Annotated in this window: 52 protein-coding genes and 1 tRNA gene (2 of these 53 running past the window's edge); 26 read left to right on the top strand and 27 right to left on the bottom strand. The window is 63.6% G+C overall.

Translation table 11 applies throughout. The features are described 5' to 3' along the window. From tgt to ACN8M7_RS22985, 3 genes are all read right to left on the bottom strand, one after another. Positions 1-699, bottom strand: the 5' portion of a protein-coding gene (gene tgt / locus ACN8M7_RS22975; RefSeq protein ID WP_490262310.1) for a tRNA guanosine(34) transglycosylase Tgt. Its footprint begins 417 nt before the window's first position; 699 of the gene's 1116 nt are visible here — the first part of the coding sequence; its start codon is at positions 697-699; its stop codon lies beyond the left edge, outside the window. Between the two features lie 20 nt (positions 700-719). After that, positions 720-1763: a tRNA preQ1(34) S-adenosylmethionine ribosyltransferase-isomerase QueA gene (gene queA, locus ACN8M7_RS22980; RefSeq protein WP_490262268.1), complete on the bottom strand. Its 1044-nt coding sequence runs from the start codon at positions 1761-1763 to the stop codon at positions 720-722. Positions 1764-1831: 68 nt separating this feature from the next. After that, complete coding sequence (locus ACN8M7_RS22985; protein ID WP_490262269.1) at positions 1832-2575, bottom strand: substrate-binding periplasmic protein; 744 nt, start codon at positions 2573-2575, stop codon at positions 1832-1834. 220 nt (positions 2576-2795) lie between these two features. On the opposite strand from ACN8M7_RS22985, the gene ACN8M7_RS22990 reads away from it, so the two are divergent. The 3 genes from ACN8M7_RS22990 to ACN8M7_RS23000 all read left to right on the top strand — a co-directional run bounded on the left by ACN8M7_RS22990 (position 2796) and on the right by ACN8M7_RS23000 (position 4031). Next, positions 2796-2880: transfer RNA gene (locus tag ACN8M7_RS22990), tRNA-Leu, on the top strand. 336 nt (positions 2881-3216) lie between these two features. Continuing rightward, complete coding sequence (locus ACN8M7_RS22995; protein WP_003459665.1) at positions 3217-3429, top strand: cold-shock protein; 213 nt, start codon at positions 3217-3219, stop codon at positions 3427-3429. A gap of 104 nt (positions 3430-3533) precedes the next feature. Further along, positions 3534-4031 carry an RDD family protein gene (locus ACN8M7_RS23000; RefSeq protein WP_490262270.1) on the top strand — a complete coding sequence of 166 codons (498 nt, stop codon included), beginning with the start codon at positions 3534-3536 and terminating at the stop codon, positions 4029-4031. A gap of 61 nt (positions 4032-4092) precedes the next feature. On the opposite strand, the gene lptG is transcribed toward ACN8M7_RS23000, so the two are convergent. Together lptG and lptF are read right to left on the bottom strand one after the other, a co-directional pair. Next, complete coding sequence (gene lptG / locus ACN8M7_RS23005) at positions 4093-5157, bottom strand: LPS export ABC transporter permease LptG (protein WP_061241119.1); 1065 nt, start codon at positions 5155-5157, stop codon at positions 4093-4095. Continuing rightward, positions 5150-6274, bottom strand: coding sequence for an LPS export ABC transporter permease LptF (gene lptF / locus ACN8M7_RS23010; protein ID WP_490262271.1), 1125 nt, complete (start codon positions 6272-6274; stop codon positions 5150-5152). Before lptF ends, lptG begins: the two co-directional genes overlap by 8 nt. 143 nt (positions 6275-6417) lie before the next feature. Between lptF and ACN8M7_RS23015 the strand changes: the two genes are divergently transcribed. From ACN8M7_RS23015 to ACN8M7_RS23050, 8 genes are all read left to right on the top strand, one after another. Beyond that, positions 6418-7905, top strand: a complete 1488-nt coding sequence (locus ACN8M7_RS23015; protein ID WP_061241117.1) for a leucyl aminopeptidase — start codon at positions 6418-6420, stop codon at positions 7903-7905. 107 nt (positions 7906-8012) lie between these two features. Next, positions 8013-8432, top strand: a complete 420-nt coding sequence (locus tag ACN8M7_RS23020; protein WP_490262272.1) for a DNA polymerase III subunit chi — start codon at positions 8013-8015, stop codon at positions 8430-8432. 60 nt (positions 8433-8492) lie between these two features. Continuing rightward, positions 8493-8930: a DNA polymerase III subunit chi gene (locus ACN8M7_RS23025; protein WP_490262273.1), complete on the top strand. Its 438-nt coding sequence runs from the start codon at positions 8493-8495 to the stop codon at positions 8928-8930. Positions 8931-9068: 138 nt separating this feature from the next. Next, positions 9069-11900, top strand: coding sequence for a valine--tRNA ligase (locus tag ACN8M7_RS23030; RefSeq protein ID WP_490262274.1), 2832 nt, complete (start codon positions 9069-9071; stop codon positions 11898-11900). 139 nt (positions 11901-12039) lie between these two features. Beyond that, positions 12040-13473, top strand: coding sequence for a Na+/H+ antiporter NhaC (gene nhaC / locus ACN8M7_RS23035; protein ID WP_490262275.1), 1434 nt, complete (start codon positions 12040-12042; stop codon positions 13471-13473). Between the two features lie 145 nt (positions 13474-13618). Next, positions 13619-14995, top strand: a complete 1377-nt coding sequence (gene nhaD, locus ACN8M7_RS23040; RefSeq protein ID WP_490262276.1) for a sodium:proton antiporter NhaD — start codon at positions 13619-13621, stop codon at positions 14993-14995. 35 nt (positions 14996-15030) lie between these two features. Beyond that, positions 15031-15327, top strand: coding sequence for a winged helix-turn-helix domain-containing protein (locus ACN8M7_RS23045; protein WP_061241111.1), 297 nt, complete (start codon positions 15031-15033; stop codon positions 15325-15327). Positions 15328-15358: 31 nt separating this feature from the next. Beyond that, the gene (locus ACN8M7_RS23050) at positions 15359-17188 is read left to right on the top strand and encodes an SLC13 family permease (RefSeq protein WP_490262277.1); all 1830 of its coding nucleotides are present in this window, start codon (positions 15359-15361) and stop codon (positions 17186-17188) included. A 6-nt stretch (positions 17189-17194) separates the two neighbouring features. Here the strand turns inward: ACN8M7_RS23050 and ACN8M7_RS23055 are convergent, their stop codons facing one another. Then, positions 17195-17665 (bottom strand): bacteriohemerythrin, encoded by a 471-nt coding sequence (locus tag ACN8M7_RS23055; RefSeq protein ID WP_490262278.1) that lies wholly within the window; start codon positions 17663-17665, stop codon positions 17195-17197. A gap of 208 nt (positions 17666-17873) precedes the next feature. On the opposite strand from ACN8M7_RS23055, the gene rlmF reads away from it, so the two are divergent. Next, positions 17874-18875, top strand: a complete 1002-nt coding sequence (rlmF, locus tag ACN8M7_RS23060; protein ID WP_490262279.1) for a 23S rRNA (adenine(1618)-N(6))-methyltransferase RlmF — start codon at positions 17874-17876, stop codon at positions 18873-18875. A 22-nt stretch (positions 18876-18897) separates the two neighbouring features. Here the strand turns inward: rlmF and ACN8M7_RS23065 are convergent, their stop codons facing one another. The 12 genes from ACN8M7_RS23065 to ACN8M7_RS23120 all read right to left on the bottom strand — a co-directional run bounded on the left by ACN8M7_RS23065 (position 18898) and on the right by ACN8M7_RS23120 (position 32277). Continuing rightward, complete coding sequence (locus tag ACN8M7_RS23065; RefSeq protein ID WP_490262280.1) at positions 18898-20142, bottom strand: SLC13 family permease; 1245 nt, start codon at positions 20140-20142, stop codon at positions 18898-18900. A gap of 93 nt (positions 20143-20235) precedes the next feature. Further along, entirely contained in the window at positions 20236-21009 is a 774-nt protein-coding gene (locus ACN8M7_RS23070; protein WP_490262281.1) for a substrate-binding periplasmic protein, read from the bottom strand. A 323-nt stretch (positions 21010-21332) separates the two neighbouring features. Next, positions 21333-21875: a hydrolase gene (locus ACN8M7_RS23075; protein ID WP_490262282.1), complete on the bottom strand. Its 543-nt coding sequence runs from the start codon at positions 21873-21875 to the stop codon at positions 21333-21335. Positions 21876-21877: 2 nt separating this feature from the next. Next, entirely contained in the window at positions 21878-25312 is a 3435-nt protein-coding gene (locus ACN8M7_RS23080) for an SbcC/MukB-like Walker B domain-containing protein (RefSeq protein ID WP_490262283.1), read from the bottom strand. A 60-nt stretch (positions 25313-25372) separates the two neighbouring features. Further along, entirely contained in the window at positions 25373-25735 is a 363-nt protein-coding gene (locus tag ACN8M7_RS23085) for a hypothetical protein (protein ID WP_490262284.1), read from the bottom strand. Between the two features lie 68 nt (positions 25736-25803). Further along, positions 25804-26784 (bottom strand): GGDEF domain-containing protein, encoded by a 981-nt coding sequence (locus tag ACN8M7_RS23090; protein ID WP_490262285.1) that lies wholly within the window; start codon positions 26782-26784, stop codon positions 25804-25806. A 205-nt stretch (positions 26785-26989) separates the two neighbouring features. Further along, positions 26990-27595 carry an HD domain-containing protein gene (locus ACN8M7_RS23095; RefSeq protein ID WP_490262286.1) on the bottom strand — a complete coding sequence of 202 codons (606 nt, stop codon included), beginning with the start codon at positions 27593-27595 and terminating at the stop codon, positions 26990-26992. Between the two features lie 136 nt (positions 27596-27731). After that, positions 27732-28481, bottom strand: coding sequence for an outer membrane protein (locus tag ACN8M7_RS23100; RefSeq protein WP_061241103.1), 750 nt, complete (start codon positions 28479-28481; stop codon positions 27732-27734). 84 nt (positions 28482-28565) lie between these two features. Continuing rightward, entirely contained in the window at positions 28566-29078 is a 513-nt protein-coding gene (locus tag ACN8M7_RS23105; protein WP_490262287.1) for a GNAT family N-acetyltransferase, read from the bottom strand. 659 nt (positions 29079-29737) lie between these two features. Then, a complete protein-coding gene (locus ACN8M7_RS23110; RefSeq protein ID WP_490262288.1) occupies positions 29738-30364 on the bottom strand; it encodes a LysE family translocator in 627 nt (208 codons plus the stop codon). A gap of 276 nt (positions 30365-30640) precedes the next feature. Continuing rightward, a complete protein-coding gene (gene sbcD / locus ACN8M7_RS23115; protein ID WP_490262289.1) occupies positions 30641-31861 on the bottom strand; it encodes an exonuclease subunit SbcD in 1221 nt (406 codons plus the stop codon). Continuing rightward, complete coding sequence (locus tag ACN8M7_RS23120) at positions 31858-32277, bottom strand: Lrp/AsnC family transcriptional regulator (RefSeq protein WP_490262290.1); 420 nt, start codon at positions 32275-32277, stop codon at positions 31858-31860. The genes sbcD and ACN8M7_RS23120 overlap by 4 nt, the downstream gene beginning before the upstream one ends. A 123-nt stretch (positions 32278-32400) precedes the next feature. On the opposite strand from ACN8M7_RS23120, the gene yjeH reads away from it, so the two are divergent. From yjeH to ACN8M7_RS23145, 5 genes are all read left to right on the top strand, one after another. Then, positions 32401-33654, top strand: a complete 1254-nt coding sequence (gene yjeH / locus ACN8M7_RS23125; RefSeq protein ID WP_490262291.1) for an L-methionine/branched-chain amino acid transporter — start codon at positions 32401-32403, stop codon at positions 33652-33654. A gap of 171 nt (positions 33655-33825) precedes the next feature. Then, positions 33826-35151, top strand: coding sequence for a TAXI family TRAP transporter solute-binding subunit (locus tag ACN8M7_RS23130; RefSeq protein ID WP_490262292.1), 1326 nt, complete (start codon positions 33826-33828; stop codon positions 35149-35151). A gap of 289 nt (positions 35152-35440) precedes the next feature. Continuing rightward, on the top strand, positions 35441-36448 hold the full coding sequence (yejK, locus tag ACN8M7_RS23135) for a nucleoid-associated protein YejK (RefSeq protein WP_490262293.1): 1008 nt from the start codon (positions 35441-35443) through the stop codon (positions 36446-36448). A gap of 1 nt (position 36449) precedes the next feature. After that, positions 36450-37295 carry a polyphosphate kinase 2 family protein gene (locus tag ACN8M7_RS23140; RefSeq protein WP_490262294.1) on the top strand — a complete coding sequence of 282 codons (846 nt, stop codon included), beginning with the start codon at positions 36450-36452 and terminating at the stop codon, positions 37293-37295. Then, positions 37292-37612, top strand: coding sequence for a glutaredoxin family protein (locus tag ACN8M7_RS23145; RefSeq protein ID WP_061241094.1), 321 nt, complete (start codon positions 37292-37294; stop codon positions 37610-37612). Before ACN8M7_RS23140 ends, ACN8M7_RS23145 begins: the two co-directional genes overlap by 4 nt. Positions 37613-37616: 4 nt before the next feature. Here the strand turns inward: ACN8M7_RS23145 and qhpR are convergent, their stop codons facing one another. Next, a complete protein-coding gene (gene qhpR / locus ACN8M7_RS23150; protein WP_061241093.1) occupies positions 37617-38687 on the bottom strand; it encodes an AraC-like transcriptional regulator QhpR in 1071 nt (356 codons plus the stop codon). A 351-nt stretch (positions 38688-39038) separates the two neighbouring features. On the opposite strand from qhpR, the gene exaC reads away from it, so the two are divergent. The 4 genes from exaC (at position 39039) to eutC (ending at position 44337) form a co-directional block, all read left to right on the top strand. Continuing rightward, positions 39039-40559 (top strand): acetaldehyde dehydrogenase ExaC, encoded by a 1521-nt coding sequence (exaC, locus tag ACN8M7_RS23155; RefSeq protein WP_490262295.1) that lies wholly within the window; start codon positions 39039-39041, stop codon positions 40557-40559. Between the two features lie 63 nt (positions 40560-40622). Then, on the top strand, positions 40623-42071 hold the full coding sequence (eat, locus tag ACN8M7_RS23160; RefSeq protein ID WP_061241091.1) for an ethanolamine permease: 1449 nt from the start codon (positions 40623-40625) through the stop codon (positions 42069-42071). A 46-nt stretch (positions 42072-42117) separates the two neighbouring features. After that, positions 42118-43512 carry an ethanolamine ammonia-lyase subunit EutB gene (locus tag ACN8M7_RS23165; protein WP_490262296.1) on the top strand — a complete coding sequence of 465 codons (1395 nt, stop codon included), beginning with the start codon at positions 42118-42120 and terminating at the stop codon, positions 43510-43512. A gap of 15 nt (positions 43513-43527) precedes the next feature. Further along, complete coding sequence (gene eutC, locus ACN8M7_RS23170; RefSeq protein WP_490262297.1) at positions 43528-44337, top strand: ethanolamine ammonia-lyase subunit EutC; 810 nt, start codon at positions 43528-43530, stop codon at positions 44335-44337. Between the two features lie 311 nt (positions 44338-44648). Here the strand turns inward: eutC and ACN8M7_RS23175 are convergent, their stop codons facing one another. The 4 genes from ACN8M7_RS23175 to ACN8M7_RS23190 form a co-directional block, all read right to left on the bottom strand. Further along, on the bottom strand, positions 44649-45584 hold the full coding sequence (locus ACN8M7_RS23175; RefSeq protein WP_490262298.1) for a glutathione S-transferase family protein: 936 nt from the start codon (positions 45582-45584) through the stop codon (positions 44649-44651). Between the two features lie 64 nt (positions 45585-45648). Next, the gene (locus tag ACN8M7_RS23180; RefSeq protein ID WP_061241087.1) at positions 45649-45930 is read right to left on the bottom strand and encodes a GIY-YIG nuclease family protein; all 282 of its coding nucleotides are present in this window, start codon (positions 45928-45930) and stop codon (positions 45649-45651) included. Further along, positions 45927-46646 (bottom strand): phosphatidylcholine synthase, encoded by a 720-nt coding sequence (gene pcsA / locus ACN8M7_RS23185; RefSeq protein WP_061241086.1) that lies wholly within the window; start codon positions 46644-46646, stop codon positions 45927-45929. The genes ACN8M7_RS23180 and pcsA overlap by 4 nt, the downstream gene beginning before the upstream one ends. Before the next feature lie 100 nt (positions 46647-46746). Beyond that, a complete protein-coding gene (locus ACN8M7_RS23190; RefSeq protein WP_490262299.1) occupies positions 46747-47217 on the bottom strand; it encodes a nuclear transport factor 2 family protein in 471 nt (156 codons plus the stop codon). Between the two features lie 122 nt (positions 47218-47339). Between ACN8M7_RS23190 and ACN8M7_RS23195 the strand changes: the two genes are divergently transcribed. Continuing rightward, positions 47340-48281 (top strand): GlxA family transcriptional regulator, encoded by a 942-nt coding sequence (locus tag ACN8M7_RS23195; protein WP_490262300.1) that lies wholly within the window; start codon positions 47340-47342, stop codon positions 48279-48281. Positions 48282-48331: 50 nt separating this feature from the next. Here ACN8M7_RS23195 and ACN8M7_RS23200 read toward each other — a convergent pair whose 3' ends face one another. The 4 genes from ACN8M7_RS23200 to ACN8M7_RS23215 form a co-directional block, all read right to left on the bottom strand. After that, positions 48332-49093 (bottom strand): amino acid ABC transporter ATP-binding protein, encoded by a 762-nt coding sequence (locus ACN8M7_RS23200; RefSeq protein WP_061241083.1) that lies wholly within the window; start codon positions 49091-49093, stop codon positions 48332-48334. A gap of 9 nt (positions 49094-49102) precedes the next feature. Further along, positions 49103-50200, bottom strand: a complete 1098-nt coding sequence (locus ACN8M7_RS23205; RefSeq protein ID WP_061241082.1) for an amino acid ABC transporter permease — start codon at positions 50198-50200, stop codon at positions 49103-49105. 9 nt (positions 50201-50209) lie between these two features. Further along, a complete protein-coding gene (locus ACN8M7_RS23210) occupies positions 50210-51394 on the bottom strand; it encodes an amino acid ABC transporter permease (RefSeq protein WP_197432203.1) in 1185 nt (394 codons plus the stop codon). A 97-nt stretch (positions 51395-51491) separates the two neighbouring features. Continuing rightward, positions 51492-52520, bottom strand: coding sequence for an amino acid ABC transporter substrate-binding protein (locus tag ACN8M7_RS23215; RefSeq protein WP_061241080.1), 1029 nt, complete (start codon positions 52518-52520; stop codon positions 51492-51494). A gap of 476 nt (positions 52521-52996) precedes the next feature. Between ACN8M7_RS23215 and ACN8M7_RS23220 the strand changes: the two genes are divergently transcribed. From ACN8M7_RS23220 to ACN8M7_RS23235, 4 genes are all read left to right on the top strand, one after another. Then, on the top strand, positions 52997-53656 hold the full coding sequence (locus ACN8M7_RS23220; protein WP_490262301.1) for an alpha/beta hydrolase: 660 nt from the start codon (positions 52997-52999) through the stop codon (positions 53654-53656). Positions 53657-53680: 24 nt separating this feature from the next. Next, entirely contained in the window at positions 53681-55582 is a 1902-nt protein-coding gene (locus ACN8M7_RS23225; protein WP_490262302.1) for an acyl-CoA synthetase, read from the top strand. Between the two features lie 180 nt (positions 55583-55762). Next, entirely contained in the window at positions 55763-56701 is a 939-nt protein-coding gene (locus ACN8M7_RS23230) for a GGDEF domain-containing protein (RefSeq protein ID WP_490262303.1), read from the top strand. 72 nt (positions 56702-56773) lie between these two features. After that, a protein-coding gene (locus tag ACN8M7_RS23235) for a dipeptidase (RefSeq protein WP_490262304.1) crosses the window boundary here: on the top strand, positions 56774-57671 show its 5' portion. The gene runs 266 nt beyond the window's last position; only the first 898 of its 1164 coding nucleotides appear in the window; its start codon is at positions 56774-56776; its stop codon lies off the right edge, out of view.

Genomic DNA, 57671 nt, shown 5'->3' on the forward strand with positions numbered 1-57671 from the left:
CATGTGCGGCGGCAGGAAGTCCAGCACGCGGATCATTTCTTCCTTCGGCTCGCCAACCGACAGACCGCCGATGGCCAGACCGTCGAAACCGATCTCGCACAGCCCTTCGAGCGAACGCATGCGCAACTCTTCATGCATGCCGCCCTGGACGATACCGAATAACGCCGCACTGCTTTCGCCATGCGCGACCTTGGAGCGTTTGGCCCAGCGTAGCGACAACTCCATGGAGCGCTTGGCCACGTCGAACTCGGCCGGATAGGGCGTGCATTCGTCGAAAATCATCACGATGTCCGAGCCCAGGTCGCGCTGCACCTGCATCGACTCTTCCGGCCCCATGAACACCTTGGCGCCATCGACCGGCGAAGCGAAATAAACGCCCTCCTCCTTGATCTTGCGCATGGCACCCAGGCTGAACACCTGGAAGCCACCGGAGTCGGTGAGGATCGGCCCTTGCCACTGCATGAAATCGTGCAGGTCGCCGTGCTTCTTGATCACCTCCATGCCTGGACGCAGCCACAGGTGGAAGGTATTGCCGAGAATGATCTGCGCGCCAATACCCTCGACGTCGCGCGGCAGCATGCCCTTGACCGTGCCATAGGTACCCACCGGCATGAAGGCCGGGGTCTCGACCACACCGCGCGGGAAGGTCAGGCGACCACGACGGGCCTTGCCATCGGTAGCCAGCAACTCGAAGGACATGCGACAGGTGCGCGTCATACTCAAACCTCGGGCCCGCGCGCGGCGGGATTGCGGGTGATGAACATGGCATCACCGTAACTGAAGAAGCGATAGCCCTGCGCCACGGCTTCGCGGTAGGCGGCCATGGTTTCGGGATAACCGGCAAAGGCCGACACCAGCATCAGCAGGGTCGACTCGGGCAGGTGGAAATTGGTCACCAGGGCATCGACCACATGAAACGGGCGGCCTGGATAGATGAAGATGTCGGTATCACCGCTGAAGGGCTGCAACTCACCGTCTCGCGCTGCGGTTTCCAGCGAGCGCACACTGGTCGTGCCCACCGCAACCACACGCCCGCCACGCGCACGACAGGCTGCCACGGCGTCGACCACATCCTGGCCGACCTCCAGCCACTCGCTGTGCATGTGGTGATCCTCGATACGCTCGACACGCACGGGCTGAAAAGTGCCAGCACCGACATGCAGCGTCACGAAGGCGGTTTCCACACCCTTGGCGCGGATCGCCGCCAGCAGCTCGTCATCGAAGTGCAGACCCGCGGTCGGAGCCGCCACGGCGCCGGCCTTCTGCGCGTAGACGGTCTGATAACGCTCGCGATCCGCCTCGTCATCCGGCCTGTCTATATAAGGAGGCAGCGGCATGTGCCCGACACGCTCGAGCAACGGCAACACCAGCTCGGCAAAGCGCAGCTCGAACAGCGCATCATGGCGCGCGACCATCTCGGCCTCGCCACCACCGTCGATGAGAATCTGCGAACCGGGCTTGGGCGATTTGCTCGAGCGCACGTGAGCGAGCACGCGATACTGATCGAGCACGCGCTCCACCAGCACCTCGAGCTTGCCGCCAGAGGCCTTCTGACCGAACAGGCGCGCCGGAATCACTCGAGTGTTGTTGAACACCATGAGGTCGCTAGGACGCAGCTGCTCCAGCACATCGGTGAACTGGCCATGGCGCAGCTCACCACTTGCTCCATCGAGCTGCAACAGGCGACTGGCGCGGCGCTCGGCCAACGGGTGACGAGCGATCAGCGACTCGGGAAGATCGAAGTGGAAATCGGCAACACGCATGATTCGGCGGGGGTATTTCTGCAGGGCGGCAAAGCTTACCGGATTTCCACTTGTCCGACCACGTGAGCCTACGGAGCGTAGTTGGCGACGATACGCGCCAAGGTGCCGTCGGCCTGCAAGGCGCGGATGGCGGCATTGAAGGCCTCCAGCCGACCAGCCTGGTCGCGATGCAGGCGCAAGCGCAACTGAGAGCGGTTGATCGTCGGCCCCTCCTCTACCTCTTCCCAGCGCGAGGCCTGGGATTGCGAATTCTGATGCTGCAGGTAGCGCCACTCCAGACGGTCCAGGATGCCGGCCTCGCTGCGCCCCTGGGCTACCAGATAGATCAGCGCCCGAGCATCGGCGCCATCGTTTCGCTGGAAATACTCACTGCCAGCGTAGCCATAACCGCGCACAGTGGCGATCGAGCGACCACGCAAGTCCTGCAGACTCTGATAGGGAAACCGCCTGCCCGGCGCGAAGATCAGCATTTCCTCAGCCTGCAGCACCGGCACCGTCCACAGTGACACCTCCATCTGCCCACGATCGCTACGCCAGCTCTTGCTGACGCAGCACTCGATCTGCAGATGGCCTTCGCGGAAAAGCTTCTGCGTACGCAGCGGCGGCAGTGGATGACTGGACTGCAACTGCTCTGGCAAACGCTGATCCAGCGCGAGCATGAAGTCGTGGAGAATGCCACTGACGCGCGTCCCATCGACGATCCAGTACGGCGCCCAGCTCTCGTCGGTCACCGCGTAGGTCAGGGTCTCGGCGCGAGCGCCCGGCACGAGCAGCAGAGCGGCAACCAGCGCCCGGCACAATACTCTGGTCACACAGCGGCTCCCACGACGGCATCACCCCGAAATCATTGATATAAACGCCATACTCGGCGGTCTTGATGACAGCCGCGATTTTAGCCGCTAGCTGGTCATAAAAGCCGGACGCAATCAGCATTACCATTGGTTGTTAGTACAGGAACGCGCCAATAGCGAATCACAGCACTGCAGCCGATTGACCAGCGCCAGACGCATCCCTATACTGCGCCGCCATTGTGCCCCGGTGGCGGAATCGGTAGACGCGGCGGATTCAAAATCCGTTTTCGAAAGGAGTGGGAGTTCGAGTCTCCCCCGGGGCACCACGATTCGAAGCCCGCAAGACATTGGTCTTGCGGGTTTTTTCGTTTTTGCGCGAACAACCTGGGCAATTGTTGCAAGCAGGTTGCAGAGGAACTTTTTCGGCACCTCGGCAAGCCCCGTAAAACCTGGCTGGCGACCTTGCTGGCGGGGGTTGGCAATTGCGCAAAACTTAGCGTAGAGTGAACGAACTGTTTGCATGGGTCGCTGTGAATCGTGACTCTGGTGCAGCAGATCATCAAGATCCGCTACATCCCGCTCGACTTCTATTACTCCTTGCAACCAGTCTCAGCCCTCTATACTTGGAGGCTGTCATCAACTCTAGTTTCAAGGAAAAAGACATGTCGAATCGTCAGAACGGTACCGTCAAGTGGTTTAACGACGAGAAAGGTTTTGGTTTTATCACTCCTGAAAGCGGTCCGGATCTGTTCGTGCACTTCCGCGCGATCGAAGGTAACGGCTTCAAGAGCCTGAAAGAAGGCCAGAAAGTCAGCTTCGTAGCTGTGCAAGGTCAAAAAGGCATGCAGGCTGACCAGGTTCAAGTCCTGGGCTAATCGCCGCTGCTTTGAAGAACCCCTGATCTCTATCAGGGGTTTTTTTATGCCTGAGGAAAAGTCGCGGTTAGAATGGCGCGCACTTTCGTCACAGCGAGCCCATCATGCCGAAACACCAGCTGCGCCCGCAGGGAGACTTCCCCACTGCCGGGTTGATTCGTCGCCTGGCGGCCCTCTTCTACGACTTCCTGCTCTGCGTGGCCCTGGTCATGGTCGTGACCTTGGTCTACCAGCAGGGCATCCTGCGCCTGATCCACGGAGGCGATACGCTCAGAGCCATGGCCGAAGCCGGCGCCCTGGACCATGACCCGATTCTCGCCAGCCTGGCACTTCTGTCACTGTTCGCCTTCTTCGCCAAGTTCTGGACCCATAACGGCCAGACGCTGGGCATGCAGGCCTGGGGCCTGCGCGTCCAGAATACCGATGGTACGGCCATCGACCTGTGGCAGGCGCTGCTGCGCTTCGTGGTCGCCATTGGCTCGTGGCTGTTCGCCGGCCTCGGTTTTCTCTGGCAGCTATGGGATAAACAGGGCCGCACCTGGCACGACATCTATTCCGATAGCCGCGTGGTGCAACTGCCGAAGAACATTCACAAGAAGTAACCTCGGAGCAGATACGAAAAAGCCGGTTCATTGAACCGGCTTTTTCATGCCCGCCATCGACTCAGCCAGCGCGGCGTAACAGCCATACCCCCGCCAGCGCACAGATGCCGGCCGGCACCAGCACCGCAAGCAGCGGCGAGAAGCCGAATACCAGGCTCGATGGCCCCAGCAGGTCCTGGGCGATACGGAAGACGAACCCCACCAGTACCCCAGTGAACACGCGCTGGCCCAGCGTCACCGAACGCAGCGGGCCGAAGATGAAGGAAATCGCCATCACCACCAGCGCGCCGGTTACCAGCGGCTGCAGCACCTTGGTCCAGAACGCCAGCCAGTAGCGGGCATTGTTCAGCCCCTGCTCGCCCAGGTAATGGATGTATTGCCACAGCCCGGTGACCGACAGGGCCTCGGGCTCCATCACCACGGTGCCGAGCAACTCTGGATTGAGCTCGATATCCCAGCGTTCTTCCGGCTGATTGAGCACTTCGGAATGATCGTCATGCAGCAGCGTGGTCTGCACGTTGCGCAGCATCCAGTGGTTGTCACGGTACTCGGCACGACGGGCGAAACTGGCCGAAAGCAGGCGACGCTCATCATCGAAGCGGTAACGCGTCACCCCGAGCAGGATGCCATTGGGCTGCACGGCATTGATATGCACGTACTCCTGGCCCTGGCGATGCCACATACCACGCTTGGAGCTCTGCGCCGCTCCGCCACCCTGGGCGAGCGCGCGATCGGCCTGAGCCTGGTTCTCGGTCATCGGAGCGACGTATTCGCCGATCAGAATACCGGCCAGCATCAGCACCAGCATGGGCTTCATCACCGCCCAGACGATACGCCCGATGGACACCCCGGCAGCGCGCATGATGGTCAGCTCGCTGTTGCTGGCCAATGTACCGAGGCCAATCAGGCAGCCGATCAGTGCTGCCATCGGCAGCATCTCGTAGGCACGGCGCGGCGCGGTCAGCAGGACGTACCAGAGCGCCTGGCCGAGGCCGTAGTCACCCTTGTTCAGGTCGCCCAGCTCGTCGATGAAGGCGAACAGCAGCGCCAAGCCGAGAATGATGCCCAGCACTGCCAGAATGGCGAAGAACACCTGGGCACCGATATAGCGATCCAACTTAGCCATGAGCCACCTCCGACACCGGCGCACGACGACTGGCCCACCACAGACTCAGACGTTCCCAGTAAAGCAACAACAGGCCAATGGCGAGGAAGATGCCATGCACCCACCACAACCCCAGCGCCGGCGGCAGCTGCCCCTTGTCCAGCGCACCACGTGCAGCGATCAACAAGCCAAGGTAAGCCATATAAAGGAAGATCGCCGGCAGCAGCTTGAGGAAGCGTCCCTGGCGTGGATTGACCTTCGATAACGGCACGGCCAGCAAGGTGACGATGAACACCAGCAACGGCAGTGACAGGCGCCATTGCAGTTCGGCCTGCATGCGCGGGTCATCGCTGCCGAACAGCTCACGGGTCGGCGTGGCCTCACGCTCGCTGGCTTCGACGGCCACCTCGGGCTTGGGCAGCAACACGCCGTAGGTGTCGTACTGGATGGCGCGGTAATCCGCCTCGCCCGGCTCGCCGTCATAGCGGTAACCATTTTCCAGAATCAGATAACGGCTGCCATCTTTCTGAATTTCCTGACGACCGCTTTCGGCTACCAGCACGGTGATGCCGCGCTCGGAACGGCCATCTGCAGCGAAGCGCTTTTCCGACATGAACACGCCGCGCAACTCACTGCGGTCGGCCGACAACTCCTGCGAATAGGTCACCCGGGAACCATCGCGCAGTGACTGGAAGCGGCCCGGCACCAGAGTATCGAGCTCGGTCAGGGCATCCTGCTCACTGATGATGCGTGCCACGCTGGCCACGCCTTGCGGCGCCAGGCCAAGGCTCAGCCAGCCGACCAGCAGTGCGACGATCAGGGCCGGCGCCATGCTGTAGGCGGTGAGGCGCTGCTGGCTCACACCGGTGGCCGACAGCACGGTCATCTCGCTGTCCAGGTACAGGCGGCCGTAGGCCAGCAGGAAACCGAGGAACAGACCAAGCGGCAGGATCAACTGCAGGAAGCCGGGAATCCGGTAACCCATGATCAGAAACAGCACGCCAGGATCGAGCACGCCCTGTGCGGCTTGGGCCAGGTATTTGATGAAACGACCACTCATGATGATTACCAACAGCACAGCGCTCACTGCACTGAGGGTCACCAGCACTTCGCGGGACAGATAACGGAAGACGATCAAACCGGACGCTCCAGGGTTGTCAGGCTCAGGCGCGAGCGCTCAAACTAGCCGCACCTACTTGCCGGCCCACCGCAAGGTGGACCCTCGAAAAATGGCGGCCATTATCCGTCAAACCCGACTCTTTGTCTTGGGGACAGCTCACTATGGAATTGCTCGTCAAAAGTACCCGCCCGGAAACCCTGAAAACCGCGACGCTGGTTGTCGCCATCGGTGAAGGCCGTAAGCTCGGCGATGCCGCCAAAGCCGTCGACCTGGCCAGCAATGGCGCACTGAGCGCCGTGCTCAAGCGCGGCGACATCGCCGGCAAACCAGGCCAGACCCTGCTGTTGCACAGCCTGCCGGGACTCAAGGCCGAACGCGTACTGCTGGTGGGCTGCGGCAAGGGCGACCTGTCCGACCGCCAACTGCGCAAGCTGGTTGCCAGCGTGCATGGCGTGCTCAAGAGCCTGGGCGGCAGCGACGCCCTGCTCGCCCTGGGCGAACTCAAGGTCAAGAGCCGCGACACCTATGGCAAGACCCGCCTGATCGTGGAAACCCTGGCCGACGGCACCTACCTGTTCGAGCAGTTCAAGAGCCAGAAAGCCGACCCGCGTGCCCTGAAGAAGATCACCCTGGTCGTCGACAAGGCCGAGCTGGCCGATGCCGAACGTGCCCTGCAGCATGCCCGCGCCATTGCCAGTGGCGTCGCCTTCACCAAGGATCTGGGCAACCTGCCGCCGAATCTGTGCCACCCCAGCTACCTGGCCGAAGAGGCCAAGGCCCTGGGCAAGGCGCACAAGAACCTCAAGGTCGAGATCCTCGACGAGAAGAAGCTCAAGGAGCTCGGCGCCGGCGCCTTCCTCGCCGTGGCCCAGGGCAGCGAGCAGCCGCCGCGGATGATCGTCATGCACTACCAGGGCGGCAAGAAGGATGAGAAACCCTTCGCCCTGGTCGGCAAGGGCATCACCTTCGACACCGGCGGCATCAGCATCAAGCCGGCTGCCGGCATGGATGAGATGAAGTACGACATGTGCGGCGCCGCCAGCGTGTTCGGCACCCTCAAGGCCGTGCTCGAGCTGCAACTGCCGATCAACCTGGTGTGCCTGCTGGCCTGCGCCGAGAACATGCCCAGTGGTCGCGCCACCCGCCCTGGCGACATCGTCACAACCATGAGCGGGCAGACCGTGGAAATCCTCAACACCGACGCCGAAGGCCGCCTGGTGCTGTGCGATACCCTGACCTACGCCGAGCGCTTCAAGCCGCAGGCTGTGATCGACATCGCCACCCTCACCGGCGCCTGCATCGTCGCCCTGGGCAGCAACGTCTCCGGCCTGATGGGCAACAACGACACGCTGATCAAGCAGATCCTCAAGGCCGGCGAAAGCGCCGACGATCGCGCCTGGCAGCTACCGCTGCATGACGAGTACCAGGAGCAGCTCGACAGCCCATTCGCCGACATCGCCAACATCGGCGGGCCGAAGGCTGGCACCATCACCGCCGGCTGCTTCCTGTCGCGCTTCGCCAAGAACTTCCACTGGGCGCACCTGGATATCGCCGGCACCGCCTGGATCAGCGGCGGCAAGGACAAGGGCGGCACTGGCCGTCCGGTGCCGATGCTGACCCAGTACCTGCTGGATCGCGCCAAGGCCTGATGCCATAGCCGGGCCACGCCCCTGTAGGAGCGGCTCAGCCGCGATAACTCGCGATGAAGCCGCTCCTACAGCATCCAGCCACCACTCCCTGACCTATTGAAAACCGAATGCCCAGAATCGAGTTCTACGTTCTCTCCTCCAGCGACGCCACAGGTCGCTTGCGCGCGGCTTGCCAACTGGCGCTCAAGGCCTGGAGCGCCGGCTTGCCGGTGTTCGTGCGCGGCAGCGACGAGGCGCAGTGCGGCGAGCTCGACGAAATGCTCTGGCAGTTCAAGGCCGAACGTTTCGTGCCCCATGATCTGCACCAGGACGCCCCGCTATCGCCCGTGGTACTGGGTATCGACGAAGTGCCAAGCGCCGAGCAAGGCGTGCTGATCAACCTTGGCAGCAGCCTGTCGCCGCATGTCGAACGCTTTTCGCGCATCATCGAGATCGTCAATCAGCAGCCTGAACTGCTGGGCGCCTGTCGCGAGAATTTCCGCACCTATCGCCAGCGCGGGTATGATCCACAACGCGTCGAACTTTAGTGTCCGTGCACGCTCACAACTCATGTCACTCCCGCCCAACTTCTCGCTGTGCCGATCATCATGGACACCCCCAAGCCTCCACAAAAACCTGCTCAGTTGCTGCACGACCTGGAGTCGATCCGCGAGCTGCTGGGTGACGACAGCTCCGAGCCGCCGCTGCTGATCGAGTCACTCGATCCGGACAGCATTCCGGTGCTCTCCGACATCGTCAGCGCGCCCCCCGGCCCGCCGCCCCCTTTTCATGTTTCACCGCCAGCCAAGCAGGCCGCCCCAGCGCAGCCTGCTGCAAGCGCTGCCCCGAGCCCGCTGCGCGAGCGCATCGAGCCGCGCCTGCACGACAGTGCCCGCGACCTTCAGCACCTGAGTGGCGAACTGCGCGCCGCTGCGCAACTGATTTTGCAGGACGTGATCGACGATTTCGTGCCGCAGATCGAAGCCGAGCTCAAGCGTCGCCTCGAAGCCCGCCTGCCGCGCCTGCTGCCACCGCGCAAACCCTGACACGCCTCAAGGCACGCGGTGCAGCGCGAACCCAGCAGCGCGCCACCGTCCTCTGACGCGCAGCCCTTACGCCGCAAGGCCCATCCCCGTTATACTTGTCGGCTTTTCCGATCAGCCGTCACAAGGGTCCCGCCGCGCATGGACAAGACCTACCAGCCGCACGCCATCGAATCCAACTGGTACCAGAACTGGGAGCAGAACAACTACTTCGCCCCCCAAGGTAGCGGTGAGCCGTACACCATCATGATCCCGCCGCCGAACGTCACCGGCAGCCTGCACATGGGCCACGGCTTCAACAACGCGATCATGGATGCGCTGATTCGCTTCCGCCGCATGCAGGGCCGCAACACCCTGTGGCAGCCGGGCACCGACCACGCCGGTATCGCCACGCAGATGGTGGTGGAGCGCCAGCTGGCCGCCGACGGCATCGGCCGCCACGACCTGGGCCGCGAGAAGTTCCTGGAGAAGGTCTGGGAATGGAAGAACCAGTCCGGCGGCACCATCACCCGCCAGATCCGCCGCCTCGGCTCGTCGGTGGACTGGTCGCGCGAGCGTTTCACCATGGACGACGGCCTGTCCGAAGCGGTCAAGGAAGCCTTCGTCCGCCTGCATGAAGACGGCCTGATCTACCGCGGCAAGCGCCTGGTCAACTGGGACACCAAGTTCCACACCGCCATCTCCGACCTGGAAGTGGAAAACCACGACGAGAAAGGCTCGCTGTGGAACCTGCGCTACCCGCTGGCCGACGGCAAGAAGACTGCCGAAGGCAATGACTACCTGATCGTCGCCACCACCCGCCCGGAAACCATGCTCGGCGACAGCGCCGTGGCCGTGCACCCGGAAGACGAGCGCTACAAGGCGCTGATCGGCAGCTACGTCGAACTGCCGCTGCTGGGCCGTCGTATCCCGATCATCGCCGACGATTACTGCGACCCCGAGTTCGGCACTGGCTGCGTGAAGATCACCCCGGCGCACGACTTCAACGACTACGAAGTGGGCAAGCGCCACAACCTGCCGCTGATCAACATCTTCGACAAGAACGCTGCCGTGCTGGCCACTGCCCAGGTGTTCAACCTCGATGGCAGCGTCAACGAACAGGTCGAAGCCAATATTCCGGCACAGTTCGCCGGCCTGGATCGCTTCGAGGCGCGCAAGCAGATCGTTGCCGCTTTCGAGGCCGCCGGCCTGCTGGAGAAGATCGAAGACCACGCCCTGAAGGTGCCCAAGGGCGACCGTTCCGGCACCGTGATCGAGCCGTGGCTGACCGACCAGTGGTACGTCTCCACCAAGCCGCTGGCGGAGAAAGCCATCGCCGTGGTCGAGAGCGGTGAAATCCAGTTCGTGCCCAAGCAGTACGAGAACATGTACTTCAGTTGGATGCGCGACATCCAGGACTGGTGCATCAGCCGCCAGCTGTGGTGGGGCCACCGTATTCCGGCCTGGTACGACGAAGCCGGCAACGTCTACGTCGGTCGTGACGAAGCGGAAGTGCGCGCCAAGCACAACCTCGGCGATGCTGCCCTGCGCCAGGACGAAGACGTGCTCGACACCTGGTTCAGCTCCGGCCTGTGGACCTTCTCCACCCTCGGCTGGCCGCAGCAAACCGATTTCCTCAAGACCTTCCACCCCACCGACGTGCTGGTCACCGGCTTCGACATCATCTTCTTCTGGGTCGCCCGGATGATCATGCTGTCGACCCACCTGACCGGGCAGATTCCGTTCAAGACCGTGTACGTGCACGGCCTGGTGCGCGATGGCCAGGGGCAGAAGATGTCCAAGTCCAAGGGCAACGTGCTCGATCCGCTGGATATCGTCGACGGCATCACCCTCGACGAGCTGCTGGAAAAACGCACCAGCGGCATGATGCAGCCCAAGCTGGCCGAGAAGATCGCCAAGCAGACCAAGGCCGAATTCCCGGACGGCATCGCCAGCTACGGCACCGACGCCCTGCGCTTCACCTTCTGCTCGCTGGCCACCACCGGCCGCGACGTGAAGTTCGACATGGGCCGCGTCGAGGGTTACCGCAACTTCTGCAACAAGCTGTGGAACGCCGCCAACTTCGTCATCGAGAACACCGATGGCCAGGACACCGGCATCAATGGCGAGGCAGTGGACCTGTCGCCGGTCGACCGCTGGATCATCTCCGCGCTGCAGCGCTGCGAGCAGGACGTGACCCGCCACCTCGACGCCTTCCGTTTCGACCTGGCCACCCAGGCACTCTACGAATTCGTCTGGGACGAGTACTGCGCCTGGTACCTGGAACTGGTCAAGCCGGTGCTGTGGGACGAGAACGCGCCACTCGAACGCCAGCGCGGCACCCGCCGCACCCTGGTGCGCGTGCTGGAAGTGATCCTGCGCCTGGCGCATCCGTTCATGCCGTTCATCAGCGAAGAAATCTGGCAGCGCATCAAGGGCCAGGCCGGTGTGCAGGGCGAGACCCTGATGCTGCAGCCGTGGCCGGTGGCCAATGAGAGCCGCATCGACGCCGCCGCCGAAGGCGACATCGAGTGGGTCAAGCAGCTGATGCTCGGCGTACGCCAGATCCGTGGCGAGATGAAGATCTCCATGGCCAAGCGCATCGACATCATCGTCGCCAACGCCTCGGCCTCCGACCAGCGCCGCCTGGCCGACTTCGAACCGCTGCTGAACAAGCTGGCCAAGCTGGAATCGGTACGCGTGCTGGCCGCCGGTGAAGAAGCGCCGATGTCCGCCACCACCCTGGTCGGCGACATGGAAGTGCTGGTGCCGATGGCCGGGCTGATCGACAAGGACGCCGAACTGGCGCGCCTGGACAAGGAGATCGGCCGCCTGGAAGGTGAAGTCAAACGCGTCGGCGGCAAGCTCGCCAACGAAGGCTTCGTCGCCAAGGCCCCGGCCGAAGTGCTGGAGAAGGAACGCGCCAAACTGACCGAGGCCGAGCAGGCCCTGGCCAAGATGGTCGAGCAGCGCGGCAAGATCGCCGCACTCTGATCATCCCGCAACACCCACAGACCCGCGCCCTGAAAGGCGCGGGTTTTGTTTTTTGTGGCAGGGGCGTCAGCCGCGAGCTTTAACAGCAAAGTCGCGGCTGAAGCCCCTCCCACGGTTAGTTTGATTGCCCGGTATACCCATGACAGCCCGCTCCCCTTCCCTTGCCGATGCGCTACTGCCTATCGGCGTGCTCGTCGTTCTCCTCAGTCTTTCCGTCTACCTGTTCGGCGATGGCTCCTCCAGCGGCCCGAACCAGATCGCCCTGATGAGCGCCGCCTTCGTCGCCGGCCTGGTCGGGCTGAAGAACGGCCTGCGCTGGAGCGAGATCGAGGAAGGCATACTCGCCGGCATCCACATGGCGATGAAGGCCAACCTGATCCTGCTCGCGGTCGGCGCGCTGATCGGCACCTGGATTCTCGCCGGCACCGTGCCGACCATGATCTGGCTCGGCCTGAAGCTGATCAGCGCCGAGTACTTCTATGTCACCAGTTGCCTGATCTGCGCGCTCACCGCGCTGTCCATCGGCAGCTCCTGGACGGTGGCCGGCACCCTCGGTATCGGCCTGATGGGCGTGGCCGCCGGCCTCGGCCTGGACCCGGCGATCACCGCCGGCGCGATCATTTCCGGTGCCTACTTCGGCGACAAGCTGTCGCCGCTGTCGGACACCACCAACCTGGCGCCAGCCGCCGCCGGCGCCGACCTGTTCGCGCATATCCGCAACATGCTGCGCACCACGGTGCCGGCGCTGCTGATTGCCCTGGCGATCTTCTTCACCCTCGGCCAGCAGGCCGGCGCCGAACATGACACCGGGCGCATCAGCGAGGTCCTCGCCGCGCTGGAAGCCCAGTTCCGCCTGGGCTGGCACCTGCTGCTGCCGGTGGCCTTCCTGTTGCTGCTGGCGGTACGCCAATGGGCCGCCTTCCCGGCGGTATTTCTCGCCGCCCTGCTCGGTGCGCTGTTTGCCATCGCCTTCCAGCCCGACGTGATGGCGCGACTGGCCGATCCCTCGGCCGGGGCCCTGGCGCCATTGAAAACGGTATGGAGCGCACTGTTCGCCGGTTATGAATCGGCCAGCGGCAACGCCGAGCTCGATGGTCTGCTGTCCAAAGGCGGCATGGCCAGCATGCTCACCACAGTCTGGCTGATCATCTGCGCCATGTGCTTTGGCGGCGTGCTGGAGCGCCTCGGCCTGCTGCAACGTCTGTTGCAGAGCGCGCTGCGCCTGGTGCGCAGCGACAGCGGCCTGGTCGCCAGTACCATCACCACCACCATCGGTACCAACGTCATCACCGCCGACCAGTACATTGCCCTGGTGCTGCCAGGTCGCATGTACCGCGCCGAATACGAGAAGCGTGGCCTGGCTCCGACCAGCCTGTCGCGCGCACTGGAAGACGGCGGCACCCTGACCTCGGTGCTGGTGCCCTGGAATACCTGCGGCGCCTACATGGCTGCCACGCTTGGCGTCGCCACCCTGAGCTATCTACCGTACTGCTTCTTCAACCTGATCATGCCGGTGCTGGCCATCAGCCTGGCCTACCTGCTGCCGCCACGCCGCACCAGCGCGGCACAGTAGCCCCTGCTCACCTGCGCGCGAGCGGCATGGATCGCCCTCGCAGCGCCGCTGCGGCATTAAGTCCTTTCCTTTTACAAGGTGTTTCAGGCATCTTCCCCCGCCTACCGACCTTCAATATCAACAGAAGAAAACAGGCGGACCCTCCATGTATGCGTTGATGGCACTCGTATTCGTCCTCGGTTACCTGTGCATTGCACTCGAACACCCGTTAAAGATCGACAAGGCAGCCTCCGCACTGCTCACCGCCGTAATTGCCTGGACCCTTCTGGTCCTCGGCGCAGACAGCATCCTGCCGTTGCTCGGCACCGGCACCGCAGGCTCGAGCACCAACACCCATCACGTGGTCGAGGAACTGCGCCACCACCTCGGCGAGATCTCCGAAATCCTGTTCTTCCTGATGGGCGCGATGACCATCGTCGAGCTGATCGATGCCCACGAAGGCTTCAAGGTGATCACCGACCGCATCCGCACCCACAAGCGCGTCCATCTCCTGTGGCTGGTGGGCCTGATCACCTTCTTCCTGTCCTCGGCACTGGACAACCTGGCCACCACCATCGTGATGATCTCGCTGCTGCGCAAGCTGATCGCCGACCAGCATGAGCGCTGGTTCTACGCAGGCATCGTGGTCGTCGCCGCCAACGCTGGCGGCGCCTGGTCGCCGATCGGTGACGTCACCACCACCATGCTGTGGATCGGCAACCAGGTCACCGCTACCGGCATCATCGTCAAGCTGTTCCTGCCCAGCCTGGTCTGCCTGCTGGTGCCGCTGCTGATCATGAGCTTTCGCCTCAAGGGCGAAGTGGCCGAACCGCGCATCAAGGAAAGCAACGAAAGCCGCCGTGATCCGACCACACCGTTCGAACGCAACCTGGTGTTCAGCCTGGGCCTGGGTGCACTGATCTTCGTACCGATCTTCAAGACCGTCACCCATCTGCCGCCGTACATGGGCATCCTCTTCGGTCTCAGCCTGCTGTGGATCACCACCGAGATCATCCACCGCAGCAAGAACAGCGAAGAGAAGGACCCGCTGTCGGTGGTCGGCGTGCTGCGCCGTATCGACATCACCAGCGTGCTGTTCTTCCTCGGCATCCTGCTCGCGGTTTCCGCGCTGTCCAGCGCCGGCCACCTGACCCAGGTGGCCACCCTGCTCAAGGACGGCCTGGGTAACGTCTACAGCATTGCCATCTCCATCGGCATGCTCTCGGCCGTGGTGGACAACGTGCCGATGGTCGCCGGGGCCATGAAGATGTACCCGCTGATCAGCCCCGAGGCCCTGGCGACGGCGGCCGCTGACGAGCTGCCATGGCTGCGCAGCTTCGTGGTCAATGGCAACTTCTGGGAAATGCTCGCCTATTGCGCCGGTACCGGCGGCAGCTGCCTGATCATCGGCTCGGCAGCGGGCGTTGCGGCCATGGGCATGGAGAAGATCAACTTCATCTGGTATCTGAAGAAGATCACCGGCCTGGCCTTCATCGGCTACCTGGCCGGCGCAGCCACCTACATCCTGATGTTCGCCGCCTGATCCACGCGGCGCTCGGCACCGTACAGGGAGTCACCATGCAGACGAGCAAGACCCGCACCAGCTTCTACCGCCGCCTTTACCTGGCCTGGCTGATCGACAGCGGCCAGGCGGTCAGCGTGCCGGCGCTGATGGACGCCACCGGCATGCCGCGGCGCACCGCCCAGGACACCCTCGCCGCCCTGGCCGAGCTGGACATCGACTGCCAGTTCGAACAGAACGAGGGTGAACGCAACAACGCCGGGCACTACCGGATTCGCGACTGGGGCCCGATCGACAAGCGCTGGATAGCCGCCAACCTGCAGCAGATCAAAACCACGCTCGGTTATCCCTGAGATAATCGCGCCCTAGCCAATAGGAAGCGCGATGAATCTGGATCTGCTCTGGGTGCTGGGCCTGCTGGCCGGCGCCATCACCCTCTTCGTCATCGGCAAGCCACGCATGGATGTGGTCGCCCTGCTGGTACTGGTTGCCCTGCCGCTGACCGGCGTGCTCGACCTGCAGCAGACTCTGGCCGGTTTCAGTGACGCCAACGTCATCCTCATCGCCGCGCTGTTCATCATCGGCGATGGCCTGGTGCGCACCGGCATCGCCTACCGCCTCGGTGACTGGCTGGTGGCCAAAGCTGGTAGCAGCGAGACGCGCCTGCTGATCCTGCTGATGCTGGCGGTGGCCGGCCTCGGTTCGGTGATGAGCTCCACCGGCGTGGTGGCGATCTTCATCCCCGTGGTGCTCGGCGTCGCCGCACGGCTGCGCATCGCCCCAGCGCGTTTGATGATGCCACTGGCCTTCGCCGGGCTGATCAGCGGCATGCTCACCCTAGTTGCGACGCCGCCGAATCTGGTGGTGCATGCCGAGCTGCGCCGCGCCGGACTGGCTGGCTTCGATTTCTTCGCCTTCACCCCGATAGGCCTGGCCGTGCTGGTACTGGGCGTTGGCTACATGCTGATCGCGCGGCGCTGGCTGGTGCGCAATGACGCCCACGGCAACGCCGAACCGCCACGGCTGACCCTGGCCGATCTAGCCGAGCGCTATCGCCTCAGCGAGCGCGAGCGACGCCTGCAAGTGCGCGCCGACTCGCCGCTGGTCAATCAGGTGCTCAACGAACTGCAACTGCGCCGCGAGCATGGCATCAATGTCATCGCCGTCGAACGCCGCCAGCGCCTGCGCACCCTGCTGCTGATGGCCAGCGGCAATACCCTGCTGGAGCCGGGCGACATACTGCTGGTGGACATCGCCAGCCCCACCATCGGCCTAATTGGCAGCTACCAGGCCCTGGGCCTGGCGCCCATGCCGCTGCCGCATTCGTACTTCAGCCTGCACGCCCACGAACTGGGCCTGGCCGAAGTGGCGCTGCCACCGGAGTCGCAACTGCCGGGCAAGAGCATCCAGGAGCTGGGCTTTCGCTCGCGGCACAAGCTCAACGTGGTCGGCCTGCGCCGCCAGGGCCAGGCGCTGGAGGGCGTGCTGGTGGACGAAAAGCTCAAGGCCTCCGATACCCTGCTGGTAGCCGGCGCCTGGCGCGACATCCACCGCCTGCAGGGGCTGAATCGGGATTTCCTGGTGCTCAGTCTGCCGGCGGAAGTGGCCGAGGTGGCCCCTGCCGCACGCAAGGCGCCCTACGCACTGCTCAGCCTGGCGGTGATGGTGCTGCTGATGGTCAGCGGCCTGGTGCCCAACGTGCAGGCCGCGCTGATCGCCTGCCTGCTGATGGGCGCTTTCCGCTGCATCGACCTGGACAGCGCCTACCGCGCCATTCACTGGCCGACGCTGATCCTCATCGTCGGTATGCTGCCTTTCGCCCAGGCGCTGCAACAGACCGGTGGCGTCGAACTGGCGGTACAAGGACTGGTAGGTGGTCTGGGCGATGCCGGGCCGCGACTGATCCTCGCCAGCCTGTTCGTCCTGACCGCTGTGATCGGCCTGTTCATCTCCAACACCGCCACAGCGGTGCTGATGGCGCCAGTGGCCATTGCCACCGCGCAGGCGCTGGGTGCCTCGCCGCTGCCCTTCGCCATGACCGTGGCCCTGGCCGCCTCGGCCGCGTTCATGACACCGATCTCCTCACCGGTAAACACCTTGGTGCTCGGTCCGGGTCAGTATCTTTTCGGCGACTTCGTGCGTGTCGGCGTGCCCTTCACCCTGCTGGTGATGATCGTCAGTGTGGCGCTGGTACCGCTGCTCTTTCCGCTCTGAGGCGGCTCACGCGGCACCACGGAAGAAGCGCCGCCCGGCGCGACGTAGCCAACCGCCCTCGGAGACATCGGCACTGAGTCGACGCAGGTTGTCATTGACGGCTTCGACATAGTTTCGATCGTCGCTGCGGATATGGCTGAACAGCCAGCGCCCCAGCAGCCCCTTGAGTTCGTCGGCGATATCCTCGCCACTGATGAAGCGCTGGCGGTAGTCCTCCACGCGCTTGATGAACAGGGCGTGCACCCGCTTGTGCGCCTTGGTGAAGACATAGCCAGCTTCCTCGAGCATCGCCTCCTCGAAGGCGAAATGCGAGACGGTGTAATCGATCAACTCGTCGATCACCGTGCCCACCCTGCTCCTGCTGGCGGCGTGCTGGACATCGTCCAACTGATTGATCATGGCAACGATACGCTTGTGCTGATCGTCTATGACCGCGATACCGGTGTCCAAGTCATCACTCCATTGCAGATATGCCACAGTGCCTCCAAGCTGCTGATCGAAAAGGCTGGCAGTCTATGACGGCAGGCGAGCGCACCATTGACGTGGGTCAACGCGAGGCTGGCTGCTTTATGTCCACTCGCCATATTTCGTTAAACAGCGCACAGATGGCTTTGCCTTCATCTCGGGTTACTGTCGGCGCGCAAAGCGTGGGAAAATCCCGCGCCCGCCTGAGCAGATGAGCACCATGCCCCAGCCGCCGAAACGCCCGCAAAAACCCGCCCCCGCTGCCGTGAAGAGCGCACCGAGCAAGGGCGAGCTGCATCCGCGCAATCGTCACCAGGGGCGTTACGACTTCCCGGCGCTGATCAAGGCAAGCCCCGAGCTGGGCGAATTCGTCATCACCAACCCCTACGGCAAGCCGAGCATCGACTTCGCCAACCCGGCGGCGGTCAAGGTATTCAACCGCGCGCTGCTGGCGCAGTACTACGGCATTCGCCACTGGGACATACCCGATGGCTACCTGTGCCCGCCGATTCCCGGTCGCGCCGACTACCTGCACAACCTTGCCGATCTGCTGGCGACCGACAACGATGCGCAGATCCCCCAGGGAGCCAGGGTTCACGCGCTGGATATCGGTGTCGGCGCCAACTGCATCTACCCGCTGATCGGCCATTGCGAATATGGCTGGCACTTTCTCGGGGCCGATATCGCAGCCGCCGCGCTGGACTCGGCACGCGCCATCGTCGACGCCAACGCGCAACTGAGCGGTGCCATCGAGCTGCGTCTGCAGCCTCATGCCGAGCAGATCTTCGCCGGCCTGCTGCACAGCGACGAGCGCTTCGACCTGACCTTGTGCAACCCGCCCTTCCATACCAGCGCCGCCGAAGCCAGCAGCGGCAGCACGCGCAAGTGGCGCAACCTCGGCAAGCTCGACCCGAAACGCAAGCTGCCGGTACTTAACTTCGGCGGCCAGGCCGCCGAACTCTGGTGCCCTGGTGGTGAGGCAGGATTTCTCAAGCGCATGGCCAGCGAAAGCGCGCAGGTGGCAAAGCAGGTGCTGTGGTTCAGCAGCCTGGTCTCCAAAGGCAGCAATGTGGAGTTGCTACAGGGCTGGCTGGCCAGGGCCGGCGCTGCCGAGGTCCGCATCCTCGGTATGTCCCAGGGACAGAAGCAAAGCCGCCTGGTGGCCTGGACCTTCAAGGATGCGCCAGCACGCAGCGCCTGGCGCGACAGTCGCTGGCGCTGAGCCAGCTGGCTGGCAGTTCCTTCTACCAGGGCAGCCAGCCACCCAGCGCCAGCCAGAGCCCGGCCACCGTCATGCTCAGCAGCGTCACCGGCACGCCGCTGCGCGCATAATCGACGAAACCCAGGCTGACACCCTGGCGTTTCGCCGCTTCGGCGACGATCAGGTTGACCACGCTGCCGATCAGCAACAGGTTGCCGGCCAACGTCGACATGACCGCCAGGCCAATCAGCACCGAATGTGACAGATCGGGCATCAGCCCCAGCAACAGCACCACGAAGGGCACGTTGCCGATCAGATTGCCCGCCACCAGTGCGGCCGTGGCCAGCGATACCACGCCCTGTGGCAACAGGCCCTGCTCGGCCAGCCAGGTGGTACCCTGCGCCAGTTGCGGTAGCTGCAGCGCGGCGCCGCTGACCAGGAACAGCCCCACGAACAACAGCAGCAGGTTCCAGTCCACCTTGTTCACATAGTCACGACTGTCCACGCGGCGCGAGACCATCACCAGCACCGCTACCAGCAGCGCCGACAGCTCGCGCGGCATCGCCGTGGCGAACAGCGCCAGCAATGCCAGGCTGGCCAGCAGCGGCTTCAGATAGCTATGCGCACCATAGATATGCTCGACCGGTGTGTCGTCCACCGTCAGCGGCCTGGCCTCCCCCCAGCGTTGCCGCCACTGCAGCCAGATCACCGCGTAAACGATCGCCATCGCAGCCAGCGCAGGCGGCCCCGCCACGGCCACGTATCCCCAGAAATCCAGGCCGCCGGCCTGGCCGATGAGAATGTTCTGCGGGTTGCCGATCAGACTCGCGGCCGAGCCGGCATTGCACGACAACGCCAGCGCCAACAGAAACGGCCGTGGCTCCAGGCCTCGCTGGTGCAGGCTGCGACACAGTAGCGGGGTCAGGGCGAAGGCGACGATATCGTTGACCAGCACCGCCGAGAGCATGCCGCCGAGCAGCACCACGCCCAGTAACAGAACGGCTGGACGCTCGGCATGCTCGGTGAGGTAGCGGTTGAGCCAGGCATAGACCCCGGAAAAATCGAACTGCGCGGAGATCAGCATCAGCGCCAGCAGCAACAACAATGCGCCCGGGTCCAGATGATGGGCAGCCTCTTCCATGCCCAACGCCCCACTGACCAGCAACAGCACCGCGGCGCAGCAGGCGATCCAGCTGCGGTCGATGCGCAGACCGCGAATGCCGCCGGCAGCCATACCCAGGTAGGTGAGAACGAAAAGGCCGATGGTCAGCCAGGCGGCGAAAGTCATGCGCTATCGACTCGAAGCAGAACAGGTGGGAAGCAGCGGAATCTAGCGAGCGCGGAGCAGTGAGGGAAGAGCGCCCCGCACGTTTCGACACCGTCAGGGCTGCGCCAGGTAAGCCGTCACACGCGCCTGGTAAGCCGGCGACTCACGCTCAAGCCGCACCTGGTCCCAGATTCGTTCGGCCAGATCAGGGTCACTCGCCAGTAGCGCGTTGGACAGCATCAGGTAGTAGGGCTTTTCCTCAAGCAGCTGCGGTAGTTTCTCCACCCTCTGGGCCAGCTGCGGATTGGCCTGCAGCACGAAATCGCCACGCATGCTCTGCAAGGCGACGGCCTCGACTCGTCCGTGCACCAACATCTGCAACAAGGCCAGTGGGTCGCGACTCGATTCGTCCACCTCCAGCCCGTGCGCCAGCAGCAGATCACGAATGGAAAAACCACTGAGCGAGCCGACGCGGCCGTTGACCTGAGTGAAATGCTGGCCATCCCAGGACACTGGGCTGCCGACGCGGCGGTAGAAGGTATAACGCGAGGTGTGCAAGCGCCTGAGAGCGTCCGGGCGGCCATAAGCATCGGTGGGGTAATGGCCCATCCGCAGCCGCTCCGACTTGAAGCTGGCGGCGAACGCGCCGTCATAGAGGCCGTGCTGCATACCCGACAGGCAGCGCTTCCAGGGTACGGCCACGTACAGCACCTGCAACCCCAGCGCCTGCTGCACCAGTTTGAGCAGTTCGAGATTGAGTCCCGTGCCGTCGGTCATCACCCACGGGTAGGCATTCTGATCTTCATGACAGAACGTCAGGGTCGGCTCGGCACCGTAGCAGGTAAAGGCAAGCAGGCAGAGCAGGCAGCAATGCAGCGCTTTGTACAAAAAAGAGACTCCATCACCGGAACACCTGACGACAGGCGTTCGATCCACGGTTGGTCACCGACTTCTTGTCCTGTTCCAAGCATAGGCAGATTCGCTGCGCACCGTCTGCTTTAATCTGGTGCGCGCCTGCGATCACCAGGCCAGAAGCTGGATATTGACCATTACGCTGCCTGGCAGGCGGGAGCATCACCGGGGGGCAACGGGGCGGAATACTGGAGCGCCAACACCTGCTGATGCACGAGGCAGGCGCAGGCCAGCCCGTAGCCCGGATGCAATCCGGGGCAGCGGGATCAGACATTGCAGGATGAAATCCGGGATACGAATCAGCGAATAAAGCCCTTGCTGACCTCGCGAAATACCTCCGTGCCGGCCTGCTCCAGCCACTCGAAGGCGACCATCTCACGCGAGACGATCACCGCCCCGGCCCGTTCCATACGCGCCAGGCCCAGTGCCTTGTCGCGCGCCCGGCGCGAGCCCACCGCCTCGTCGACCACGAACACCTCGCGCCCGGCGGCCAGCAGACCGAGCACCGTCTGCAGGACGCAGACGTGGGTTTCGGTACCGCAGACGATGAACTGCTGGCGCTCGCCACCGGGCAAGTCGAACACACCGGCCCCGGCGGTTGCCGAGAAATGAATCTTCTCCCGCAGCCCGCCCCCCGGCAGCAGCTCATGCAGGCTCGGCTCGGTATAACCCAGCCCCTTGGGGTACTGCTCGGTCGCGATCACCGGCACGTGCAGACGCTGCGCCACCTGCACCAACCAGGCGGCCTGCTCGACCACTGCCGCGCCGCCGTCGATGGCCGGCAGCAGCCGTTCCTGCAGGTCGATCACCAGCAGGGTGGAATCCTTCGCTCGCATCAGCATCGCTACGCTCCTTCCTTCACCGCAAAACGCGCGTCGAGCCGGCTGTAACCCAGACCGACACCCTTGTGCACCCGCAACTGCACGGGAATACGCTCCTTCATCGCCTCGACGTGACTGATCACACCGATGGTCTTGCCGCTGGCGTTGAGGTTGTCCAGAGCATCGAGCGCCACCTCCAACGTCTCGCCGTCCAGAGTGCCAAAACCCTCGTCGAGAAACAGCGAGTCGATGCTGGTCTTGTGGCTGACCAGGTCCGACAGCGCCAATGCCAGCGCCAGGCTGACCAGGAAGCTCTCGCCACCAGACAGCGTGCGGCAGTCGCGCGCCACGTCAGCCTGCCAGGTGTCGCACACCTCCAGTTCGAGTTCACCGCTGCTCTTGCGCGCCAGTTGGTAGCGACCGTGCAGGCGTGCCAATTGGCGGTTGGCCAGGTGGATCAGATGGTCGAGGGTCAGGCCCTGGGCGAACTTGCGGAACTTGGCGCCGTCGGCCGAGCCGATCAGGCCGTTGAGCTGTTGCCACAAGGCCTGCTCAACGGCCTGCGTCTCGATCTCGGCAAACAGCGCCTGCTGACTGCTACGCCGCGCCTCATCGGCCTGCAGTTGGCCACGCAGCTCGCCAAGGCGTTCGCTGCAGGTGCGCAAGCGCGCCTGCACGGCCAGTAGTTGCTCATCCAGTTCGGCCAGGCTCAATGTGCTCAGCGCCTGCACGTGCAATTGCTGCCAGTGCGCCTCGGCAGCGGCAAGCAAGGTGCCGGCCTCACTCTGCGCCTGCTGCAGGCGCGCCTGCAGGGCGCTCAGGTGCTCGCGTTCGGCGTCATCGAGGCGCGCCGCGAGAAATGCCGCTTCATCGGCGAAGGGGCTGGCCGTCAGCGCCTGCAACCAGTGCCCGCCAGTCTCGTCCAGCCGCGCCTGCGTCTGCGCCAGTTGCGCCTGCAAGCTCTGCTCGCGCCCTTGCAGCTCGGCACCTTCGCGCTGCACCGCTGCCAGACGGCTGAGCGCTGAGTCCAGCGCCTGCGCCGGTTGCGCCTCCTGGTCCGGCTCGTCCAGCGTTGCGCTGCCGGCGGCCTGCCAGCGCTGCAGCCAATGTTCGGCCTGAGCCTGAGCTTCGCCAAGCAGGCGCTGAGCCTCACGCTGCTGCTCCTGTAGCTGCTGCGCCTGACTCAGGTCCTGCTGCCAGCTCTGCCAGGCAGACTGCTGCGCGGTCAGCCAGGCTTGTCCATCAGCCGGCAACACCTCGGCAAAACCATCCAGCGCCGCCAACAGCGCCTGTTCCTGAGCCTGTTGCGTGTGCAGCAATGCATCCAGTTGCTGCTGCTGATCGGCCTGCTGCGTCTGCAGCGTGCGACGCTCGCCCTGCGCCTGCAGGTGGCGTTTTTCCAGCGCCTCCAGCGCCTGCCTGGCCGCCTCACGGGCCACGCGCGCCTGGTCGAGTACGCGCTGCTGGCTGTCCAGCTCGGTCTGCCGCACCTGCAGCTCGGCCAACTGCGTTTCGTGTATCTGCTGTTGCTCGCGCACCGCGGCCGCGTCAGCCAGCTCGAACGCCTGCTCGGCTTGCAGTTGCTGCCACTGCACATCACGTTGTGCCAAATGCTCGCGGGCCTGATCGAGCTGCAATTGCAGCTGCTCGATCTGCGCACTGAGCTTGGCCTGCGCCTCACCCAGGCTGGAACCCTCGTTTTTCAGGCGCTCCAGTTGTTCACGGGCCAGCTGCAGCGCCTGCTGCGTCGCCGGGACATTCAGCGCCTGATATTCGCTGATCGCCGGATGCTCGTGGGAGCCGCACAGCGGGCAGGCGTCACCGGCCTGCAGCTGCTGGCGATAGACGTCCAGTGCCTGGATGCGCTGCTCCTGTTCGAGCAGTTTCTCCTTGTCGGCGATCTGTTCGCGCAGCGTCTTGTAGCGCTCGCGCAGCGCGACGATCTGTTCGTTGCGCTCGGTATGCAGCTGTTGCTGGCGGACCAGCTGCGGTTGCAGCGTGGCGATCTGCGCCAGCAGTTGCGCGCGCGCATCGGCCAGCTGCTGCAGGCGCTCCAGCCCACGCAGGCGCTGCTGCAGCGCTTGCCAACGCTGGCGCAAGCCGGCCTCACCGCCCTCGCCCAGCAGCGCCTGCAGAGCCTGTTGCTGCTGCACCTCGGCGGCCTGAGCGGCAGCGAGTTTTTCACCTGCGTCGTGGGTCTGGCGTTCGAGTTCGACGACCTCGTCCTGCACCCGCTGCAGTTGCTGCGCGGTGTTCTGCAGTCGCGTCTGCAGGCCGTGCTGCTCGGCCTGCAACTGGCTGCGCCGGTCGAACTGCGCCCTCCAGCCTCCCAGCAGCTCCCCCAGCTGTGCTCGCTGCGGCGCTTGATCGAGTTGCGCCTGCACACGCTGATGCTGCACAGCCAAATGTTGCAGCTGGGCCTGCCGCTGCAGCAGCGCCTGCCCGGCATAGCGGCTGGCCAGCCACAGCTGCTGCCCCTCGGCCTCGGCATTGCTCTGCAGTTGCTGCTGCAAGGCCTGCAGGCTGACGTCGGCCTGCTGGTGATCACGCTGCGCCTGCTGCATGCTCTGATACAACGGCTGCAAACGCGCGGCCGGCTCACTGGCAGCCAGGCGCTGCAAGTCAGCCGCTGCGGCGGCGGCCGTCTGCTGCGCCTGGTGCAAAGCCTGACGCGCCTGCTGCTGTTGCTGCTCGGCTTGCTGAAGGTCCTCGCGCCAACGGCGCTGCGCCAGCCATTGCTGCTGGCTGGCGAGCAGCGGCGCTTCCTCGTTACGCAAGCGCTCAATCTCGGCCTGCAGCTCGGCGCGCTGCGCCTCGTCCAGCAGCTCCATGCCCTGGGCACGACTTTTCAGCAGATTCAGCGCCTGCTCGGCGGCCTTGGTGCGCTCGTAAACCTGCTGGGAAATCTGCCCATACACCTCGGTGCCGGTCAGCTCTTCAAGCAGTTCGGCGCGCTGGTTGGCGTTGGCTTCGAGAAAGGCGGCAAAACCGCCCTGAGCCAGCAGCATGGACTTGGTGAAACGCTCGAAGTCCAGACCGGTCAGTTCAGCAGTCAGGCTTTCCTTCTCGCGGATCTTGTCGGTGAGGATTTCGCCGCCTTCGATCCGCGCCAGCTCGACCTTGGGCGCCTGCAGTGCACCGTCGACCTTGTCCCGCGCGCGGCGCTGGCTCCAGAAGGCACGATAGCCCTGCCCTTTCACCTCGAACTCGACCTCGGCCAGACAATCGGCGGTGTGCCGGGTCATCAGTTCGTTGCCGCTGGCCGACAGCGTGCTCATGCGCGGCGTGCGGTGATACAGGGCCAGGCAGATGGCGTCGAGCAGCGTGGTCTTGCCCGCGCCGGTCGGCCCGGTGATGGCGAACAGGCCACTACCGGCGAAGGGCTCGGCGGCGAAGTCGATCTTCCATTCGCCCTTGAGGGAATTGAGGTTCTTGAGGCGCAGGCTGAGGATTTTCATGCACAGGTCGTAAGCCGATGAAGGCCGTCATTCTGGCATTGTCCGCCGCGCCTTGCAGGCTCAGTCGCGGCAATAGCCCTCGCCGCTGCGCACGGTCAGGCAGTTCTGCTTGTCCAGCAGCCATTTCATGCCGGTGGCTTCGCCGTCGGTGGCACGGATGCTCTCCACCACACCGTCGCGCACGAAGACGATCTTCGCCCCCTGCGCACGCCCGACGAAACGCCGTGGACCATCGAGGTTGGCGATGGTCAGGCGATAATCGGCAGGCGCGCCGGTGATGTCCAGGTAGGTGCCCTCCGGCCCGTTCCAGCGACCCAGCCATTGCTCGGTCACCTTGGCGTCGTGCGCGCCGGAGGATTTGGCGCAGCCGGCTAGCAAGGCTACGGCCACAGCCGCGAGAATAAACGGTGCAGTTACTTGCATGACGCTCTCCACTGGAAGGGGTGTAGCGATTTCGACCGATACCGTTCATGGCCGGTTCAGGCCTGCACTCACAGTATCGCGATACGGTCGCGGCCACCGGCCTTGGCGCAGTACATCGCCTGGTCCGCACGCTCCATCAGGCTGTCCAGGCTCTCCCCCGGACGATATTCGGCGATGCCGAAGCTGGCGCTCTTGCGTTGCACGCGGTCGAAGGTGAAGCCGTTGATGCGTTGCTGCAGAGCCTGCATCGCCTGCTCCGCGTGGGCCGCATCGATCTCAGGCAGGATGATGAGAAACTCCTCGCCACCGAGCCGCCCGACCTTGTCCACCACACGCACGCCATCGCGCAGCAGACCGGCGAACTGACGCAGCACACTGTCGCCCACGGCATGGCCATGGGTGTCATTGACGCTCTTGAAGTGATCGATGTCGATCAGCACCACCGAGAACGGCGTGCCGTAGCGATTGGCCCGAGCGCCCTCCTCGACCAGAAAATGCAGGGTGCGCGAGCGATTCCACAGCCCGGTCAGGCTGTCGATGCTGGCGCTCAGGGCCAGGCTGTCCTGATGCAGGAACATGCGCTTGTGCGCCTTCTCCAGCAGAAAGGCGCTGAGCAGTCCGAAGGAGAACGACGCCAGGATCCAGATCAGATGCAGGCGCTGCATGCCGGGCATCAGCGACTGCTCCAGAGTGACCAGCAGGATCGCCGTGAGAGAAACCAGAGACGTGAGCATCGCGCGCTTGAGCGTCAGCCCGGATACGGCGAAGGTCCACATCAGGTTGAGGTAGATTTCCGGCGCGTAGAAGGCAAAGCGCGGCGAGCCGAAGTTGAAGTAGAGATTGGCCACTACCGAGATGATTGGAGCGGCCGACAGCAAACCCAGCATCAAGGGCTGCTGCCTTGGCTGGAAGCTAAGCAGCCCGATCGCCAGCAGCAGCCCAGGCACCAGCAACGCATGAACGATCAGCCGCGCGAAAGGCTGGTCGGCCTCGACATTCTGTTCGATGGCGGCATAGATCAGGTACAGCCCGGTTGTAAGAAACGCCACGTAGCGGATCTGTGCAATCTTCGCCTGCAAATACCAGCAGGCGAAGGCTTGCCGAGTCGCTTCGGGCACTCCATGCAAAGGGTCAAGCGCTGGCCGCAAGGCATTGAACAACGGCACTTTCACTCCCCTGTCGAAAAGCCACTATTGCACAGCATAGAACGCTATTCGCGCCCGATGCGATGCGGATCGCAACCCTGGCCCTGCTTCACAGCACGGCAGCGAGATTGCTCCGCGCCTGCGCCTCGTAACGTGCTCTGAAATGATCCGTGCTGTAGAGAGTCGGTCGTGCAAGAAATGACTTGAGCACAGAGCGCCGCTTCATTCGATACACGAAGCCCGGCACCCAGGCGTACTCGGCACGTACCTGGGCGTCGTACTCGGCGAAACGTTCTGGCGCAGCCCCGAGAATCGCCAGGTCTATATCCACCAGTAACTGCTCATCCGGCTCGCTGGGCGTCGCGTCATGCCGAGTGACCATGATCAGTTTCTCGACCCGCGCCAACGTCACCTGACTGGCCTTACAGCTCGCAAGCACCCGGCACGCCCAATCCGCGCTCTGGCGCTCGTTGTCCTTGCCGCGCACGTCGTAGACGGCGTCATGGAACCAGAGCGCGATGGCCACCTCCCCCGGTCGCTGCGCCAAATGCCGTGACTGCTCGAAATGCGCCAGGCATTCAGCTAGATGCTGCAGCGAGTGGTAGTGCCGCTGCGGTTGCTCGTAGGCACCAACCAGCTGCTCGAACAGACCTGCCGGAGGCTGTAGGTCGAGATCTGACCAGGCGTTAACCCAGGATGTTTCGAGGATGATCATGCTCAATTGCCTGACACTGGAGTTAAGCCACTGGCGAATGGTATCGGCGTCGATGAGAGGTTAGCCCGCCTCATTGCGAAGCGGGCATGCGGCGTGACGCCTGCGGCCCTCGCAGAGCACTCGACAGTACTCTCGATCAGAACGTATAGCGCACGGAAGCGTTGAGATCGGCTCGCCAGACATCGTCGATTCGATAGGGTTTGATCTCGGTTTCACCAAGATTGCCGAAGCGGCTATCACCGGTTTCAAAACCGCCGGTATAGGTGGCCAGTAAATCCAGCCCCAACTCGGTATTCGTCGTGACGCGGTGACGCAGGCCAACGCCGACCTGGGCTGCCCAGTTGCGCTTCGTTTCCTCAGCCAGCTCGGACAGGTACTCACCACCAGGTCGATTATGCTCCTCCACGTCGGCCAGCTTGTTGTAAGCCACGCCGACACCGCCACTCAGGCGCAACGCTGTCGCCTTCGACAGTGCGAGATCGTAGGCCACGTTGCCCATCACGATATTGCTGGTGGCCTTGCCTTTGTATGAAGAGGCGACGCCCAGCATGGGGAAATCCGCGTTCCAGCTGACGTCGCCCCGCGAGTGCTGGTAACTGACGAAAACCGACCACGCCGAATCGAAGCGGTAGCCAACGTGACCACCGAGCCCGGTCGTGCGCTTGAACTTCACCTCATCGACAACACCGCCACCCGCGAACGGTGCACCACCATCCTTCGTATCGGACGAGCCATAAGCCTTGCCGGTCAGCACATCCACACCGGCAAAGAAGCCGCCGTCTTGCCGCGCTTTCAAAGAGAAATCAGCCGCCCCTGATTCAGCCCACGCCGCAACTGGAGAAAACACGCCGACGAGAGAAACCAGCAGCCATGATTGATTGCGCATACCACCCCCTTCCTGAAGCTTCCTTTAAGGCCTGCTATCAAGATAGTAGTGATGAACTGATGTGCACCAATGAAAGCAGAAGAACTAGGCAACAAGTGGGCAAATGTAGCGAACCTCTTGAAAACAGCTACCACCCAGTTCGAACTGCTGCGGAGGTACATCATCTGCCCCAAACCCGACTGACCGATAGAAACGGATTGCCCGCTCATTCTCTGGCAAGACCCACAGGCTACATACGCTGTAACCCCGCTCGGACAGAATGCCCCGGGTCCGCTGCCACAGTTGGCGACCAACGCCCGCAGACCAACTGGTCGGTGCGACATAGATAGCCCAGACCTCCGCCTGAGAAGGTTTTGCATCCTGGTCCCTGCACTCGCCAAAAGCTACCCAACCGAGGACATCGCCGTTGTCCTTGGCGACGAGCAGATCCGGCAGCCCAGATTCGACGACAGCCCTCCACATGGCCTCTCGCTGAGAGGCCGATAGCGAGGCTAAATAATCCGCAGGCAGGATTCGGGCGTAAGCCGAACGCCACGCATCAACATGAATCTCTGCTATTGCACGAACGTCCGAAAGGGTGGCTCGATCAATGTTCATTAAGGTCTACGGAGAGTGAAAGGATAAAAGGAGCAGGTTTATTCTCCGATTGGAAGTACGCCCCAATGTGCCCATTGTTTTCCGAAAAGGGGACCGAAAAGGGGACAAATTTATTTTTAGCCTGATAGCGCTGTGCCATAAATAAATCTACCCCTTTTTTCGCTGCGCGAACTACAGAATGGCCAGGGCGGCAAAGCCCAACACAGGCCGGATATACGAATGCAACCGCGCTGACGACAAGTGCAAAAGCAAAGCTTTGCTCACTACTTGTGGGGAGAGTCCATATACACGAGTTAGGTGTGCGTTTACGCCGAGCATATTTTCTGAAGGCTTTTCCATTGCATTTTTTCGTGCCACCGAAACCAAAGACAAATGACAATAGCACCGGTACACGCTACTGCAAAAGCAAGAAAACCATACCAATTAAACTGTACTAACCAGAAGGCTCTATAAGTTTCTAGCCCTTTGTCAGAGATGATCATGATTATGGCTGTATAGACCATGTATATGAGCCATAAACTGCCACCTAGCCCACAAATGACAATGCCATAGAAGACCAAGTTACTGCTGGTGTTTGCCTGGGCAGGTTTTGCGGGCTCTTCCATGAGTGCACCTGATGTTTGAGCTGAGCGGCGGACGACGGCCCCTTAAGCGGAGGGTTAGACCTGCTTTCGGTAGAGCGCTAGAGAGCCGGCCAATGCGAGAAGGGCACCACCACAAACTCTCTCCAACCAGAGTGCACCCTTTGCCCGAAGCACCTTCATTGCCTGGGCTCCGGCGCATGCATAGCCGAGCATGACGGCGAAGTCGATGCTTGCGAAGGTGACCGCGAATGCCAAGTACTGCGGCCACTGGGGCTCCGAGGGCACAATGAACTGCGGCAGGAATGCGGAAAAGAAGAGGTATCCCTTTGGATTCGTGACTGCGACGAGCAGGCTACGGAGGAAGACGGTGCGCCGACTGGGCGCAAAGCCCCCACTCTCTTCTGATGGAAGTGCAAGTGAACCGGTGGATCGCAACAGGCGCAGGCCCAGATAGGCCAAGTACGCAACACCAACCCACTTGACGACCGAGAACCAGAATTCCGAGGCGGCGAGCAAGGCGCCGAGGCCAAGCGCCACGGCTCCGATGAGGAGGAAGTCGGACAACACCGCGCCGACCATGCCAGGAACCGACGCTCGGACGCCAAGGCGGGAGCCGTTCGTAAGCGCCAGCAACACCGTGGGGCCGGGCGTTGCGATGCCGATGAACGCGACGATGGCGAAGAGGAGGAGAGTTTCGGTCATGTGGCAGGCCTAACAGTGATTAGGTGGAGACAGCACTAATCCGATAGTAGAGTCTTCCGTATAACTCCGCACCCTCCTCATCCTCGCCCTGAAAAACTCTTTCAAATAATGCTATTACCAGCCAATTACTGATACTGCCGAGGTCAACGCCTTTCTCTGATGGTTGGCAATTGGGCGCCGGTTAGTGATATCTGCGCAGTTCAGAGTCTGCTAGGCCGACAGAGATTATCGCGAGCGCCATTCCCGGATTGCATCCGGGCTACAGGGTCTGTGCCGCTAAGCCTTGGGCAGCGCCTCCAGCACCTGCCGATACAAACCCTGCAGGCGCCGGGCATCCTCTTCTTCAAATGTCTCTTGCTGCAGGCGGCGGGCGAAGACGTCTTCCACGCTCAGCTCGTCCAGCGTTTCCCGTGCTTCGCTGGCCAGGCTGGCTGCCACATTGCCACGCTCGCGGCGGATGCGCAGCACTTCCACGGGGCGCCCTTCGCACAGAGTGTTGATGCGGCTTTGCAGATCGCTCAGGTAGTCGTCGCTGCTCACCTGTACTTCCAGCCAGACGGGCCGTTCGGGCGTGCCCTGGCTGGCGATGCCTGCGATGGCATCGGCCAGTTCCTTGAGCGAACCGCGCAGGCTGGCCATGGGCTGGAACACCGGCACGGCCAGCGGCGTGATCGATTGCAACGCACTATCAGCGAACTCCAGCAGCAGCACCTCCTTCTGCTGGCGCGCTTCGTCGAAGGACAGGGCAATGGGCGAGCCGCTGTAGCGGATGTGCTCCAGGCCGCCGACCTTCTGCGGGCGATGGATATGACCCAGGGCGATGTAATCGGCTGGGGGGAAGGCACTGGTGGGGAAGGCTTCCAGGCTGCCGACGTAGATCTCGCGCACCGATTCGCTGGCACTGGCACCAACGGTGGTCAAGTGGCCGGTGGCGATGATCGGCAGCGCCTGGCCCAACGCCTCGCGCTTGCCCAGCGCCAGCTCGTACAAGGCCTGGTAATGCTCGGCGATGGCCTGCTGTAGTGATTGTTGCTTGTCCTGCGCGCTCTGCCCGGCCTGACTGGCCAGCACATCGCGCGGGCGAATGAAGGGGATGGCACAGAGGATGGCGCCGGGCTGGCCGGCGCGATCATTGAGCAGCAGCACCTGTTCGGCGAGGTCGAGCCCCACGCCCGGCACCACCTGGGTGCCCAGTTGCGCCAGCAGGCTGCGGCTCTCGCCGAGCATGGCCGGCGAGTCGTGGTTGCCGCCGAGCACGATCAGAGCGCAACCGGCATCGCGCAGTTCGACCACCAGGCGGTAATACTGCTCACGGGCATAGCTGGGCGGTGCGCCGGTGTCGAATACATCACCGGCGATCAGTAGCATGTCCACCTGGTGCGTGCGTACCTGCTCCAGCAGCCAGGCGCAGAAGGCCTGGTGCTCGGCCTGGCGGGTCTTGCCCATGAAGTGCTGGCCCAGGTGCCAGTCGGAGCTGTGCAGGACGCGCAGGCTCATAGCGGCCAGTCCTGTACGACGACATGGGTCTTGACCCGCTGCATCTGCGGGAAGGCTTCGATGGCTGCGCGCACCTCGCTCAGGCGCGCCATGCTCGGCGCCTCGACCAGTACCAGCATGTCGGTCTCGCCGCTGATGCCGCTGCAATGGCGGATTTCCGGGTATTCGCGCATGCGCTCGACGTAATCCTGGCAACGGGCGTTCCGGTAGAAGAGCTCGAGGTAAGCCCTGACTCCGCCCTCGCCCGGCACCGCAACCTGGGCGTGATAGCCGCGAATCACCCCGCTCTCTTCCAGATGGCGAATCCGCTCGCTGACCGCCGAACGGGAAAGATTGACCTCACGGGCGATCTGGCTGACGGAGGTGCGCGCATCGCTGCGCAGCAGGGCGAGGATCTGACGATCAAACTTGTCCACGGGGCTTCTCGGGGCGGCAATCAGGTTGACGGTGGAAACCGCCATTTCGTCGGCAAAAGGCGGCAGCCTGTAATCGGGCGGCGCTCTACCATGGCGGCATCTGAAAAGTGACGAGCATACCCCATGAGTCGATTGAACAAGGAATTGGGCCTGCTGCAGGGTGTCGCCCTGCTCAGCACCTCGCTGCTCGGCACTGGCATCTTCGTGGTGCCGGCACTGGCCGCCACCGCCGCAGGCCAGGCGTCGCTATGGGCCTGGATGATCCTGATTGCCCTGGTGCTGCCGGTGGCCTTCACCTTCGCCCAACTGGGCAAGCGCTTCCCCCACGCCGGCGGCGCGCCGCATCTGATCGGCCGCGCCTTTGGCCTGCGCATGGAAGGCGTCAGCGCCCTGTTGTTTCTCGCCGTACTGCCGGTCGGCTTGCCCGCTGCGCTGCATATCGCCAGCGGCTTCTGGCTGGCGCTGTTCGATCTCGACCGGGCCGGGCTGCTGGCCATCGAACTGGCCACGCTAGGCGCCATCCTCCTGCTCGGCCAGCGCCCGCCAAAGGCGTCAGGCCTGCTGCAGGGCCTGATCGCCGTGTCCATCGTATCCAGCGTGGCGCTGATCTGGTGGATGGGTGATCTGCCGCGCGCCAGCCAGCCCCTGCTGCCGGCCATGGACGGCCAATGGCACCTGTTGCCGACTGCGCTGGGGGTGATGTTCTGGTGCTTCGTCGGTATCGAAGCCTTCACCCATCTGGGCGAGGAGTTCAAACACCCGGAGCGGGACTTTCCCCTGGCGCTGCTGCTCGGCGTACTGCTGGCCGGCCTGGTGTACTGGGCCTGTTCCGTAGCGGTGCTGAGTTTCGCCACCTACGGCGACGTACACAGCGACACCACCGCCCTGCCCCGCCTGTTCGAGCAATTGCTGGGCGAGCGGGCGCGAGTGCTGGTGGCGGTGCTCGGCTATCTGGCCTGCTTCGCCTCGATGAACGTGTACATCCAGGGTTTCGCCCGGCTGATCTGGAGCCTGGCCGAGGAAGGCCGCCTGCCCACTGCCCTGGCCGTACGCAACCGCCAGGGCGTGCCCGGCAAGGCCTTGCTGCTGGTGGTGATCAGTTGCGCGCTGTGCGCCGTGCTGTCGGCCACCATGAATCTGTCGGTGGACGACCTGATCCGCTACGCCAACGGCAACTTCGTGCTGATCTACCTGCTCAGCATGGCCGCAGGCTGGGTGTTGCTGCGCGGCGTCTGGCGTCTGCTGGCCGGGCTCAGCGCGCTGCTCTGTGCAGCGGTGCTGGCCATGCTGGGCAGCGATGCACTGTATGCCGTGGTGCTACTCGCCGCCTTGCTGCTGTTCAGCCATCTGCGCGCCAGGCACAAGGCGCTGGCGTAGGGTGAATGACGCTCTTTTCATCCACCATCACGCAAGGCGCTGTCGGTGGACGGGTGAAGCGTCGTCCACCCTACGCCTGTCCACCGTGTTGCTAGCGGCCAGCCACGCTGCAGATGACCTCGGGGCACATGGGGTTCTATCCTTAGGCTGAATTCGCCGAAAGGAAGCCCCATGCGCCGCGTACTCAATGACCTGAAAATCATGATCCTGGCCAACCTGTGGATAGTCCCGGTGGTGGCTGGCCTGGTCTGGGCGCTGTTCCAGTTCGTCGCGCCGCCACCGCCGATGAGCGCCAGCATGGTCACCGGCGCCCAGGGTGGCGCCTACCAGCAGTTCGCCGAGCGCCTGAAGGAAGAACTGGCCAAGGAGGGTTTCGAGCTGACTCTGGTGCCGTCGTCCGGCTCGCGCGACAACCTGCAGCGCCTGCTGGCCAAGGACCCGGAAGTGCAGATCGCCCTGGTGCAGAGCGGCCTGGAGCGCCAGCTGGCGCCCGAGCAGCGGCACCAGCTGGAAAGCCTGGGGGCGATCTATCAGGAACCACTGTGGCTGTTCTACCGCCGTGACGTCAGCCTGGATCGCATCGCCGATCTGCTGCCGCTGCGCCTCGGCCTCGGCGGCGAAGGCAGCGGCACCCGCGCCGCCAGTGATGCCATCCTCGGCGCCAACGCCATCTCGCCGGAGCAATATCCACCGAGCTGGCAGAGCCTCGGCGGTGGCAAGGCAGCCCGCGCGCTGATGGCCGGCGAACTGGACGCGGCCTTCTTCGTCGGCCCGGCGGAAAATACCCTGGTGCAGCAACTGGCGGCCAACCCGGATATCGCCCTGGCGCACTTTCGCCGCGCGGCGGCCTACGAAGCGCGCCTGCCGTTCTTCAATCAGGTGACCGTCGGCGAGGGCCTGCTCGACCTGGCCAGCAACGCCCCGGATCGCGACATCGTCACTCTGGCGCCGGTGGCCACTCTGGTGGTCAACGAAGACTTCAACCCCGGCCTGGTGCCGTTGTTTCTCGAAGCCAGCCGCGAAGTGATGCGCGACGGCACCCTGCTCGACGCTGCCGGCACCTTCCCCAGCGCCGAGCCGCGCACCTTCGAACTGCACAAGGATGCCGTGCACTACTATGAAAAGGGCCTGCCGATCCTGCAGCGCTACCTGCCGTTTCGCATCGCCTCGCTGGCCGACCGCTACATCATCCTGCTGATCCCTTTGATCGTGGTGATGATCCCGCTGTTCAAGGCGGTCGGGCCGATCTACCAGTGGCGCATCCGCGCGCGCATCTACCGCTGGTACAAGTACCTGCGTGAAGTCGATCGCAAACTGCACGCTGGCTCACTGCCAGCCGAACTCGACAGTGAAATCGAGCGCCTGGAACACCTGGAACAGGAGTTGGCCGCCGTGGAAGTGCCGCTGTCGTACTCCAACCAGCTGTACGAGCTGCACCTGCACGTGCGCTATGTGATCGAGCGGTTGCGCGCACTGCAGCAGCGCCGCCAATCCTAGGGGGGACATCGCTGTTCATGTCCACCGATGCGCAGGTTCTGATGCCGACGCGGTGGATAAATCCAGCCTACGCAACCAGAACAGCTATCGCGGCTGAAGCCGCTCCTACAAGACGTCTCCCTGTAGGAGCGGCTTCAGCCGCGAAAGCTCTGGCTTTGTAGCTCGCGACGACCTCCAGGGGCTTCAGCCGCGATCTGCTGCATCCCCTTCAGCGATGCATCCGCACCAGAATCCACGACCCGCTTCGGGTAAACTGCGCCCCTGTTTGAATTTGCCCATCGAGACCGCCATGCCGATCCGTCACTGCATCGTCCACCTGATCGACAAGAAGCCCGACGGCAGCCCTGCCGTACTGCACGCCCGCGACAGCGAGCTGGCCACCTCGCAAGCCATGGAAAACCTGCTGGCCGACCTCAACGAGAGTTACAACGCCAAGCAGGGCAAGGCCTGGGGCCTGTTCCACGAGGAGTCCGGCGCCTACCCGTTCAGCGGCTGGCTCAAGGCCTACCTCGACGGCGAGCAGGACTTCACCGCCTTCAGCCGCCAGGCCGTCGAGCACCTGCAGAAGCTGATGGAGGAATCCAACCTCTCCACCGGCGGCCACGTGCTGCTGGCCCACTACCAGCAAGGCATGACCGACTACCTGGCCATCGCCCTGCTGCACCACAGCGAAGGCGTGGCAGTGACCGACGCGCTGGACGTAACCCCGGCCAAGCACCTGGATCTTGGCCAATTGCACCTGGCCGCGCGCATCAATATCAGCGAGTGGCAGAACAACAAGCAGTCCAAGCAATACATCTCCTTCATCAAGGGCAAGAACGGCAAGAAGGTCTCGGACTACTTCCGCGACTTCATCGGCTGCCAGGAAGGCGTCGACGGTCCGGGCGAAACCCGTACCCTGCTCAAGGCGTTCAGCGACTTCGTCGAAAGCGAAGACCTGCCCGAAGAACAGGCCCGCGAAAAGACCAAGACCCTGGTCGGCTACGCCACCAGCCAAGCCAAGATGGGCGAGCCGATCACCCTCGACGAGCTGTCCGGGCTGATCGACGAAGACCGCCCGCGCGCCTTCTACGAGCACATCCGCAACAAGGACTACGGCATGGCCCCGGAATTTCCGGCGGACAAGCGCACCCTCAACCAGTTCCAGCGCTTCACCGGGCGTGCCGAAGGCCTGTCGATCAGCTTCGAAGCGCACCTGCTGGGCTCGAAGGTCGAGTATGACGAGGGCCGCGACATGCTGATCATCCGCCAGCTGCCGACCCAGCTGAAGGATCAGCTCAAGCGCCGTCAGGACTGAGATGAACGCGCGCCTGGCGGATGAGGTGCTCGACGCCTGCCTGTGCCAGCGCGAAGCCCCGCTGACTGGCGACCCGGCGCGCACCTTCGGCCTCGACAAGCACCCAGCCAAGGCTCGCCTGGAGCAGCTCAAGCCCTGGCTGCTGGAGCAGCAGACGCGGCTCTGGGCCAACCGGCGCCAGGCCGTGCTGCTGGTGCTGCAAGGGCCTGACTGCAGTGGCAAGGACGGTGTGATCCGCCGGGTACTGAGCGCCTGCAACCCACAGGGCCTGAGCATTCACAGCTTCCAGGTGCCGAGCGCGCGGGAGCGCCAGGCACACTTCCTCGAACGCTATCGCCAGCGCCTGCCGGCGCCAGGCATGCTCGGGGTGTTCAATCGCAGCCACTACGAAGCGCTGATCAGCGACCCGCTGGACGGGCTCTGTGGCGAGGACGCACTGCCCGAACGCCTGGCCGACGTGCTGGCCTTCGAGCGGCAGCTGCCGGCGCAGGGCATCCACATCCTCAAGTGCTACCTGCAGATCGACAAGGCCGAGCAGTACCGGCGCCTGGTCGATCGCCTGGAAAAACCGGAAAAGCGCTGGAAGCTCAAGAGCAGCGACCTGCGCTCACATCGCCAGTTCGACGAGCGTCAGCGCCGCTGGAGCGAGCTGCTGAGCACCAGCCACCACGCCGACGCGCCCTGGTACGTGATCCCCGCGCACAAGCGCTGGCTGCGCGACCTGCTGCTGGCCAGCCTGTTGGCCCGCGAGCTGGAGCGTTTGCAACTGCGGTGGCCGGATCAGCCGGCACCCTTTACTCTGCAACAACTGACGGCCGCCACCACGCACAAGGACGTGTTGCCATGAAGAAGATCCTGCTGATTCTCGCTGCCCTGGCCTTGTGGCAAAACTGGGACAAACTCGACCGCTGGCTCAACCCGCCACAGGCCGGCAACGCCAGTGGCGAGATCGTCCTCTACGCCACCAGTTGGTGCGGCTATTGCGCCAAGACCCGCGAACTGTTCGCCGAGGACGGCATCGCCTACCGCGAAGTGGATATCGAGAAGGACAGCGCCGGTCGTGCCACTTACCAGGCCCTGGGCGGGCGCGGCATACCGGTGATCGACATGCGCGGGCAGGTCATCCACGGTTATGACGTGCGCGCCATCCGTGCAGCCTACTGACGTATCAATCTGAAGCGTCGCCCTCGCGCCGCCACTGCCGCGGGCTGACGCCGAACCAGCGGCGAAACGCGCGGGAGAATGCGCTGGCCTCGGAGTATCCGAGCAGCGGCGCCAGGGCGGTGATCGGCAGTTGCTGCTGGCTCAGGTAATGGGTCGCCAGCTCGCAACGCAGCTTGTCCACCACCGTCGAGAAGCTCAGCCCCTGCTCACGCAGGCGTCGCTGCAAGGACCAGCTGGTCATGCCCATCTGTTCGGCCACGCCTTCCAGTGTCGGCTCGCCTGAGAGCAACTGCTGACGAATCTGCGCACGGGTGTCGTCGGCAATATCCTGCTCGCTGCGCATGCTCTGCTGACTGAGCTGCCGCAGCGAATCCTGCATCACCAGCAACAGCACCGGATCGTGCTCCGGCATCGCCCGGTTCAGGCCGCGCTTGGGGATCAGCAGAGAATTGAATGGCTGCTCGAAATAAACCGGCGCATCGAACACTTTGCAGTGCTCATGCCAGTGCTCCGGGCGTGGATGCTCGAAGTGCACCGCCCGCGGCGCCCATTGGCTACCCAGTACGTGGCGGATCAGATTGAGCGCCATGCCCAGGGTCAACTCGGCGTCCTGACGGCGGCTGAGAATCGCGCCGTGGCGAATCTGATAATCGAAGCGGTAACACTCGCCCGCATCGACCAGGCGAATCAGGCTGTTGCGCTGATGCAGCGGAAAGGCACGGGCGAAGTTGATCAGCGCCTGTTCCAACGTCGCCGAACACAAGCCGATATAGCCCAGCAGACCAAGCGCCTGCGGCCTGAACTGCTGCCCGTAGTAAAGGCCGAAGTTATCGCAGCCGGACTGACGCGCCGCTTCCTCCAGCACCTGACAGTAGTTCGGTAACGCCAGGCTCAGGGTCGGATGACGCAGCAATTCGGGATCGATGCCCGACACACCGAGGATGCGGTCAGCGTCGCCGCCATGCTTCTCGATGAAACCGCATAGCCCGCTGGCGGCTGCAGCCAACACGCCGGCATTGCTCGGCGCGCCCTGCTGGGAAGACAAACCTGTGGGCTGGGCAGTAAGGGAACTCATCGATGCCTCCTCGGTGACAAGCCTGCAAAAGAAGCAAGAAACACACCGGGCACCGAAAGCGATCATCGAACGCACACCAGGCCTCGCTCCAGAGCCCCCAAGAGCAAACCCCACTGGCCGATCACGCCCCAAAACGAGTCATATGGAAACACTCGCACCCGAACAGGGCGGTGGAATTTATCCCTTTACGACACGTTCATCCCCGAAGGCCGAAACTTGACTGCAGACGACAGCCGCTCAGCTGTAGCGTCAAGTTCATCACATGAAATCGTTTCATGATCGTGGTGAGTGCTCCTTGCACAGCCCTCGCTGCACATAACTACAACAACCGTCGTTACGGAGAGACTCCTCATGATTTATGCCAAACCCGGTACCGCAGGCGCCGTCGTCACCCTCAAGCCGCGCTACGGCAACTACATCGGCGGCGAGTTCGTCGCCCCGCTCAGTGGCCAGTACTTCAGCAACACCAGCCCGGTCGATGGCTCGGTGATCGCCGAATTCCCCCGTTCCAACGCCGCCGACATCGACAAGGCGCTGGACGCCGCGCATGCCGCCGCCGACGCCTGGGGTCGCACCAGCGTGCAGGAGCGCTCGCATATCCTGCTGAAGATCGCCGACCGCATCGAAGCCAACCTCGAGCTGCTGGCCGTCGCTGAGACCTGGGATAACGGCAAGGCTGTGCGCGAAACCCTCAACGCCGACGTACCGCTGGCCGCTGATCACTTCCGTTATTTCGCCGGCTGCATCCGCGCCCAGGAAGGCAGCACCGCCGAAATCAACGACGGCACCGTGGCCTACCACTTCCACGAACCGCTGGGCGTGGTCGGGCAGATCATCCCGTGGAACTTCCCGCTGCTGATGGCCGCCTGGAAACTCGCCCCGGCCCTGGCTGCCGGCAATGCCATTGTGCTCAAACCGGCCGAGCAGACCCCGCTGTCGATCACCCTGCTGGCGGAAATCATCGGCGACCTGCTGCCGCCGGGCGTGCTCAATATCGTCCAGGGCTTCGGTCGTGAGGCCGGCGAAGCGCTGGCCACCAGCAAGCGCATCGCCAAGATCGCCTTCACCGGCTCCACCCCGGTCGGCTCGCACATCCTCAAGTGCGCCGCCGAGAACATCATCCCGAGCACCGTCGAGCTGGGCGGCAAATCGCCGAACATCTTCTTCGCCGACATCATGAACGCCGAGCCGGCCTTCATCGAGAAAGCCGCCGAAGGTCTGGTGCTGGGCTTCTTCAACCAGGGCGAGGTGTGCACCTGCCCGTCGCGCGCACTGGTGCAGGAGTCGATCTACGACGCCTTCATGGTCGAGGTGATGAAGAAGGTCAAGCAGATCAAGCGTGGCGACCCGCTGGACACCGAGACCATGGTCGGCGCCCAGGCCTCGCAGCAGCAGTTCGACAAGATCCTCAGCTACCTGGAGATCGCCCAGCAGGAAGGCGCGCAGGTGCTGACCGGCGGTGGCGTAGAGAAACTCGAAGGCGACCTGGCCAGCGGTTACTACATCCAGCCGACCCTGCTCAAGGGCAGCAACAAGATGCGCGTGTTCCAGGAAGAGATCTTCGGCCCGGTGATCGGCGTGACCACCTTCAAGGACGAAGCCGAAGCCCTGGCCATTGCCAACGACACCGAGTTCGGCCTGGGTGCCGGCGTGTGGAGCCGCGACATGAACGTGGCCTACCGCATGGGCCGTGCGATCAAGGCCGGGCGCGTATGGACCAACTGCTACCACCTGTACCCGGCGCACGCTGCCTTCGGCGGCTACAAGAAGTCCGGGGTCGGGCGCGAAACCCACAAGATGATGCTCGATCACTACCAGCAGACCAAGAACCTGCTGGTCAGCTACGACATCAATCCGCTGGGCTTCTTTTGATCTGCCATTCCCTCGACACGATCACCCCGTGGCCAGGCCACGGGGTGTGAAGGAGTTTTCCCCATGAGCAAAGAAACCCTCACCACGCAGGCCTCGGCAGGCGGTGTGGAAACGGAAGCGGTCAGCGCCGACTACTTCGCCAACCGCCAGTTGAAGCAAGGCGCCGCCGGCTGGATCCTGCTGATCGGCCTCGGCGTGGCCTACGTGATTTCCGGCGACTACGCCGGCTGGAACTTCGGCCTGGCCCAGGGCGGCTGGGGCGGCATGTTCGTCGCCACGCTGCTGATGGCCACCATGTATCTGTGCATGTGCTTCTCGCTGGCCGAACTGTCTTCGATGATCCCCACCGCCGGCGGCGGCTACGGTTTCACCCGCACCGCCTTCGGCCCCTGGGGCGGCTTCCTCACCGGCACGGCGATCCTCATCGAGTACGCCATCGCCCCGGCAGCCATCGCCTGCTTCATCGGCGCCTACTGCGAGTCGCTGTTCGGCATCGGTGGCTGGGTCATCTACCTGATCTTCTACGTGGTGTTCATCAGCATCCACATCCTCGGTGCCGGCGAGGCGCTGAAGCTGATGTTCGTCATCACCGCCGTGGCGGCCATCGCCCTGGGCGTGTTCATCGTTGCGATGGTGCCGCACTTCGACGCCGCCAACCTGTTCGACATTCCCGCCAGCGAAGCCACCGGCGCCAGTGCCTTCCTGCCGTTCGGCTACCTCGGCATCTGGGCCGCCCTGCCCTACGCCATCTGGTTCTTCCTGGCGGTCGAAGGCGTGCCGCTGGCCGCCGAGGAAACCAAGAATCCCAAGCGTGACCTGCCCCGCGGCCTGATCGGCGCCATGCTGGTGCTGCTGGCCTTCGCCGGGCTGATTCTGCTGGTCGGTCCGGGCGGCGCCGGTGCCCAGGCGCTGATGGCCTCGGGCAACCCGCTGGTCGAGGCACTGGAAAAGGTCTACGGCGGATCCACCTGGATGAGCCAGTTCGTCAACCTGGTCGGTCTGGCCGGGCTGATCGCCAGCTTCTTCTCGATCATCTACGCCTATTCGCGGCAGATCTTCGCCCTGTCGCGCGCCGGCTACCTGCCACGCAGCCTGTCGCTGACCAACCGCAACAAGGCGCCGGTGTTGGCACTGATCGTGCCTGGGATTATCGGCTTTGGCTTGTCCTTGAGCGGCCAGGGCGACCTGCTGATTCTGGTGGCGGTGTTCGGTGCGACCATCTCCTACGTGATGATGATGGCCGCCCACGTGACCCTGCGTATCCGTCGCCCGGACATGCCGCGACCGTACCGCACGCCCGGTGGTGTACTGACCTCCTCGGTGGCGCTGGTGCTGGCGGCGGTGGCACTGGTCGCGGGTTTCCTGGTCGACCCACGGGTCGTGATCGGCGCTGCGCTCATCTACGCTCTGTTCATTGCCTATTTCGCCTTGTACAGCCGCCACCACCTGGTGTCCGGCACACCGGAGGAAGAGTTCGCCGCCATCCAGGCCGCCGAACGCTCCCTGCGCTGAAATACCCAAGCGGTCGCCTTGCGGCGACCGCGACAGGAGGAACGACATGGCAAGTTTCACCCACAGCATCGGCAACATGACCTGGCGCTTCGACAGCCTGCGCGAGCTGATGGCCAAGGCCACCCCGGCGCGCTCCGGCGACTACCTGGCCGGGGTTGCCGCCAGCAGCGACGCCGAGCGGGCGGCCGCGCAGATGACCCTGGCCGAGGTGCCGCTCAAGCACTTCTTGCAGGAAGCGCTGATCCCCTACGAGAGCGACGAAGTCACCCGCCTGATCATCGACAGCCATGACGTCCAGGCCTTCGCCCCGGTCAGCCACCTCACGGTGGGCGGATTTCGCGACTGGCTGCTCAGTGATGTCGCCGACGAAGCCAACCTCACGGCGCTGGCCCCCGGCCTGACACCGGAGATGGTCGCGGCGGTGTCGAAGATCATGCGCATTCAGGACCTGGTGCTGGTGGCGCAGAAGACCCGCGTGGTCACCCGTTTTCGCAACACCCAGGGCCTGCGCGGACGCATGTCCACCCGCCTGCAGCCCAACCACCCGACCGACGACCCGGCCGGCATCGCTGCCAGCGTGGTCGACGGCCTGCTCTATGGCAACGGCGATGCCATGATTGGCATCAACCCGGCCACCGACAGCATGAGCGCGGTGTGCACCCTGCTGGAGATGCTCGACGCCGTCATCCAGCGCTACGAGATTCCCACCCAGTCCTGCGTGCTGACTCACGTCACCAGCTCGATCGCCGCCATCGAACGCGGCGCGCCGCTGGATCTGGTGTTCCAGTCCATTGCCGGCACCGAGGCGGCCAACGCCAGCTTCGGTGTCAGCCTCAAGGTGCTGCAGGAAGGCTACGAGGCCGGTCTGAGCCTCAAGCGCGGCACCCTCGGCAACAACCTGATGTACTTCGAGACCGGCCAGGGCAGCGCGCTGTCGGCCAACGCCAACCATGGCGTCGACCAGCAGACCTGCGAGACCCGCGCCTATGCCGTGGCCCGCCGTTTCAACCCGTTTCTGGTCAATACCGTGGTCGGCTTCATCGGCCCGGAGTACCTGTACAACGGCAAGCAGATCATCCGCGCCGGGCTGGAGGATCACTTCTGCGGCAAGCTGCTCGGCGTGCCGATGGGCTGCGACATCTGCTACACCAACCATGCCGAGGCCGACCAGGACGACATGGACATGCTGCTGACCCTGCTCGGCGCCGCCGGCATCAACTTCATCATGGGCATTCCCGGCTCCGACGACGTGATGCTCAACTACCAGACCACCTCGTTCCATGACGCGCTCTACGCGCGCAAGGTGCTCGGCCTGCACGCTGCGCCCGAGTTCGAGGCCTGGCTGGCGCGCATGGGCATCTTCCAGCAACAGGGCGGACAGCTGCGCATGGGCAAGGAACTGCCACCGGCATTTCGCCAGGCTCTGGCCCAGTTGGCCTGATCATTCGAGGTTGTCATGAGCGAAAAGTCCCCCGCTACCGAAAACCCCTGGCAGCAACTGCGCCAGCTGACACCGGCGCGCATTGCCCTGGGTCGGGCCGGCACCAGCCTGCCGACCGCCGCGCAACTGGACTTCCAGTTCGCCCACGCCCAGGCGCGTGACGCCGTACACCTGCCGTTCGACCACGCGGCCCTGCGCGAGGCGCTGTACGAGCGTCAATTGCCGACCCTGCTGCTGCACAGCGCCGCCGCCGACCGCCACACCTACCTGCAACGCCCGGATCTGGGCCGGCGCCTGCATGAAGATGCCGCGCAACTGCTCGACGAATACGCCGAAGAGCACGGCCGGGGCTACGACCTGGCCATCGTCATCGCCGACGGCCTGTCATCCCTGGCCGTACAAAAGCACAGCCTGCCCTTTCTCGAACGCCTGCTGGAGCAGGTGCAGGCAGAAGGCTGGTCGCTGGCCCCCATCACCCTGGTGGAACAGGGACGGGTGGCGGTGGCCGATGAAGTGGGGCAACGCCTGGGGGCGAAGATGACGGTGATCCTGATTGGCGAACGTCCTGGCCTCAGCTCGCCGGACAGCCTCGGCCTGTACTTCACCTATGGGCCGAAGGTCGGCCTCAACGATGCCTACCGCAACTGCATCTCCAACGTGCGTCTGGAGGGCCTGAGCTATGGCATGGCCACCTTCCGCCTGATGTACCTGATGCGTGAGGCCTGCCGCCGGCAACTGTCCGGCGTCGACCTCAAGGACGAAGCCGAAGTGCCGACGCTGGACAACGCCGGGCCGGGCAATTTCCTGTTGCCGGACAAGCGTTGAGACGGTTGGTCAGCGCCTACGGTACGCGCCTGGGTGGATGAAAAAAGCGTCATCCACCCTACGCACTGGCCCCCCACGTAGCCCGGATGCACTCCGGGAATCCCTGGCACAGCATCCACGGATTGCATCCGGGCTACGGATTACTGCTGCCGGATCAGCGCTGAGCCATCGCAGGATAGGCGACGCTTCATCCGCCGCCCCAACCGCCTCTGTCGCGGCTAAAGCCCCTCCCACAGGTCATCAACCTGTTAGCTGAGTGCTGTGAAAACAGCTTTTGTGGGAGGGGCTTTAGCCGCGATCTTTACGAACGATCAGCAGGCCTCGATACGAAAGCCCCAACGCGGGAAGTGCACGTGCACGGTGCCGGCACGCTCGTCTTCGCGGCGCAGAATCAGCTCCTCGCGCCCAGCGAACACCAACTCGCCTGCCACCGGGTCGACGCCATAGTCGACCGCCGCGATGGTCACGCGCTGACCGGCGCTGAAGCCATTGGGTTCGTTGAATACCTCATCGGGCAGCGCCGCCGGCGTCGCTTCGCGCGCCACGGCAATGGCCTGCTCGCCGCTCATCTCGCTGAGCGCGCCATGGCCAAAGCCCAGCACCCGGGCCAACCAGGCCGCTACGTCCGGGTACTCGTCCACCAGCGCTGCCGTGACCGGCGTACCGCGCAGGAACCACAGCGGATGCGCGACGGCGAAGTCGGCAATCGAGGGCTCGCCAAACAGGAAGTCACCACCGCCCTGCTGCAGTTGCTGCTGCAGGCGCCCCATCAGCGCCGGCCACTGGTGACGCGCTTGCTCCAACGGCAGACGGCTGGCCGTACCGCCCGAAAACAGGGCCGCACGATCGGCCGCGAAAGCCTTGGCGAACTCCGGCGGCACCTTGGCAAAGCGCACGGCCATGGACTCGGGGGCAAACACCAGCGACACCGTATGCTGGAACAGCACCGAATCGGCCCACTGGGCGAGGGTCGCGACATTGAAGCCCTGCCCTTCCGGGAACAGCGGCGGCGTGCTCTTCTCCGCTTCCAGACGGCGGGCGATCAGTGCGGTGTCGCAGTAGATGTCGGCACCGACCTGCAACACCGGCGTCTTGCGGTAGCCACCGGTCAGCGCGGTCAGATCCGGCTTGGGCATCACAGGCGGGATCATCACCGAGCGCCAGGACAGTTGCTTGAAGCCCAGCAGCAAACGAGCCTTCTCGGCAAATGGAGAGGTCGGGTAATGGTGAAGAATCAGCTCGTGCATGGCGCGCTCCGCGTCAGTTCGAAAGCGTCCAGCTTACCCCTGCCGCCCACGCACGCACACCGCCTCAGGCTGATGAATCGCCATCAACGGCCAGAATGAGCGCCTCTTTGGCACTTTTGCTCAGGCGCTTGATCGCCCGTTCGCGGCGCAGGGCATCGCCCTTTCCGGCACAGGCCTCAACGTAGGCCAGCGCCAGCGCCGGGCTGGTATGAAAGAAACGCGCGCCCTTGCCACTCTGGTGCTGGGCGAAGCGTCGCTGCGGGTCATCGCTGATACCGCAGTAGAGGGCGCCGTTGGCGGCACGCACCAGGTAGACGAACCAGGGCTTTTCCAGTGCCGCCGTCATCCGCGTGCCGGAAACCACTCACGCGCCGAGCGCCACAGGCACATGCCGACGAAATAGGCCGAGGCGGCGAACCACAGGCCCAGTACCCACATCGAATTGTGCGGGTACTGCACAATCAGCAGCGCGCTGGAGAGCATCCAGACGAAGGTCACGACGATGTTCAGCGGCATGAACTGGCGTACGCGGAAGGGATGCAGAAACTTCATCTTGGTCAGGGTCAGAGCAGCCAGCAGCACGATCATGCCGAGAGTGACCCAGGGGTGTACGTCAAGAATGTAGAAGTACAACACCACCACGTTCCAGGCCGCCGGGAAGCCGACGAAGTAGTTGTCCTTGCTCTTCATGTTCAGGTTGCAGAAGCAGAACAGCGACGACAGCAGAATCAGCCCTACGGCAAACAAGGGGGTGTAGTCAGGGAGCGGGATGAAGCGATAGAGGAAGATCGCCGGGATGAACACGTAAGTCAGGTAGTCGATCACCAGGTCCAGGGTCGAGCCGTCAAAGTGCGGCAGCACGCCCTTGACGTCGTAACGTCGCGCCAGCGAACCATCGAGCCCGTCGACCAGCAGCGCCAGCCCCAGCCACATCAGGCATTGTTTGGGCTGGCCGTCGAGCACGGCAAGCAGTGCCAGCAGGGCGAGAATCACCCCACTGGCAGTGACGGCATGCACCCCCCAGGCCTTGGCCTGTTTTACGGCTACGATCAGTTCGGTCACGGCAGGTCTCGATTGGCAGTGGAGAGGCCGCACCCCATGTGCGAACTCTCTTATTGAAGGCTAAGACCGGCTAGCCTACCACTGCGTTCCTTCACACGCCTCAGCGAGTACCGCGAAACTGGGCCAGACCGCGTGCCGCTTGTCGACGAATGGCAGCCTGAACCGGTGGTGCCCAGCCCAGCAGCAGCCCTTTGCCACCCAGCGCCTGACGGGCCCAACGCCAGAGATCGAAATGATCGCGATGCTCGACGATCAGCCCGTCGCGAAACACGAAGCGCGCCTGGATAGTGTTAACCACCTGACGACCGGTGGCGCTGAACCGGTAGCGGGCGACCCAGCGGGCACTGCCGGCATGGTCATCGGCGTGTACCGAGTCGAAGGTCAGCGAGAAGCCTTCGGCTCGGCTGCAGAGCATGCGCCACATATCGCTCGCCTCAGCACCGCGCAGGCCGATGAAAACCGGATCGGAGAAATGCACGTCCTCGGCGTAGCAAGCTGCCATGGTTTCGGCATCGAGCGCCTGGAAGGCGCTGTAGAAGCGCTGGATCAACTCGGCGTTGGGGTGGCTCATGGCTCGCTCCTGCGTGCTCGTTGGTGAATGCAGCCTAGTCTGGGCGCAGGAGGAGCATGCGGCGATTGGCTATAAAGACGACTTTGTGTCAATAATCGCCAACCCCATTCGAGCTCATGGTCATGCTGCGCATCGCCTTGTACGTCTGCCCGCAAACCGTCTGTTCCAGCCTGAGCATGGCCCAGGACGCCTTCAGCCTGGCCAATCGTCTGGCCGGTACGCCACATTTCGAGCTGCTGCGTTTCAGCCTCGACGGCCAGCCCGTGCAGTTGGAGTTCGCGCAGATTCAGGTCGATGGTGGCCTGCCGTTGGCCGAACAGGCCGACCTGCTGATAGTGCCTGCAACGGGCAGCGCCATTGCCCGCACCCTGGACAGCAACGCCAGGCTTCTGCCGTGGCTGGCCCGGCGTAACCGGCAGCAGGTGGCGAGTCTGTGCAGTAGCGCCTTCCTGCTGGCCGCTGCCGGTTTGCTCGATGGTCGCCACGCCACCACCCACTGGGCGCTGGCCGAGGCGTTCGCCCGCCACTTCCCCCAGGTGAAACTGCGCAGCGACCTGCTGCTGACCGAAGATGGCCTGCTGTTCTGCTCCGGTGGCGCCCAGGCCGGGCTCGACCTGTGCCTGCACCTGATCGCCCGGCATGCCGGCGAATGGCTGGCGCAGCAGGTCGCCGGCGCCATGGTGATCGAACGTCAGCGCGGCACGCAGACCCGCTTCGCGCCGCTGCTGCCGAGCAGCGAAGATATAACCCTGGCTCCATTGCTGAGCTGGCTACGCGAACATCATGCCGAAGCGATCGATCTCAACCGGTTGGCGCAGCAAGCCCACTGTTCGGTGCGCACCTTGCTGCGCCGCTTCAAACAGGCGACCGGGCTGACCCCTGGCGATTATCTGCTGCGCCTGCGCATCAGCCTGGCGCAGCAGGCACTGGCCGATTCGGCGCAATCGCTGGAGCAGATCGCCGGCCAGGTCGGGTTCGCCGACCGCGCGAGCTTCGCCAAGCGCTTCAAGCAACTGTGCGGGGAAACGCCCGGCGCCTTCCGCAAGCGCATGCGCCGTGGCTAGAAACGAAAAAGGGAGCCCGAAGGCTCCCTGATCCAGGGTGCGGTACCGACTCAGTGCAGGATCTGGCTGAGGAACAGCTTGGTGCGCTCGTTCTGCGGGTTGGTGAAAAAGGCATTGGGCTCGGCCTGCTCGACGATCTCGCCCTTGTCCATGAAGATCACCCGGTTGGCCACGGTACGGGCGAAGCCCATTTCGTGAGTCACGCAGAGCATGGTCATGCCGTCTTCGGCCAGGCCGATCATGGTGTCGAGAACCTCTTTCACCATCTCCGGGTCGAGGGCCGAGGTCGGCTCGTCGAACAGCATGATCTTCGGCTTCATGCACAGCGCCCGGGCAATCGCCACGCGCTGCTGCTGACCACCGGAGAGCTGCCCCGGAAACTTGCCCGCCTGCTCGGGAATACGCACGCGCTCGAGAAAGTGCATGGCGATTTCCTCGGCCTGGCGCTTGGGCATCTTGCGCACCCACATCGGCGCCAGCGTGCAGTTCTGCAGCACGGTCAGGTGCGGGAACAGGTTGAAGTGCTGGAACACCATGCCCACTTCGCGGCGAATCGCCTCAATGTGCTTGAGGTCGCTGGTCAGCTCGGTGCCATCGACGACGATGCGGCCCTGCTGATGTTCTTCCAGGCGATTGATGCAGCGAATGGTGGTGGACTTGCCCGAGCCGGACGGCCCGCACAGCACGATACGCTCACCCGGCTGCACGCTGAGGTTGATGTCCTTGAGCACATGGAACTGCCCGTACCACTTGTTCACACCCTGCAGCAGGATCATCGGCTCAGCGCTGGGTTGTTTGATTGCTTCACTCATGACTCACTCCTAACGCTTGTGGCCGGTATCCAGCTTCCGCTCGAGATGGAGCGAATAGCGGGACATGCCGAAACAGAAAATCCAGAAGATCAGGGCGGCGAACACGTAGCCTTCGGTGGCCATGCCCAGCCACGCCGGGTCGGTGGTCGCCTGCTTGATGCTGTTGAGCAGATCGAACAGGCCGATGATGATCACCAGACTGGTGTCCTTGAACAGGGCGATGAAGACGTTGACGATGCCGGGGATGACCAGCTTGAGCGCCTGCGGCAGAATCACCAGGCCCATCATCCGCCAGTAGCCAAGGCCCATGGCCGCAGCCGCTTCGTACTGACCTTTGGGAATCGCCTGCAGGCCACCACGCACGGTTTCAGCGATATAGGCGGACTGGAACAGGATCACCCCGATCAGCGCGCGCATCAGCTTGTCGAAATGCATGCCTTCGGGCAGGAACAACGGCAACATCACCGAGGACATGAACAGCACGGTGATCAACGGCACACCGCGCCAGAACTCGATGAAGGTGACGCAGATGACCTTGATCGCCGGCAGGTTGGAGCGTCGCCCCAGCGCCAGCAAAATGCCCAGCGGCAGAGCACCGGTGATCCCCACGTAGGCGATCACCAGGGTCAGCATCAGGCCGCCCCACTGACTGGTGGACACCACGCTCAGGCCGAACACGCCACCGTGCAGCAGACACCAGGCGATGACCGGGTAGATCACCAGCAGCGCCAGGCCGTAAAAGGCCTTGCGCGGCATCTGTGGCACGAACAACGGCGCAGCACCGACGACGGCCAGCCAAAGGGTGGCATCTACGCGCCAGCGCAGTTCGCTGGGGTAGAAGCCGTACATGAACTGGCCGAAGCGCTGCTGAATGAACACCCAGCAGGCGCCTGACTGGGTGCAATCGGCACGGGTACTGCCTACCCAGTTGGCGTCGATGAAGGCCCACTGCAAGAGCGGCGGCACAATCAGCCAGATCAGGTAGGCGGCCAACAATGTCAGCAGGGTGTTGAACCAGTTGGAGAACAGGTTGGCCTTGAGCCAACCTACTGCGCCGACACTCATGCGCGGCGGTGGCAGGTCCGGTTTGAATGTATGAGTCTGCATGGCTGCTCCTTACCGCTCAGTCAGCGCGATGCGCTTGTTGTACCAGTTCATCAGCAGGGAAATGCTGATACTGATTGCCAGGTACACGCTCATGGTGATGGCGATCACCTCGATGGCCTGGCCGGTCTGGTTGAGTACGGTGCCGGCGAACAGCGACACCATGTCCGGGTAACCGATACCGGCCGCCAGCGAGGAGTTCTTCGCCAGGTTGAGATACTGGCTGGTCAGCGGCGGGATGATCACCCTCAGCGCCTGCGGAATGATCACCAGGCGCAGGGTGACGCCCGGGCGCAGCCCCAGCGAACGCGCAGCCTCGGTCTGGCCATGGCTGACCGCCATGATCCCGGAGCGCACGTTCTCGGCGATGAAGGCTGCGGTGTAGATGGTCAGCGCCAGGGTCAGAGCCATCAGCTCGGGAATCATCACCCAGCCGCCACGGAAGTTGAAACCGGTCAGCGCAGGTACGCTCCACTGCAGCGGATTGCCCGCAACGAGCGCAGTCAGACCGGGAATCACCACGATCAGCGCCAGCGATGTCCACAGCAGAGGGAAGATCTGGCCCGTCGCCTCACGGCGCTTTTTGGCCCAGCGCCCGAGGGCGATGATGCCGACGATGGTCGCCAGCACGGCCACGGCGAACACACCGAAGCTCTCCGAGGGCCCCGGCGACGGCATGTACAGACCGCGACTGTTGAGGAAGAAGGTGTCCCCGAGTTCGAGGCTTTGCCGAGGCCCCGGAAGCGCGAGAAAGACCGCGAAGTACCAGAACAGGATCTGCAGCAACGGCGGAATGTTGCGGAAGATCTCGATATAGACGGTGGCCAGCTTGCTGATCAGCCAGTTCGGCGATAGCCGCGCCACCCCCAGCAGAAATCCGAGGATCGAAGCCAGCACGATGCCGATGAAGGACACCAGCAAGGTATTGAGCAGGCCGATCAGAAAAACGCGACCGTAACTGTCGCTTTCCGTGTAGTCGATCAGATGCTGGGCGATACCGAACCCGGCACTGTTATTGAGGAACGCGAAGCCGGAAATGATTCCGCGCTTCTCCAGGTTGGCCTGGGTGTTCTGGAAGAGAAACCAGCCGAGCGCCACAACGGCAGCAACGGCAATAATCTGGAAAGCCCAGGCGCGCACCTGCGGATCGTTCAGAAGCGATCCTCGCGGGCGCGGGGCATTAGCAGTCGTTTGCATGACAACCCTCACGGAAGCCCCGGCCGCACGCAAGCCAGCCGGAGTTCACTAAATCGGAAACGACAGCGGCAGGCACTAGGCCTGCCGCTGTGGACGGTCAACGCACCGGCGGTGCGTACTGCAGACCACCCTTGTTCCAAAGGGCGTTGAGACCACGCTCGATCTTCAGTTCGCTGCCGGCGCCTACGTTGCGGTCGAAAGACTCGCCGTAGTTACCGACCTGCTTGACGATCTGCACGACCCAGTCTTTCGGCAGTTTGAGGTCTTTGCCGAACTCACCTTCAGCGCCCAGCAGACGGGCGACATCCGGGTTCTTGGTGGTTTTGGCGGTTTCTTCGACGTTGGCCGAGGTCACGCCCAGTTCTTCGGCGTTGAGCATGGCGAACAGGGTCCAGCGCACGATGTCGAACCACTCTTCGTCACCCTGGCGTACGACCGGGCCCAGCGGCTCCTTGGAGATGACTTCCGGCAGTACTACGTACTCGTCCGGATTGGCCAGCTTGATGCGCTGTGCGTACAGCTGCGACTGGTCGGAGGTCAGCACGTCGCAACGACCGGCTTCGACCGACTTGGCGCTTTCGTCAGAGGTATCGTAAGTAATGGGGGTGTACTTCATGCCGTTGGCACGGAAGTAGTCGGAGAGGTTCAGTTCGGTGGTGGTACCGGCCTGGATGCAGACGGTAGCCCCGTCCAGCTCCTTGGCACTGGAAACGCCCAGCTTCTTGTTCACCAAGAAACCCTGACCGTCGTAGTAGTTGGTACCGGTGAAGTTCAGGCCCAGCGCCGAGTCACGCGAGCTGGTCCAGGTGGTGTTGCGCGACAGGATGTCGACTTCGCCGGACTGCAGCGCGGTGAAGCGCTCCTTGGCGGTCAGCGGGCTGTACTTGACCTTGGTGGCGTCACCGAAGACCGCAGCTGCAACAGCGCGGCAGACGTCGACGTCCAGACCCAGGTAGTTACCTTTTTCATCGGCGTAGGAGAAGCCAGGCAGACCGTCGCTGATACCGCACTGCACGAAGCCTTTCTTCTGCACTGCATCCAGAGTGGCGCCTGCCTGAGCAAAGCCACTGACACCGAGCACAGCTGCGGTGGTCAGCACAGCCAGGGTGGATTTCACCATCTTCATCAAAAACCTCCAGTTGCTCTTGTTGTGTTGGAGTCTCAGTCCTGCTTCCCCACCCTTTTGAGGCACGCGATCCGCTGGCAGCAACGGCATCGACGAGAAGTTCGAACGTCAGGTGGGAGTCTAGTCGGCTTAACCCTCTGCTGGCCAACCGCTCCTACCCAGCCCATTGGTTGAACGGGCCTGAGACGGATCGTCATCCGTCTGGGCGATCAGCGCCCCGACGGTCTATTAGGAACCCCACACAGCAGATTCCTGCCTGTTGAGCGGTGCGCGATGGCACAGTGTTACCGTTAGCGCACCACGTCGTCAGTTCATATGAGCCATAGCAAGCCTCGTACCAGCACATGGCAAATGGCCGGATATGCAAGGGTCAAGAGCAAAAGTTGCACCCGTGCGACAACTTCTTCACAGATTAGCCAAGCCTCGCGCAAGGCGCCGCCCTAAATTAAGGCGCCCGCACCACACTGGAGCTACCAATGACCGCACCCATGATTTTGCAGCCCCCACAACCAGCAGACGCCAGCGTGATCTGGCTGCATGGGCTGGGTGCTGACCGCTACGATTTCCTTCCAGTCGCCGAGATGCTGCAGGAGCGCTTGCCCAGTACGCGCTTCATCCTGCCGCAGGCGCCCACCCGCCCGGTGACCATCAATGGCGGCTGGAGCATGCCGAGCTGGTACGACATCCTCGCCATGACTCCGGCGCGCGCCATCGATCAGGCGCAGATGGAGGAGTCGGCCGATCAGGTCATCGCCCTGATCGAGGCCGAGCTCGCAAGCGCCATCGCCCCCGAGCGCATCATCCTCGCAGGCTTCTCCCAAGGCGGCGCGGTGGTGCTACACACTGCCTTTCTGCGCTATCAGGAGCCCCTGGGCGGCGTACTGGCACTCTCGACCTACGCGCCGACTTTCAGCGCTGAAATGCCACTGGCGGATACAAAAAGACAACTGCCGGCGCTGTGTTTGCATGGCAGATTCGACGACGTGGTGACCCCCGACATGGGCCGCGCCGCATATGACCGCCTGCACGCCTGTGGAGTACCGGTGCAATGGCGTGACTATCCGATGGCACACGAAGTGCTGCCGGAGGAGATTCGCGACATCGCCGAATGGCTGGGCCAGCTACTGACCGACTGACCGAACCGAAGAGACGCACGATAAATGAGCACAGCGCCCCTGATTCGTACCCTGCAGGACATCGAGAAGATCGAGAGCACCCCGCTGAGCGATCGTGGCCTGCCCGAAAGCACCTTTGAGCTGATCCGCCGCACGGCGCAGGCCAATCCCGATGCACCGGCACTCTCGTTCATCCTGCAAGGCACGGCCGAAGAAACGCCGCTGCGTCTGACCTACGCCGAGTTGCTCGGCAAGATCACGCAGACGGCCAATGCCTTTCATCGCCTGGGTCTGCGCCCGGGCAAGGCGGTTTCGTTCCTGCTGCCCAATCTGCCGCAGACCCACTACACCATCTGGGGTGGCGAGGCGGCCGGCATCGTCAACGCGATCAACCCGTTGCTCGAACCCGAGCACATCGCCGAGCTGATCCACGCCTCGGACTCCGAGTTGCTGGTGACCCTGGCGCCCTTCCCCGGCACCGAGCTGTGGGACAAGGTCGACGCCCTGCGCGATCGCTTGCCGGCACTCAAGGCGATTCTCTGCGTGGACATGGCCAACTTGCTGCCCGAGCTGCAACGCAGCGCGATCAAGGCGCAGCGCGGCCCATTGCCCGAAGGCGTGCTGGATTTCGACGAGACCATCGCCGCCTGCCCGGCGGATCACCTGGAAAGTGGCCGCGTGATCGCTGCCGACGACATCGCCAGCTATTTTCATACCGGCGGCACCACCGGCACGCCGAAACTGGCGCCGCACAGCCACGGCAACGAAGTGGCAATGGCCTACAGCATGAACCTGGTCACCCGCTTCGGCGTCGGCGACGTGACGCTCTGCGGTCTGCCACTGTTCCACGTCAACGGCGTCATCGTCACCGGTCTGGCGGCCTTCATCGGCGGCGCTGAAGTGCTGCTGGCCACCCCGCAGGGCTATCGCAACACCAGCTTGATCGGCCATTTCTGGAAGGTCATCGAACGCCATAAGGTCAGTTTCTTCAGCGGCGTGCCGACCATCTATGCCGGCCTGCTGCAGATACCCAGCGAAGGCCACGACCTGTCCTCGCTGAAGTACGCCCTGTGTGGCGCCGCGCCGATGCCGGTGGAGCTGATTCGCCAGTTCGAGGCCAAGACCGGTCTGACCCTGATCGAGGGCTACGGCCTGACCGAGGGCACCTGCGGCAGTTGCGCCAACCCGCCGGCAGGTGAACGCCGGCCGGGCTCCATCGGCCTGCCCATGCCCTACTGCGAAGTGCGCATCAAGGTACTCGACGAGCAGGGACAATACCTGCGCGAAGCGGCGCCCAACGAGATCGGCAACCTGTGCATTCGCGGTGCCACGGTGTTCAAGGGCTATCTGCCGGCGAGCAAGAACGCCGGCATCTGGGTCGATGGCGACTGGTTCAATACCGGCGATCTCGGCCGCGTCGATACCGACGGCTACATCTGGCTGACCGGCCGCAGCAAGGACCTGATCATCCGTGGCGGACACAACATCGACCCGCAGATGATCGAGGAGGCGCTGCACAAGCACCCGGCAGTGGCCATGGCTGCCGCGGTCGGCAAGCCCGACGAGAAGGCCGGCGAACTACCCGTGGTCTACGTCCAGCTCAAACCCGACGCGCAAGCCAGCGAGGCCGATCTGCTGGCGCATGCCGCTGCCCATATCCCCGAACGCGCTGCCATACCCAAGGACGCCTGGATCATCGAGGCAATTCCGCTGACAGCAGTGGGCAAGACCTTCAAACCGGCGCTGCGTTTCGATGCCATCGCCCGGGTTTACCAGGCGGCTGTGGCCGAGCTGCATCCGGCTGCCACGGTCGAGGTGCTGAGTGACGACAAGGCCGGGCAGCTGGCCCACATCTACCTGCCAACTCAGGATCAGACATTGGCAGCCGCCATTGGCGAGCGCCTGGCCGGCTACGCGGTGGGCCATCGCATCCACTTCATGCCGTGACTGAAAACGCGCAGGGACGCGCGCCAGTTAACAACCTCGTACATTAGTGCAACCGCTGGTCGGCCGAGCTTTGCCACGCCCGAGTGCCGGGAATACTGTCTAAAACCATCCGTAGACACGACAGGGAGCGTTGACGGTGCCCTCAGGCCTATTCGCTCGGCCAGGCCCGACGAGATCGCGATGAAACCGGCGCACTGGCAGGCAGACCTGCAGCAAGTTCAGCACCTGCGACTCTTTCAGAATGTCGCCACCAGCAGCCTGAATCAGCTGCTGCTGGAATTTCGCGCCTGCGAGCTGGAAGCTGGCGAAGTGCTGCTCTCCCCATTCAACCGCAACCAGCACCTCTATCTGCTGATCGAGGGGCAGCTGCGCGTCTACCTGGGTTCACTGGACAACCAGCCCGTGAGCACCCTCGAAGTCGGCGACTGCGCCGGTGAAATCAGCTTCATCGACAACGAACACCCTTCCGCCTATGTGGTGGCCGAACGTCCCTCTACCGTGCTACGCCTGCATCGCGAGTCGCTGGTCGCATTGTTCCAGCACTCTCCGCAGATGATGCAGAACCTGCTGGAACTGCTCTGCGAACGCGTGCGCCAGGGCAACCGGCAGATTCTCGACAGCGAGCAGAATGCCAACGTCGACACCCTCACCGGCTGCTTCAACCGGCGCTGGCTGGATCACGTGTTCGAGCGCGAAAGCACCCGCTGCGCCTTCAACGACGACCCCATTTCGCTACTGATGCTGGATGTCGACCATTTCAAGGCTTACAACGACCAGCACGGCCACCTCGCGGGTGACTACGCACTGTGTCTGGTCGCGCATACCCTGCGCAGCCAGTTACGCCCCAAGGACAGCCTGATTCGATTCGGTGGCGAGGAATTCGTCATTCTGCTGCCGGAGATCGCCGCTGAGGACGCACGCAGCATCGGTGAACGCCTGCGCATCAGCCTGGAGCAGATCACCTCCTTCTACTCGCCAGTCGGCGTACTGCCTGGCGTTACCATCTCCATTGGCCTGGCGCAGATGCAACATCAGGACAGCCTGCAGGGCCTGATCGCGCGTGCCGATGCCGCGCTGTACCAGGCCAAGCAGCAAGGGCGTAACTGCCTCAGCGGTTGACAGTCCAAGCGCAGCGCGCCTCGCATTCCCTGCTAGAGTGGCCGGCATAACAACACGCCTGGATGGCTCCTCATGCGCAAACTGCTGATCGCCGGACTCCTGCTCGTCCCCCTCTCCGCCCTGGCCGTTCTGGGCCTGCCCCGAGTGCTCGACGCACAGATGAACAGCGTCGCCAGCCCGCCGCCCTACCCCGCCAGCGCCAGTGCACAGAAGCTGCACCAGGGGCTGTTCGTCGCCGATCTGCACGACGACGCCCTGCTCTGGGAGCGCGACCTGCTCAAGCGCTACGACTACGGCCACTCTGACCTGCCGCGCATGCTCGAAGGTCGCCTCGGCCTGCAGGTGTTCTCCACCGTGACCAAGACGCCGCGCGGGCTGAACATGGAGAGCAATGGCGCCGACAGCGACAACATCACCCTGCTGGCCATGGCCCAGCGCTGGCCGCGGGAAACCTGGAGCAGCCTGCTGCAGCGTGCGCTGTACCAGGCGCAGAAGCTCAAGGACGCTAGCGCCGGCAGTGACGGACGCCTGGTGCTGATCCGCACCCGTGCGGACCTGGCACGCTTCATCGAAGCCTGGCAACAGGATCCGCGTCGCGTCGCCGGCCTGCTGGCCACCGAAGGCTTGCAGCCCATCGAAGGCAAGCTGGAAAACATCGACGTGCTATATGACGCGGGCTTCCGCATCGCCGGCCTGACCCACTTCTTCGATAACGAGGTCGGCGGCTCGGCCCATGGCCTGGAAAAAGGCGGGCTGACCCCGCTGGGCCGCCAGGTGATCGCACGCCTGGAAGAGAAATCCATGCTGGTGGACCTGGCCCACGCCTCGCGCCCGCTGATCGACGACGTGCTGGCCATGGCCACGCGCCCGGTGCTGGTCTCGCACACGGGCGTCGAGGGCACCTGCGCCGGCACGCGCAACCTCAGCGACAGGCACATCCGGGCCATCGCCGCCAGCGGCGGGGTAATCG

This window comes from Pseudomonas spartinae, from assembly GCF_965197125.1.
GTDB lineage: Bacteria > Pseudomonadota > Gammaproteobacteria > Pseudomonadales > Pseudomonadaceae > Aquipseudomonas > Aquipseudomonas composti_A.

Coding starts and splice junctions, on each gene's coding strand:
- ACN8M7_RS23180 (WP_061241087.1), bottom strand. CDS start 45,930: ATGACGGCGGCACTGGAAAAGCCCTGGTTCGTCTACCTGGTGCGTGCC.
- ACN8M7_RS23085 (WP_490262284.1), bottom strand. CDS start 25,735: ATGCAAGTAACTGCACCGTTTATTCTCGCGGCTGTGGCCGTAGCCTTG.
- yejK (WP_490262293.1), top strand. CDS start 35,441: ATGCCGATCCGTCACTGCATCGTCCACCTGATCGACAAGAAGCCCGAC.
- ACN8M7_RS23065 (WP_490262280.1), bottom strand. CDS start 20,142: ATGACTTTCGCCGCCTGGCTGACCATCGGCCTTTTCGTTCTCACCTAC.
- ACN8M7_RS23030 (WP_490262274.1), top strand. CDS start 9,069: ATGGACAAGACCTACCAGCCGCACGCCATCGAATCCAACTGGTACCAG.
- ACN8M7_RS23110 (WP_490262288.1), bottom strand. CDS start 30,364: ATGACCGAAACTCTCCTCCTCTTCGCCATCGTCGCGTTCATCGGCATC.
- ACN8M7_RS23000 (WP_490262270.1), top strand. CDS start 3,534: ATGCCGAAACACCAGCTGCGCCCGCAGGGAGACTTCCCCACTGCCGGG.
- ACN8M7_RS23105 (WP_490262287.1), bottom strand. CDS start 29,078: ATGAACATTGATCGAGCCACCCTTTCGGACGTTCGTGCAATAGCAGAG.
- ACN8M7_RS23165 (WP_490262296.1), top strand. CDS start 42,118: ATGGCAAGTTTCACCCACAGCATCGGCAACATGACCTGGCGCTTCGAC.
- queA (WP_490262268.1), bottom strand. CDS start 1,763: ATGCGTGTTGCCGATTTCCACTTCGATCTTCCCGAGTCGCTGATCGCT.
- ACN8M7_RS23015 (WP_061241117.1), top strand. CDS start 6,418: ATGGAATTGCTCGTCAAAAGTACCCGCCCGGAAACCCTGAAAACCGCG.
- rlmF (WP_490262279.1), top strand. CDS start 17,874: ATGCCCCAGCCGCCGAAACGCCCGCAAAAACCCGCCCCCGCTGCCGTG.
- ACN8M7_RS23190 (WP_490262299.1), bottom strand. CDS start 47,217: ATGAGCCACCCCAACGCCGAGTTGATCCAGCGCTTCTACAGCGCCTTC.
- ACN8M7_RS23230 (WP_490262303.1), top strand. CDS start 55,763: ATGAAACCGGCGCACTGGCAGGCAGACCTGCAGCAAGTTCAGCACCTG.
- exaC (WP_490262295.1), top strand. CDS start 39,039: ATGATTTATGCCAAACCCGGTACCGCAGGCGCCGTCGTCACCCTCAAG.
- ACN8M7_RS22995 (WP_003459665.1), top strand. CDS start 3,217: ATGTCGAATCGTCAGAACGGTACCGTCAAGTGGTTTAACGACGAGAAA.
- eat (WP_061241091.1), top strand. CDS start 40,623: ATGAGCAAAGAAACCCTCACCACGCAGGCCTCGGCAGGCGGTGTGGAA.
- ACN8M7_RS23195 (WP_490262300.1), top strand. CDS start 47,340: ATGCTGCGCATCGCCTTGTACGTCTGCCCGCAAACCGTCTGTTCCAGC.
- ACN8M7_RS23100 (WP_061241103.1), bottom strand. CDS start 28,481: ATGCGCAATCAATCATGGCTGCTGGTTTCTCTCGTCGGCGTGTTTTCT.
- ACN8M7_RS23095 (WP_490262286.1), bottom strand. CDS start 27,595: ATGATCATCCTCGAAACATCCTGGGTTAACGCCTGGTCAGATCTCGAC.
- qhpR (WP_061241093.1), bottom strand. CDS start 38,687: ATGAGTTCCCTTACTGCCCAGCCCACAGGTTTGTCTTCCCAGCAGGGC.
- ACN8M7_RS23215 (WP_061241080.1), bottom strand. CDS start 52,520: ATGAAGATGGTGAAATCCACCCTGGCTGTGCTGACCACCGCAGCTGTG.
- lptG (WP_061241119.1), bottom strand. CDS start 5,157: ATGGCTAAGTTGGATCGCTATATCGGTGCCCAGGTGTTCTTCGCCATT.
- ACN8M7_RS23140 (WP_490262294.1), top strand. CDS start 36,450: ATGAACGCGCGCCTGGCGGATGAGGTGCTCGACGCCTGCCTGTGCCAG.
- ACN8M7_RS23050 (WP_490262277.1), top strand. CDS start 15,359: ATGAATCTGGATCTGCTCTGGGTGCTGGGCCTGCTGGCCGGCGCCATC.
- nhaC (WP_490262275.1), top strand. CDS start 12,040: ATGACAGCCCGCTCCCCTTCCCTTGCCGATGCGCTACTGCCTATCGGC.
- yjeH (WP_490262291.1), top strand. CDS start 32,401: ATGAGTCGATTGAACAAGGAATTGGGCCTGCTGCAGGGTGTCGCCCTG.
- ACN8M7_RS23175 (WP_490262298.1), bottom strand. CDS start 45,584: ATGCACGAGCTGATTCTTCACCATTACCCGACCTCTCCATTTGCCGAG.
- ACN8M7_RS23025 (WP_490262273.1), top strand. CDS start 8,493: ATGGACACCCCCAAGCCTCCACAAAAACCTGCTCAGTTGCTGCACGAC.
- ACN8M7_RS23145 (WP_061241094.1), top strand. CDS start 37,292: ATGAAGAAGATCCTGCTGATTCTCGCTGCCCTGGCCTTGTGGCAAAAC.
- sbcD (WP_490262289.1), bottom strand. CDS start 31,861: ATGAGCCTGCGCGTCCTGCACAGCTCCGACTGGCACCTGGGCCAGCAC.
- ACN8M7_RS23075 (WP_490262282.1), bottom strand. CDS start 21,875: ATGCTGATGCGAGCGAAGGATTCCACCCTGCTGGTGATCGACCTGCAG.
- ACN8M7_RS23080 (WP_490262283.1), bottom strand. CDS start 25,312: ATGAAAATCCTCAGCCTGCGCCTCAAGAACCTCAATTCCCTCAAGGGC.
- ACN8M7_RS23220 (WP_490262301.1), top strand. CDS start 52,997: ATGACCGCACCCATGATTTTGCAGCCCCCACAACCAGCAGACGCCAGC.
- nhaD (WP_490262276.1), top strand. CDS start 13,619: ATGTATGCGTTGATGGCACTCGTATTCGTCCTCGGTTACCTGTGCATT.
- ACN8M7_RS23020 (WP_490262272.1), top strand. CDS start 8,013: ATGCCCAGAATCGAGTTCTACGTTCTCTCCTCCAGCGACGCCACAGGT.
- ACN8M7_RS23130 (WP_490262292.1), top strand. CDS start 33,826: ATGCGCCGCGTACTCAATGACCTGAAAATCATGATCCTGGCCAACCTG.
- ACN8M7_RS23205 (WP_061241082.1), bottom strand. CDS start 50,200: ATGCAGACTCATACATTCAAACCGGACCTGCCACCGCCGCGCATGAGT.
- ACN8M7_RS23210 (WP_197432203.1), bottom strand. CDS start 51,394: ATGCAAACGACTGCTAATGCCCCGCGCCCGCGAGGATCGCTTCTGAAC.
- ACN8M7_RS23200 (WP_061241083.1), bottom strand. CDS start 49,093: ATGAGTGAAGCAATCAAACAACCCAGCGCTGAGCCGATGATCCTGCTG.
- ACN8M7_RS23225 (WP_490262302.1), top strand. CDS start 53,681: ATGAGCACAGCGCCCCTGATTCGTACCCTGCAGGACATCGAGAAGATC.
- ACN8M7_RS23045 (WP_061241111.1), top strand. CDS start 15,031: ATGCAGACGAGCAAGACCCGCACCAGCTTCTACCGCCGCCTTTACCTG.
- eutC (WP_490262297.1), top strand. CDS start 43,528: ATGAGCGAAAAGTCCCCCGCTACCGAAAACCCCTGGCAGCAACTGCGC.